Source organism: Kitasatospora sp. NPDC093550 (assembly GCF_044764985.1).
Lineage (GTDB): Bacteria > Actinomycetota > Actinomycetes > Streptomycetales > Streptomycetaceae > Kitasatospora.
In genome coordinates, this window is sequence record NZ_JBIWJF010000003.1 from 225,173 (window position 1) to 281,171 (window position 55,999).

Genomic DNA, 55,999 nt, shown 5'->3' on the forward strand with positions numbered 1-55,999 from the left:
TCGGCGTCCACAGCACCCCGTGGTCGCGGGCGCAGCGTTCCATGGCCGCGTCGTCGGCCGTGAAGGGCACCGTCAGGACGGCGAAGAAGCCGCCGTCCGGCCGGTTCCAGGAGACGCCCAGGCGCCGGCGCTCGGAGGCCGGGAAGTGCCGGTCCAGCTCCCGCAGCAGGGTGTCCATCCCGGCCGCGTAGTGGGCCGTGGCGCGGGCGTTGGCGGCGCGCAGCCGGCAGTCGTGCGCCAGCAGCATGCCGCCGATGACGGCCTGGCTGAGCGCGGGCGTGTTGACCGTCGTCATGCTCTTCAGCTTGGCCAGCTCGTCGGCCAGCAGGCGGCGCCGGCCCGCGGGGCCCACCACCTCCTGGTCGGCGACGACGTAGCCGAGCCGGGCGCCGGGGAAGCAGGTCTTCGCGAAGGATCCCAGGTGGACGACCCGGCCGTGCCGGTCCAGCGCCTTCAGGGTGGGCCGCGGGCCCGGCGTGCGGGCGAAGAAGCCGTACGGGTTGTCCTCGATGACCAGGACGCCCTCCTCGGCGGCCGCCTCCAGCAGCCGGGTGCGGGCCGCGACCGGCATGCTGGTGCCGGAGGGGTTGGCGAAGTCCGGGACGACGTAGAGGGCGCGCGGGCGGCGGCCCTCGGCGCGGACGGCCCGGGTGGCGGCGCGGACGGCCGCCGGGTCGGGGCCGCCGTCCGGGCCCTCGGGGACGGGCCGGGTGGTCAGGTCGAGCAGCCGGGCGGCGCCGGTGACGCCGACGTAGCAGGGCGAGCTGACCAGCAGCACGTCGTCCGGTCCGGCGCAGAGCGCGCGCAGGGTGAGCAGCATGCCCTCCTGGGCGCCGACCGTGAGCACCAGGGCCTCGGGGGCGACGGTCAGGCCCTCGTCGTTGGCGAGGGTGCGGGCGACCAGGTCGTTCACGATGCCCTTGGTGGGGCCGTACTGGAACAGCGTGGTGCGCACGGCGTCCCGGTCGAGGCCGCGGTCGGCGAGGTGGGCCAGGAAGCGCTCCAGGTGCGCCGGGACGTCCTCGGGCTCGAAGAAGCCCTCGTAGGGGCGGCCGGGGGCGAAGGAGACCGCTCCGGGGTAGCGGGTGGTGACCTCGTTGAGGAAGGTCATCGCGTCCAGCAGCGGGTCGGCGAGGGAGGCGTGCAGGTCGGCCGTCGAGAGCTTCACCGCAGGGCCTCCCGCAGCCGCTCGGCGGCGTACGCCTGGGCCTCGGCGGCGGCGTCCAGGGTGCCGGTCATGGCGAAGAAGCCGTGCGGCACGCCCTCGTAGCGGCGGAGCTCCACCGGGACCCCGGCGGTGCGCAGCGCCTCGGCGTACTGCTCGCCCTCGTCGCGCAGCGGGTCGTACTCGGCGGTGAGGACGGTCGCGGGCGGGAGTCCGGCCAGGGTGGCGGCGCGCAGCGGGGAGGCGTACGGACCGGCGCCGTCGGCCCGGTCGGCCAGGTAGTGGCCCCAGTACCAGGCGACCGAGCGGCGGTTGAAGAGCAGCGGGTCGTCGTGTTCGCGCAGCGAGGGGGTGTCGGCGCGGTGGTCGGTGTTGGGGTAGACGAGCAGCTGGTGGCGCAGGGCGGGGCCGCCGCCGTCGCGCAGCAGCAGGGTGAGGGCGGCGGTCAGGTTGCCGCCCGCGCTGTCCCCGCCGACCGCGAGGCGGTCCGGGTCGATGCCGAACTCCTCGGCCCGGGCGACGAGTTCCAGGAGCGCCGCGCGGCAGTCGTGCAGGGCCGCGGGGAAGGGGTGTTCGGGGGCGAGCCGGTAGCCGACGGAGGCGGTGAGGCAGCCGACGGCGTTGGTGAGGCGGCGGCAGACGGCGTCGCTGGTGTCGGGCGAGCCGAGGGTCCAGCCGCCGCCGAACAGGTAGAGCAGGGCGGGCAGTCGGCGGCCTGGCGGTTCGGGGCGGTAGAGCCGCAGGGCGAGTTCGCCGCCGGGGCCCGGGAAGCGGTGCTCCTCGACGGCGGCGACCGGCTCGGGGGTGCCGGCCGCGGCGCGGATGTCGGCGAGGTCGGCGGCGCGGGCCTCGGCGAGGGTGAGGGTGTAGAGCGGCGGTGCGCCGCTGCTCGCGCGCCGGGCGCGCAGGGCCTCGGCCTGGGGGTGCAGGGGCATCGGTGGTGGTCCCGTTCTGGGGCGGCGGGGTTCGTCGGTCGGGGCTCGGCGGTCCGGGGGCCCGGTGGTCCGGGGGCTCGGTGGTCCGGGGGCCCGACGGCCCGGAGGTGCGGCCGTCGGGGTGCGGGCTCAGGGCCTCCGTGGGCGGTCCGGGGCGGTCAGCGATCGGCCTCGACGTAGATCGTCTCGTCGGTGCGGAAGGCCGTGTCGAGGTCGGCCACGTCCGCGCGCAGGCCCTGGCGGTAGGCGCAGTGGCGGATCTGCTCGGGCGCGAAGCCGGCCAGCGTGAGGACGTGCCGTAGCTCGTCCAGGTCGTAGATCCACTGGTGGCCGTAGTGGCGGAAGATCTGGTTGACCAGGAAGGCCGGGCGCGCGGGCATCGGCGGGCCGAAGCCGAGGGTGGTCAGCCGGCGGCGGTGCTTGGCGAGGAAGCCGTCACCGGTGGCGTAGCCGACCAGGTAGCGGGCGAGGTCGGGGGTGGTCAGCCGCAGGACGCCGCCGGGGCGCAGCACCCGGCGGGCCTCGCGCAGCCAGCCGACCGCGACGGGCACGGTGACGTGCTCGATCAGGTGCTCGGCGTACACCCAGTCGACGCAGGCGTCGGCGAAGGGCAGCGGCCGGGCGATGTCCAGCTGGGTGAACCAGCGGTCGCCGTCGACCCGGTAGAGGGTGCCGGGCTCGGTCGCGGCGCCGCTACCGGTGGCGGTCAGGGTGGCGAGGTCGGTGCCGAGGCCATGCGGGTGGGCGGTCCGGAACGCGGCGAACTCGATGCCGGTGAGGCCGAGTTCGCGGAAGCCGGCGTGGTCGTGCGGGAGCCCGCCGGGGTGCGCTTCGAGCGTGCCGCAGGTGGCGACGTCGGCGCTGAACTCGTCCAGGCGGACGGCCAGGCCGGCGGGGTCGTCCCAGTCCCAGCCGGGAAAGCGGTCAGTGGTCTGCTCGGTCATCCGGGTCTCTCTCTCGAAGGTACGCGGGGCGGGGTGCGGGTGCCGCGGGGTTCAGCCGGCGGCGCCGCACGGCCAGCGGGCGAGGGCCGTACCGTCCAGGTCGGCGAGCCGGGGGCGGCCCAACAGGGCCAGGGTGTGCTCCAGTTCCTCGCGCAGCAGGTCGAGCACCCGGTGCACGCCGGCTTCGCCGTCGGTGGCGAGGCCCCAGAACACCGGGCGGCCGATCAGCACGGAGCGGGCGCCGAGGGCGAGGGCGACGGCGATGTCCGCGCCGGTCCGTACGCCGCCGTCGAGCAGCACCGGGAGCGCGGCCGGGACGGCTTCGACGACCTCCGGCAGGGCGGCCAGGGCCGGCACCGCCCCGTCGAGTTGGCGGCCGCCGTGGTTGGAGACCAGGACGGCGTCGGCGCCGTGCTCGACGGCGAGCCGGGCGTCCTCGGCGGTCAGGATGCCCTTGAGGACCAGCGGCAGCCGGGTGCGCTCGCGCAGCCAGGCGAGGTCGGCCCAGGTCAGGGCGGGGTCGAACTGCTCACGGGCGTGCTCGGCGATGCCCGAACTCCCGCTGGCGGCGCGGTGGCTGGTGGACATCAGGGCCGGGTCCAGGTTGACGGCGCGGACGGCGGGCGGGATGGCGAAGCCGTTGCGCAGGTCGCGCAGCCGGCGGCCGATCCTGGGCGCGTCCACGGTCAGCACCAGGGCCCGGTACCCGGCCGCCTCGGCGCGCTCCACCAGGGCGGCGAGGGCGTCGCGTCGGCGCAGCCAGTACAGCTGGAGCCAGAGCGGGCCGGTGGCGGCCCCGGCGATCTCCTCCAGGGTGCGGCTGGCGAACATCCCGGCGACCAGCAGGGCGCCGGCCCGGCCGGCGGCGCGCGCGGTGGCGGTCTCGCCCTCCGGGTCGACCAGCCGGTGGTAGGCCATCGGGGCGATGCCGAGCGGGAGGGCGAGCGGCGCGCCGAGCAGGGTCAGCGCGGGATCGCAGGCGGAGACGTCGACCAGGGTGCGCGGACGCAGCGCATAGCGTCCGAACATCTCCCGGTTCGCCGTCAGAGTGCGTTCATCACCACTGCCGCCTTCGATGAAATCCCATATTTCCGGCGGAAGTTGTGCGCGCGCGGCGCGCTCGATCCCGGCCAGCGTGAGTGCGCCCACGGGCATTCCTCGTTCCCGGACGGCCACGCGCGGACCGGTCCCGGTTCGGCAGCGTAGGAGCAACGGCCACATTGGTATAGACCTTGATTTGACCAAACGTCTGTGCCATGGTCTGGCAACGGAATTGACCGCTTTGGTTGTGAACGGCGTTCATGTCAAATCCCCTCACGTGTGTGGAGCCGCGTTGACCGGCTTTTCCCTCTCTTCAGTTCCGCATTCCGCACCGCCGCACTCGGACGCCCCCGGCGACTGGGTCGACCGGCTCCTGCTGGCCGGCCCCGGCGACGAGGAGTGCCTGCACCTCGGCGCGCCGCTCGACCGGGACGCCCTGCGCGCCCTGGTCGCGGAGCAGTCCGTACGGCTGGCGGCCGCCGGACTCGGCCCCGGCGGGACGGCCGCCCTGCGACTGCCGCCCTCGGTGGCGTTCGTCGCGGTACTGCTGGCATGCTGGCGGCTCGGCGCCCAAGTCGCCCTGCTCGACCACCGGTTGACCGACCACGAGGTCGACGCGGCGGTCGCGCGGCTGGCCCCGCAGGTGCTGGTAGGCTCCGCCCACCGGCCCGCGGCGGCGCTGCGCGGCTTCTCCGAGGTGGACCCGGTGGCCGTCGCACTGCCGGACGGACGGCCGGCCCGCACCGGGCACGCGTTGGTCCAGCTCAGCTCCGGATCGACCGGCCCGGCCAAGGTCATCGCCCGGACCGCCTCCGACCTGCTGCGGGAACTGGACTGCTACGGCAGGCTGGTGGAGTTCCCGGGCGAGGGCGAGCGGGTCGTCCTGCTCTCCTCGGTGGTGCACGTGCTCGGGCTGGTCGGCGGGCTGCTCAACGGCCTGTACGCCCACGCCGCGCTCACCGTGCCGGAGCGGATGACGGCGGCGGGCATCCTGGCCGCGGTCGCCGGCTCCGACCGGCCGACCACCGTCATCGGAGTGCCCTTCCACGCCGAGCTGTTGGCGGGGACGGTCGCTCCCCCGCCGCTGCCCCGGCTGCGGCGGATGATCGTCGCGGGGGAACTGGTCCGCCCGGGCCTGCCCGCGCTGTTCACCGGGCGCTACGGCGTCCCGCTCGGCACCATGTACGGCATGACCGAGACCGGGGTCATCGCCACCGACCTCGACGGCACCCTCCACCCGGCCAAGCGCCCCGTCCACGGGATGCGACTGCGCCTGGTGCAGGGCGAGTTGCAGCTCGGCGCGGCGTCCTCCCCGTACCCCGGACCGGACGACCCGACGCGCTGGTCGGACGGCTGGCTGCACACCCGGGACGCCGCCGAGCTGTCCGGGGCCGACGGGCTGGTCACCGTGCTCGGCCGGCTGGACTCCCAGGTCTCGATCGGCGGGCTGAAGGTCGACCTCACCGAGGTCGAGCAGACCCTCACCGCACTGCCCGAGGTCCGCGAGGCGGTGGTCGTCTTCGACGGCGGCGCGATCGAGGCCTACCTGGCCACCGAACCCGACGCCGACCTCGCCCTCCTCCAGGACGGACTGGCCCGCCGCCTCGCCGCCTACAAGCGGCCTCGCCGGCTCGCCCTGCTCCCCGCACTGCCCCGCACCGCCACCGGAAAGCTGCTGCGCGACCCGGCCGCCCTGCGCGACACCGCCACGGCCGCCGTCACCGCCGCGCCCGCCGCGCGCTGACCGCACGCACCGCACGCACGCACCCCCCCGACAGGCCCGACAAGGAGTCCATCACCATGCAGGACCGCATCCGCGCCTTCGTGCTCGCCGCCCTCACCGAGATGCAGTACGACGTCTCCGAGGTCACCGGCGACACCGACCTCGGCCCGGCCGGGCTGGACCTCGAATCGCTCGCGCTGGCCGACCTGTCGGTGCAGGTCGAGGACGAGTTCGGGATCAAGTTCGACCTGGACGAGATGGAGACCACCGCGCTGATGACGCTGGACGAGTTCACCGCCGACGTCGCCCGGCGGATCGACGCCCTCACCGCCTCCCCCGCCGCCTCCGGCAGTGCCGCATGACCGGCTCCCCCGGCGCGGACGGCGCGGACGGCGCGGACGGCGCGGACGGCCTCCCGGACCGGACCGAGGTGCTCACGATGCTGGCGGCGTTCGGGCAGCGCGCCGCCGACACCGTGCCCGAGGAACTCGGTTCACTCGAACTCACCTGGCTGGTCGCCGAGTTCGAGCAGCGCTACGGCCTGCAACTGGACCTGGACGACGAGAGCTTCGGCGCGGTGCGGACGGTCGACGACGCGACCGGACTGCTGCGCGACGCCGTCCTGGCCGGGCGGCGCGCGGGCGCGCAGCCGTGACCGGCCTCGCCACGGGCGCCGGCCCGCCCGGGCCGCTGGGGCGGGCCGGGCCGGTCGTCACCGGCGTGGGCGTGCTCAGCGCCGCCGGGCGCGGGCTCACCGCGCTGACCGCGGCGGCGGTCCACGGCAAGGCGGCGTTCGCTCCGGTCACCCGCTTCGACGTCAGCGGTCGCCGCACCACCCGGGCCGCCCTGTTGCCCGACGCCCTGCCGCCCGACTCCGTGCTGCCGGACTCCGTGCTGCCGGACTCCGTGCGCCCCGGTGCCGCACGTCGCCCCACCGAGCCTCCGGCCGGCGCCGTCCCGCCGGCCGAATCGGTGCTCGACGCGATCGGCCAGGCCTGCCACCAGGCCGGGCTGACCCCCGCCGACCACGCGGCGCTGCCCGTCCTGCTCGCGCTGCACAGCGACGAGCGCACCCGCGTGACCGCCACCGCGGTGGCCGCCGGCCTCCGCGCGAGCCGGGGGGCACCGGGCGTCACCCGGGTGTACACCGGCGCCTGCGTGGCGGCGGCGACCGCCGTCGCCGATGCCGCCGCGCTGGTCGCCACCGGGCGGCACGAACGGGTGCTGGTCGCCGCCGTGCACCTGGTCGGGCCGGGCGTGTTCGCCGTCTTCGACGCCGGGCGCGCGCTGGCCAGGGACGGCGAGCTGCGCCCGTTCAGCGCCGGGCGGACCGGCACCCTGCTCGGCGACGCGGCCGCCGCCGTCGTGGTCGAGGCCGCCGCGGCCGCCGACCGGCGCGGTGCCACCGTGCTCGCCCGGCTGGCCGGCTGGGGCCGCTCCGGGGACGCCCACCACGTCTGCCGCCCCGAGCCGGACGGCACCGGAGTGGCCCGGGCGGTCGAGGCCGCGCTCGCCCGCGCGGGCGTCGCCCCGGCCGAGGTCGGTTACGTCAACGCCAACGGCACCGGCTCGCCGCTGTCCGACCTCGCCGAGGCGCGCGCCCTGCGGCGGGTGTTCGGCCGGCACACCGACCGACTGCCGGTCAGCTCCAGCAAGTCCGTCCACGGCCACGCCCTGGAGGCCTCGGCCCTGCTCGAACTCGCCGTCACCGTCGGCGCGTTGGAATCGGGCCTGCTGCCGGTCAACGCCGGCTGGCTCGGCCCGGACCCGGACGTCGGCCTGGACCTCGTCCTGGACGGCCCGCGTGCCGCCCGTCCCGCCTACGCGCTCAGCCTCAACTCCGCCTTCGGCGGCGCCAACACCGCCCTGCTGCTGGCCCCTGGATGACACCGACACCACCATGACCTCCCCCGCCGACGACACCCACGGCCTGCGGGTCCTCGCCGAGGCCCGCCGCCCCGCCCCCGGCCCGGACGGGCCGCCGCCACCGCTGCCCGGCTTCGCCGCCTCCGGTTTCAACCCGCTGGTCGCCGACACCGCCGACCGCTGCCTGCGCGCCCTGCACGACGAACCGCCCGCCCCCGGGAGGACCGCGCTGCTGCTGGCCAGTGCGAGCGGTGACCTCGTCACCGCGCGGGCCATCGAGCAGAGCGCCGAACCCGGACGGCGGACCGGTCCGCTGCTGTTCTTCCAGTCCAACCCCAATGCCGTCCTCGGGCACATCGCCGCCCACTGGGGCCTGACCGGCCCGGTGGTGGCGATCTGCCCGGCCCGGCCCGCGGCCCCCGGGCGCGTCCCGGCGGACGCGTACGAGCTCGCCGCGCTGCTGCTCGCCGACGGCGACGCCGACCGGGTGCTGGTCATCGCCGCCGAGCAGACGCCCGACGGGGACCACGCCACGGCCGTCCTGCTCTCGCACCCCTCGGTCTGACGACCCGCGACCTCCGTCCGGAGCCAGAGGACCCGCGACCTCCGTCCCGCGTCCTGAGGGCCCACAGCCCCCGACCCGCCGCGCCGCCCGCGCGCGGCCGACCGACCCCTGCCACCCGATCCGCCGCCCGGGCCGTCCACCGGCCCCGAGGGAGGGACCCACCCCCGTGACCATCCGCAGTCTCCGCACCCTGCTCGCGGACGACCCCGACGTCGGCGCCGGCAACGTCCTCACCACCCGGATCGCCCTCGGGCTGGACGTCGACGAGCCGCTGCTCACCTTCGACACCCCGGTGGACGACCACCCCGCCTGGCAGCCGCTCACGCTGCGCGAGCTGGACCGCGCCGTGCGGGCCCGCGCCGCCGCCCTGCACGCACTCGGCATCACCCGGCGGGACCCGGTCGTGGTGTACGCGAGTGCCGCCGCCGACCACGTGCTCGCCTTCCTCGCCCTCGCCCGGCTCGGCGCCATCCCCGCGCTGCTCAACCCCAACCTGGACGGCGAGCGCGCCGCCCGCTACATCGCGCGCCTCGGCGCGGCCGGTGTCCTCGCCGATCCCGCCCACCTCGCCGCCCTGGCCGGCCACGACCCGGGCGCGCCGCTGCTGCCGGAGATCGGCGCCCTCGGCGCCGGCGACCCCGACGACGCCCCGGAGCCGTACCGGCACTGGTCCGGCGACCCGGTGGCGATCACCCACTCCTCCGGCACCACCGGGATGCCCAAGGCCGTCGTCCACTCGCACGCGAGCCTGTACGCGGCGATCCGCCACCGGCTGCGGCTGCCCCGCCCGCAGGGCCAGGACCGGATGCTCAGCGCGCTGCCCGCGCCGCACGCCGCGACCGTCATCGCGCTCAACCTGGCGCTCAGCTCGCACACCCGACTGGCCTTCCTGTCCCGGCAGTCCGGCGACGGCGTGCTGGCCGCGATCGAGCGGTGGCGGCCCACCGGGGTGATCGGTTTCGCCGCCACCTGGGCCGACCTGGCCCGCCACGACCTCGCCGCCCGGGACCTGAGCTCGGTCGCGCTCTGGTGGAACACCGGCGACTGCGCGCACGAGGTGCACATCCGCCGCCTGATCGCCACCGGCAGCCGGGAGGCCGTCACCCGCGCGGGCCGCTCCCGCGTGCCCGGTTCGCTGTTCGTGGACGGCCTCGGCTCCACCGAGATGGGCCACTCGCACTTCTTCATCACCCACGGCCCCGGCACCGAGCGGTACGGCCGCTGCGTCGGCCGCCCGCACGCCTTCGTCGACTGCGCTGTGGTCGGCCCGGACGGCGAGCCGCTCGGGCCCGGCGAGGTCGGCGAACTCGCCACCGCCTCACCGACCTTGGCGCTCGGCTACTGGAACGACTCGGCCACCACGTTCCGTACCCGGATCCGCGGCCGCTTCCTCACCGGGGACCTGATGTACCGCGACGAGGAGGGCTACTACTACCACGTCGACCGGGCCGTCGACTCGGTCGAACTCGGCGGCGGCGAGAGGCTGTTCACCGCGATGTCGGAGGAGCGGGTGCTCGCCGCCCGCCCGGACGTGCTGGACTGCACGGTGGTGGCGGTCCGGGACGGCGAGCGGGTGGTCACCGACGTCCTGCTGCTGCTCGCCGAGGGCGCCGACCCGGCGCTCGACCGCACCGAGGACGTCCTCGCCGCCCTGGACGGGCCCACCGCCGCGACCGTCCGCCGGGTCTCCGTGGTCTCCGGGGACGACATCCCGCTCGGCCCGACCGGCAAGGTCCGCAAGGTCCTGCTGCGCGAGCGCCACCTCGCGGCGGCCCACGCACAAGCGGCGGCCCACGCACGAGCGGCGGTCGGCGCACGAGCGGGGGTCGGCGCGTGAGCAGCACCGCGCGCCTCGGCGCCGTCGTCACCGGCATCGGCCTGGTCTCGCCCCTCGGCCGCAAGCCCGCCGAGGTGTTCGAGGCGCTGACCGCCGGACGCTCCGGGGTGCGCGCCGTCCCCGAGGGCCACGCCGCGCACGGCTGGCTGCCCGCCGCCGGGATCGCCCCCGCCGTGGACGGCCGGGAGGTGCTGCCGCCGACCGAGACCCGCTGCGTGGACCGCTTCGTGCTGCTCGGCCTGGCCGCCGCCGACGACGCGCTGGCCGATGCCGCCCTGGTGGTCGGCCGGGACGCCGACCCGCACCGGACCGCCGTGGTGCTGGCGACCGGCGGCGGCGGACTGGAGACCTTCGAGCAGCAGTCGCACCGCCGGCTGGAGCGCGCCCGCCCGGGCGTCAGCCCGTACCTGCTGCCGGGCATGCTCTCCAACATGGCCGCCGCCCGGGTCGCCATCAAGCACGGCATCCGGGGCTACAGCTCCGCCGTGGTGACGGCCTGCGCGGCCGGCGCCCAGGCGATCGCCGAGGGGCTTCGGCTGGTCCGGGCCGGTGACGCGGACGTGGTGGTGTGCGGCGGCACCGAGTCCTCGCTGCACCCGACGATCGCCGCGGCCTTCACCAACGCCCGCGCGCTCGCCCACGGTTGGGACGATCCCGAGCAGGCGAGCCGGCCCTTCGACGCCCGGCGCAACGGCTTCGTGCTGGGCGAGGGCAGCGCCGTCCTCGTCCTGGAGAGCGCCGAGCACGCCGAGGCCCGCGGCGCGGCCGGCTACGCGGAGGTGCTCGGCTGGGGCGCCTCCACCGACGCCCACCACCCGACCATGCCCCGGCCGGACGGCACCGGCGCCGCCGACGCGATGCGCGCCGCGCTCGCCGACGCGGGGCTGGCCCCGGGCGACATCGACTACGTGAACGCCCACGGCACCGGCACCAAGCTCGGTGACGTGGCCGAGACCGCGGCCCTGCACGCCGTCTTCGGCGCGCACCCACCCGCGGTCAGCTCCACCAAGGGCGCCACCGGCCACCTCCTGGGCGCCGCCGGCGCTCTGGAGGCGGCGGTGACCGCCCTGGCGGTGGCGAGGGGGACGCTGCCGCCCACGCTCAACCTGACCGACCCCGACCCGGCCTGCGACCTGGACCACGTCCGGGGCGCCGCCCGGTCCGCCCCGGTGCGCGCCGCGCTGAGCAACGCCTTCGCCTTCGGCGGCCACAACCTCAGCCTCATCCTCGGCCCGGCCACCCGGGCCGCCCGGTAGACGCCGTACCGGGCAGCGCGCCGATCCACGACCCGCCATCCCTCCGGGGGGAGATCCCGTTGTCCATCCAGACCATCGTCCACGCCGAATTCCACTGCGCCGACGCCGACAAGGCCGCGGCCGAACTCTGCGCCGACTACGGCTTCACCGCCGCCGATCCGACGCTCGGCCCGGGCGGCACCCGCACCGTCGAGCTCGGCCAGGGCACCATCCGGCTGCAGCTGACGTCCGCCGTCGACCCCGGGCACCCGGTGGCGGCGTTCGTCGCCCGGCACGGGGACGGCGTCGCCGTCCTCGCCCTCGGCTGCACCGATCCGCGGGCCGCCCTGGAGCGCGCCGAACGGCACGGCGCCCGCGTGCTCGACCGCGCGGGCGCCCTGATCGCCGGCTTCGGCGACACCGCGCTGCGCTTCGTCCCGCTGCCCGCCAACGGATCCACCGACGGATCCACCGGCGCGCCGACCGCCGGAAGCGGCGCGGAGCCGCACCTGCTGGACCGGCTCGACCACGTCGCGATCTGCCTCCCGGCCGGCGAACTCGCCCCCTGCGTACGGTTCTGCGAGGCCGCGCTGGGCTTCCACACGATCTTCGAGGAGTACATCGAGGTCGGCGAGCAGGCCATGGACTCCAAGGTGGTGCAGAGCCCCTCCGGCGCGGTCACCTTCACTCTGATCGAGCCCGACACCAGCCGCCGTCCCGGCCAGATCGACGACTTCCTGGCCGCCCACGGCGGCGCCGGCGTGCAGCACCTCGCCTTCAGCACCCGCGACATCGCCACCGCCGTCCGGACCGTCCGCGCCCGCGGCGTGGAGTTCCTGACCACCCCGGCCGCCTACTTCGACGTCCTGGCCGAGCGCTTCGGCGAAACGGCCATCCCGGTGGAGACCCTGCGCGACCTGCACGTCCTGGTCGACCAGGACCACGGCGGCCAGCTGTTCCAGATCTTCGCCCGCTCGACCCACCCCCGGCGCACCTACTTCCTGGAACTGATCGAGCGCCAGGGCGCGGGCACCTTCGGCACCGCGAACATCAAGGCCCTCTACGAGGCCGTCGAGCGGCACGGCTCCGCCGCCGCCGTCTGACCGCCTCCGTCCGCCCCCGCACCCCCACACCTCCGCACCCTCCCCGCACCTCCCCGCACCTCCCCGACCTCCGAAGGAGGCCCGCACGATGACCACGACCGCCGCGTTCCGGCTCACCGAGGCCGAGCACGCCCTGCTGCCCACCCCCGAGGAGGTGGCCCACTACCGCGAGCGCGGCTGGTACCTGTCCCGCCGGCTGTTCGGCGACGAGGAGCTGGACACCCTCCAGGCCGCCACCGAGCTCTACTACGCCGGCCACCGTGACCGCGAACTGCCCGCCCGTCCGCCCCGGTTGGCCGCCTGGCAGCCCTCCGACGGACCGGTCCAGCGGCACAACGACTACGTCCACTACGAGAGCGAGGCGGTCGGCGCGATCCTGCGCAAGCCGCTGGTCGGGGCGGTGGCCGCACTGCTCGCCGGGGCCGAGGAGATCCGGATCTTCCAGGCCACCCTGATCTACAAGCCGCCGGTGCCCGAGGAGCCCAGCAACCGGGTGCCGTGGCACTTCGACAAGCACTACTGGCAGACCTGCACCTCGCAGGAGATGCTCACCGCCTTCATCCCGTTCCACGACTGCCGGGAGGAGAACGGCACCATCACCATGGTCGACGGCAGCCACCGCTGGCGGGAGCTGCCCTCCGGCGAGGACTCCACCCGGCACTTCGCCGACCGCGACCGCTCCGAACTGGACGGCATCCTGGCCGCCAACGCCGCCCACAACGGGCAGCGGGTGACCAAGGTCCCGATGTCGATCCCGCGCGGCCACATGTCCTTCCACCACTGCCGCACCTACCACGGCAGCGGCCCCAACCTGGCCTGCTACCCGCGCCGGGCCGTCTCGCTGCACCTGCAGGACGGCGCCAACGAGTACCGCCGGCACGACCGGGCCGACGGCGAACCGGTGGTGTACAACCACGACGTGCTGGTGCGCCGCACCCCGGACGGCCGACCGGACTACGCCGACCCGGAGTTCTGCCCGACGGTCTGGCGGGGCCGGCCGTGACGGCTCCCCCGGAGGCGGTGCGCGCGCCCGGCCGCCCGGCGCCGCTCGGCACGCCCGCCGAGCGCTACCGGATGCTGCGGCTGATCCGCGGCTTCGAGGAACTGGCGCTCGGCCTGGTGAAGTCCGGCGGGATCCCGGGCGGCATCCACCCGTACATCGGACAGGAGGCCGTCGCGGTGGGCGTCTGCGCGGTGCTGCGCCCGGCCGACCGGCTCACCAGCACCCACCGCGGCCACGGCCACGTGCTCGCCCGGGGTGCCGCACCGCACCGGCTGCTCGCCGAACTGCTCGGCCGGGTCGGCGGGTTGAACGGCGGCCGGGGCGGCTCCATGCACGCGGCGGACCTTTCGCTGGGCATCCTCGGCGCCAACGGCATCGTCGGCGCCGGCGCCCCGATCGCGGTCGGCGCGGCCTGGGCCGCCCAGCAGGCCCAGGCGCACCGGAAGCAGTCCCCACAAGCCCGGGCCCGGGAGGACGGGACCGAGCAGGGGGAGCCGGACGGCGGGTGCCCGGTGGCGGTGGCCTTCTTCGGTGACGGCGCGCTCAACCAGGGCGTCCTGCTGGAATCGCTCAACCTCGCCGCGATGTGGCGCCTGCCGGTGCTGTTCGTCTGCGAGAACAACGGCTACGCCACCACCCTGCCCGCCGCCACCGCCGTCGCGGGCAGCGCCACCGGGCGGGCGGCCGCCTTCGGCATCCCCGCCGAGGAGGTGGACGGCATGGACACCGAGGCCGTCCGCGCCGCCGCTCTGCGCGCCGTCGAACGGGCCCGGACGGGCGGCGGCCCCGGCTTCCTGGAGTGCCGCACCTACCGCTACGAGGGCCACCACACCATGGAACGCCGGATGAAGCTGCGCTACCGCACCCCCGAGGAGGTGGAGACCTGGCGCGAGCGGGACCCGCTCCCCCGGGCCGCCGCCCTGCTCGACCCCGCAACCGTCGCCCAGCAGGACCGCTCGGTGACCGAACTTCTCGCGGCCGCCGAGGAGTTCGCACACACCTCCGCCCACCCGGACCCGGCGGGCGCCCTGGACCACCTGTACGCCGACGGGCTGCGGCCACGGGCGGGAGCGACTCCGTGACCAGGCTCTCGTACACCAAGGCCCTCAACCGGGCGCTGGCCGACGAACTCGCCGCCGACCCGGCGGTCTGCGTCTTCGGCGAGGACATCGGCGCCGGTCTGGCCGGGCCCACGCTCGGCCTGCTGGACCGCTTCGGCCCCGGGCGGATCGTCGACACCCCGCTGTCCGAACAGGCCTTCACCGCCCTGGCGATGGGCGCCGCGCTGGCCGGCCGTCGCCCGGTGCTGGAGTTCCAGATCCCCTCGCTGCTGTTCCTGGTCTTCGAGCAACTCGTCAACCAGGCGCACAAGTTCTCGCTGATGACCGGCGGCCAGGCGGCCGTGCCGCTGACCTGCCTGGTGCCCGGCTCCGGCTCCCGGGACGGCTGGGCCGGGCAGCACTCCGACCATCCGTACAGCCTGTTCGCGCACGCCGGGCTGAAGACCGTGGTGCCCGCCACCCCGACGGACGCCTACGGGCTGCTGCGCTCGGCGATCCGGGACCCGGACCCGGTCGTGGTGTTCGCGCCCGCCGCCGCCCTGCCGGTGCGCGAGACCGTCACCCGGGAGCTCGTGCCCGTCCCGCTCGGCCGGGCCCGGATCCACCGCCCGGGCACCGACGTCACCGTGGTCGCCGTCGGACACCTGGTGCACGACGCGCTCGCCGTGGCGGAGGAGGTCGCCGAAGAGATCTCTGTCGAAGTCCTCGACCCACGCACGCTGTACCCCCTAGATTGGGCCGCGCTCGCCGCCTCGCTGGAACGTACCGGCCGGCTGGTCGTGATCGACGACTCCAACCGCAGCTGCGGCTTCGGCGCGGAGGTCCTGGCCACCGCCGCCGAGGACATGCGGCTGATCGCGCCACCCCGCCGGGTCACCCGCCCGGACGGAGCCGTCCTGCCCTTCGCCCCCACCCTCGACCGCGCCCTGCAGCCCACCCGCGAACAGCTGCGGCACGCGCTGTACGGCGTCATGAAGCACCACCACTGAGCGACAAGGAGCCCGCATGTCCGCCAACCGCTACCACTGGGACCGCTCCCACCCCGGCCTGACCAGCCTGCAGCGGGCCATCGACCCGCTGCGCCACGAGGTGGTCGGCCACTCCGTGTACCGCGAGCTCACCAGCATCGAGCGCGTCCGCACCTTCCTGAACAGCCACGTCTTCGCCGTCTGGGACTTCATGTCGCTGCTGAAGAGCCTGCAGCGCGACCTGACCTGCGTCGAGGTCCCGTGGGTCCCGAGCGGCCCGACGGCCAGCCGCCGGCTGATCAACGAGATCGTGCTGGTCGAGGAGAGCGACGAGCTCGGCGAGGGCTACACCAGTCACTTCGAGCTCTATCTCGAGGGCATGCGCCAGGCCGGCGCCGACACCCTCCCGGTGACGGAGTTCCTGGGCCTGCTGGGCGCCGGCAGAGCCGTACCGGAGGCCCTGAAGGCGGCCGAAGTCCCGCAGGCCGCCGTCGAGTTCACCGGCACCACCTGGTCGATCATCGAGCACGCGCCGCTGCACTGCCGGGCCGCCGCCTTCGCCTTCGGCCGCGAGGACCTGATCCCGGAGATGTTCACCCAGGTGATCGCGATCGAGGACCCGGAGGGCGTGCTCACGGTCTTCAAGGACTACCTCGCCCGGCACATCGAGGTCGACGGCGAGCAGCACACGCCGATGGCGATGCAGATGCTGATCGACCTGTGCGGCGACGACCAGGCCAAGTGGGACTCCTGCGCGGAGACCGTCCGCACCGCGCTGCGGGCCCGCTCCGCGCTGTGGACGGCGATCGAGCGCTCGTTCCCGTAGCCGTCAGACCACCTTCGGCAGCACGGCCGACGACCCGGGCAGCTCGTCGGCCGCCGTACGGTACCGGTGCAGTGCCGCCCGGCCCTCCGCCCCGCGGACCCGGGCGGCGAGCCGGGCCGGCAGCACCACCGTGCTCAGGTACCCCTCGCCGCGAAACCCCTCGACCGTCCAGCTGACCCACGGCAGCGGGTAGTTGGCGGCGGGGCTGAAGAACACCGGGCGGTTCCCCTGGAAGCTCACCCGGTAGGCCCCGAAGCGGCTCCAGTTGGAGAAGCTGAACCGGCGCTCCCCCGGGTCGAAGCCCAGGGGCACGCACTCGCGCAGCCGGGAGCGGCCGAGCGCGGCCAGGAAGCCCAGGTTGGAGCGGAGGTTGAGGTGGGCGGTCGGGAACTCCTCGACCGCCGACCGCAGCGCGCCGGCGAGCGCCGCCGGGCCGTCCCCGGGCCGGTGCGGGACGTGGACCTCGCTCAGCAGGTTGCCCACCAGGGCGGGCGGGAGGCCGAGCCAGCGGCGCGCGTTGACCGGGACGGTCAGCATCCGCTCGACGCCGTCGCCGTCCAACTCCCGCAGGGTGTGGAGGAGATGGGCACAGAGCACGTCCCCGGAGGACAGCCGGCGCCCGGCCGAAGCTCCGAACCGCGCGCGCATCCGGGCCACTTCGGCGTCGGTGAAGGCGATCTGGACGGTCCGGTTGGCCCGCGGACCGGCCGCCACCTCACGGACCAGCAGCTCCGCCTCCTCGTGCGAGGGCACCCGGAAGCCCGGCCGGCCGCAGTCCTCGGCGGGCAGCACCCGGTCCAGCAACGCGTCCTGGTCGGCGACGAGTTCGGCCTCCGGCAGCGCCTCCCCCTCGACCGCCGCCGACCAGATCCGCAGCAACAGCATGAAGCTGTGCAGGTCGCCGATCGCATGGTGCCAGGAGCAGCCGAGCACCGTCCCGCCGTCGGCGGTCCCGGTCATCCGGACGGTGAGCAGCGGAGCGCCGCCGGTCCGCGCGCCAGGGGCGTCCACCCGGTCGACCAGCTCGGCGCCGGGAGCGGTGACCCGGGCCATCGCCTCGGCGAGCGTGCCCTCCACGGCGTAGGCGCCGAACGGCACACCGGAGTCGTCGCAGACCGCTTCCAGGACGCCGTCGACGGTGCGCAGCCGTCCCGCGAAGACCGGCACCCGTTCCAGCGCGCGGGCCAGTCCGGCGGCCAGCCGGTCCTCGTCCAGGGTGTGCTCGAAGCAGAGCACCACCGAGACGGCGAGGTCGGCGAGCATGGTGTCCATCAGGCCGCAGCGCAGCACCCGCCCGGTGGCCCGCCCGGCGCGGACGGTCCGGGATCGGCGCAACTGGGGCCAGATGCTCATGGGTTCCGTTCCACAGCACTCGACGACACTCGGCAGGACTCGGCCCCGCGGTGGGACGACCACGCGGCACCGCTCGGCCACCCGGCCGCGCCCGGTGCGCGGGCACGCCGAACGATAGTGCCGCGCGCATCCAGTGGTCCAGTCCAATCCCGCAGTCCGGCAAGGCTCTTCGGACCGGCTCTTCGGACCGGCCCCGCCGAACCGGCCCTACCGGCCGCCTCTTCCGGAAAGGCCCCGCGGACCGCCCGGCGATAGAATTCCGAGCATGGGAGAGCGCCCCGGCGCACTCACCGCGCCGCCCCTCGTCCTGGTGACCGACACCGACTCCCAGCTGATCGACCCGGCCCGGGCCTACCACCTCGGCCGCGACCCGACCAGCGAGATCGTCCTGGACGACCCCCGGGTCTCCTGGCACCACGCGATCCTGCGCGCCACCGACGGCCACTGGCTGCTGGAGGACGTCGGCAGCACCAACGGCACCTTCGACGAAGGCCACCGGGTCGTCCGCGAGGACGTCGGCCCGGGCACCAGGCTGCGCTTCGGCGATCCGGCCGACGGCCCGTCCGCGACCTTCGCGGGCCTGCCCGCGCCCGCACCGGACGAGCGCCCGTCCCTGATCGCCCCGCAGAGCTCCGGCACCTTCCGCAGCCCCAGCGCCGTCCTGCAGCTGCCGGACCACACCGTGCGGATCGGCCGCTCGTACGACAACGACCTGGTCCTGGACGACCTGGTGGTCTCCCGGCACCACGCCGAACTGCGCGAACTGCCCGACGGCGGACACGAGATCGTCGACCTGGGCAGTCACAACGGCACCTACCTCAACGGCAGCCCGGTCCAGCGCGCCCCGGTCGGCCCGGCCGACATCATCGGCATCGGCCACTCCGCGCTCTGCCTCTCCGACGGCCACCTGGTCGAGTACACCGACACCGGCGAGATCTCGCTGGACGTCCAGCACCTGGTGGTACGGGTCGGCCCCGACCGGCGGGTGCTGCTGGACGACGTCGGCTTCCCGCTGCCCGAGAAGGCGCTGCTCGCCGTGGCCGGCCCGAGCGGCGCGGGCAAGTCCACCCTGCTCAACGCGCTCACCGGGCTGCGCCCCGCCGACGAGGGCACGGTGCTCTACGACGGACGCGACCTGTACCGCGACTACGCCGAGTTGCGCCGCCGGATCGGCCTGGTCCCGCAGGACGACATCCTGCACACCCAGCTCACCGTCCACCGCGCGCTGTCCTACGCCGCCGAGCTGCGCTTCCCCGGCGACACCGACCCGCACGAGCGGGAGGCCCGGGTCCTGGAGGTGATCCACGAACTGGGCCTGGACGGCCGGGCCGACCAGGTGATCGCCAGCCTCTCCGGCGGCCAGCGCAAGCGGGTCAGCGTCGCCCTGGAGCTGCTCACCAAGCCGTCCCTGCTCTTCCTCGACGAGCCCACCTCCGGCCTGGACCCGGGCATGGAGCGCTCGGTGATGCGCATGCTGCGCGGGCTGGCCGACGACGGCCGCACGGTGGTCGTGGTGACGCACAGCGTGCTCAGCCTGAACGTCTGCGACCGCCTGCTGGTGCTGGCCCCGGGCGGTCGGACGGCCTACTACGGGCCGCCCGGCGAGGCGCTCGACTACTTCGGCTACCAGGAGTGGCCGGAGGCCTTCGAGGCCTTCGAGAACGAGGACCACGCCTCCTGGCAGGCCCGCTTCCGCGCCTCCCCGCAGTACCGGCGGTACGTGACGGCCGAGGCGGTGCCCGCGCTGCCCGTCCCGGTCCGGGCGCCCGAACGGGCCCCGGCGATCGGCCGGGAGAAGCCGCAGGGCTGGTTCTCCCAGCTGGGCACCCTGGTGCGCCGGTACGCGTCCGTGCTGGCCGCCGACCGGCTGTTCCTCACCATCATGGTGGTGCTGCCGTTCGTCATCGGCCTGATGTGCCGGGCGATGGCCGGGTCCCGCCTCACCCCGGTCAACGCCGTCAACTGCCTGCTCACGCTCTGCATCGGCGGTCTGCTGACCGGCGCCGCCAACTCGGTGCGCGAGCTGGTCAAGGAGCGCGCGATCTACCAGCGGGAACGCGTGGTCGGGCTGTCCAGATCGGCTTACCTGGTCTCCAAGGTGGTGATCCTCGGCATCGTCACGGTGGGTCAGGCCGCGGTGCTCACCGTGGTCGGCCTGGCCGGGGTGGACCTCTCGGCGGCGGTGCCCACGGGGGTCGTGATGCCGCAGCTGCCCGAACTGATCATCGCGGTGGCACTGCTGGCGTTCTCGGCGATGATGCTCGGCCTGGTGGTGTCGGCGCTCGTGGACAAGGAGGAGGCCACCATGCCGCTGCTGGTGCTCCTCTCCGTCGTCCAGATCGTCTTCAGCGGCCTGATGCTCAAGCTCTACGCCGTCCCCGGGCTGGAGCAGTTCGCCTGGCTGATCCCGTCCCGCTGGGGCATGTCGGCGATGGCCCGCACGGTGGAGCTGCACACGCTCTTCCCGAACGACATCACCCAGGACCCGATGTTCCGCCACCAGCGGTCCGGATGGGAGCTGAGCATGGTCATGCTGCCGGCCCTGTCCGCCGCGTACGGGCTGGTCGTGCTGGCCCTGCTGCGGCGGCACGAGCCCGCGATCATGCGGAAGTGACGTGCGGACGCTGCGCCGGGCGCCGAGCCCGGTGCTGGTGCGCCCACGGCGACGCCGGGTCGGGCCGGGCGGCCACCGGTAGAGTGGGAACAGCCCTGTGGTGCGATTCGTGCCGCGCGCGGCGGGGGTCGCGCGGCGGAGGAAATGTAGCCGCCCATGGACGAGTTCGCGTTCCGCCCCACCCATGTCGCCCCGCCGGGCGGACTGGCCTCCTGGACCGCCCCGGATCCGGCCCGGCCCTCCGCCCGGCTGGACTCGCTGCTGCCGCTGCAGCTGCTCGGCCACCAGGGCGACTGGGCGCAGGTCCTGTGCTCCAACGGCTGGACCACCTGGGTGGACGGCCGTCTGCTGGTCGCCCTCCCGCAGCCGCCGCCGGCGGCCGGGGGCCCGCCCGCCCGGACGGCCGACCCGCGCCCGGCGCTGGCCGAGGCCGAGGGCGCGCTGGCCCGCTACCGCGCCCTGCTGGAGGACCTCGCGGCCGGCACCCTCGACCTGGAGTCCTTCCGGGACCTGGCCCGCGGTCTGCGGCTGGGTCTGGTGGTGGACGGCGAGGCGCTCTGGGTGTTCGACCCCGTGCACGACCGCTGGTGCTACTGCGACGGGCTGCAGCTGCAGACGTACGCGGCCACCGACCGGCCGCCGCCCTCCGTCCCCCCGACGCCGAAGCCGGCACCGGCCCCGGGCCACACGCCGACCCACACCCCGGCCCACGCCCCGGCGCCGCCGCCGGCCCCGCTCCCCGGGCACCCACCGGGTCCCGCACCCCGGCCGGGCGAAGCACCGGCGCCCGGCCCGTACGCCCCGACCCAGGCCGGTGAGCCGTGACCACCGCCGACCGGCCGTCCGCCCCCAGCCTGCCCGCCGGCCTGGTCGGGCGGAAGGTCGCGGGCTACCGGCTGGAGAGCGAGATCGGGCGCGGCGGCATGGCCGTGGTCTACCGGGCCAAGGACCTGCGACTCGGCCGGACGGTCGCGGTCAAGCTGCTGGCCCCCGAGCTCGCCCGCAACGAGGTGTTCCGGCAGCGGTTCATGCTCGAGTCCGAGGCCGCCGCCGCGATCGACCACCCGCACATCATCCCGGTGTTCCAGGCCGGCGAGCACGACGGCATCCTGTTCATCGCGATGCGCTACGTCGAGGGCGGCGACCTGCGCTCCCTGATCAACCGGGGCGGCCCCTTCGCGGTCGAGCGGACCACCCGGCTGGCCCTGCAGATCGCCTCCGCGCTGGACGCCGCGCACGACCACGACCTGGTGCACCGGGACGTCAAACCGGGCAACGTGCTGGTCGCCGCCGGGACGGACAGCGAGCACCCCGAGCACCTGTACCTGGCGGACTTCGGGCTCACCAAGAAGTCCCTCTCGCTCAGCGGGCTGACCAGCGTCGGCCAGATCGTCGGGACGCTCGACTACGCGGCGCCCGAGCAGATCTCCGGCAGGCCGCTGGACGGGCGCTGCGACCAGTACAGCCTCGGCTGCGTGGTCTTCGAGATGCTGGCGGGCGCCCCGCCGTTCCGCCGGGAGAGCGACCTCGCGCTGCTCTGGGCGCACCTCAACGATCCGCCGCCCGCGCTGGACGAGCACCGCACCGACCTGCCGTCCGCCGTGGCGGCGGTGGTCGCCCGGGCGCTCGCCAAGACGCCCGAGCAGCGGTACGCGAGCTGCCTGCAGTTCGTCGCCGAGCTGCGCGCGGCGTCGGCTCCCGCCCCGGTCCGGTGGGGCGGCGAGGGTCCGCCCACCCAGGTCGTGCCGGCGGCCGTCCCCGGCCGGACCGCGGTGCCCGAGCCACCCGCCTGGGCCGCTCCGGCGGTCCACCCGCCGCTGTGGTGACACCCGCCGAAGGGAGCGCCGTGCCATGAACGCCGTGAGCCAGGTCTTCGCCATGGTCGCCGCCGCGATCCACCTGGTGGTGTGGCCGTTGGAGAGCTTCCTGTACGGCCACCCGCGGGTGCGCTACCTGCTCACCGGCAACACCGCGGACGCCCCCGAGGTCCGGCTGTGGCGGTTCAACGTGGGCTTCTACAACCTCTTCCTGGCCCTCGGCCTGGTCGCCGGCCTGGTCCTGCTGCACACCGGGCACAGCGCCTCGGGCCGCGCGGTGATCGTCTACATCGGCGCCTTCATGCTCGCCGGCGGGATCACCCTGTTCGTCTCCGAGCCCAGACTGTGGCGCGGCGCGCTCGGCCAGGCCGTCCCGGCGGCGGTGATCCTTCTGGCCGAGGTGATCTGACGCATCGCCACCGCTTCCGACCGCCGCCGCGACGGGGCTACAATCCGGCTGCCCTCCGCGACCGGCGCGGCGGCGCGGCAGGGGGTGGCGGAGTGGCACGGTCCTCGATCGGCGACCGGTACGTCGTGAGCCTCGGCTGCCGCGCGAGCGTGGAGCACGGGCTCACCACGACGACGGTCAAGTGGAGCGTCACCCATCTGCCGACCGGCGGCGCGCCCCGGCCCAAGAGCGGGGACCAGGAGATCTCCCTCATCTGCCCGCGCTGCACCCGCGCCCTCGCGGTCCGGGTGGAGAGCGCCGCCCGGGCCCGGGCCAAACAGCTGGTGCACCGGGGCCTCGGCTGGCTGCTGCTGCTCTCGCTCCTCGTCACCGTCCCCCTGCTGATCGACCTGGGCGGCCGGACCGTCGAGGAGGGCGACCAGCGGACCACCGACACCATCGGCCTGCTCGTCGCCCTGGCCGCGGCGGGGGCGATCGTCGGCCCGTCCCTGCTGTTCAGCGCGAAGGTGCACAGCGGCGTCGGGAAGCTCCGGCTCGTCCGGGACGACGGCACCAAGACCGCCCTGGTCCAGGGCCACCGGTTGTTCTGAACCGGCTCAGGCCCGCTCCTCCGTGAGCTCGCCCCGGTGCCGCACCCGGGTGGCGAGCAGCGCGCCGAGCGCACCGGTGAGCAGGCCCCAGCCCGCCGCGAGCGGGACGGACGTCCAGAGCACCGGGCGCAGCACGAGGCTGCCCCCGGCGAGGCCGGCCAGCGGGTTGGCACCGCCGAGGGCGGAGCCGAGCAGGTCGGCGAGGCCGCCCTGGCCGAGGCCGACGCCGAGCACGGAGAGCCCGTACTCGGCGTCCATCCGGGTCCACAGGCCCACCAGCAGCACGGTGACGGCGGTGGCGAGCCCGAAGCGCAGGGCATGCCGCCAGAGCCGGACGCCGCGCGGCGAGCGCCGGGCCGCGAGGAAGGCGGCGGCGAGCAGCAGGACCGCGGCCAGCGGCAGCAGCCACCAGGCGCGGGCGTCCTGGTCGGCCAGGGTGCCGAGGTCGACCGTCGCCTGCTGCCCGTCCGGCGCGTGGAGCACCTCGGCCAGCGCCTTGGGCACGGGCAGGCCGAGCCCGCCCTCCAGCCGGCCCCGCCACTCGGCCCCCAGCCCGAGGCCGAACGCCAACCAGACCAGATCGGGCAGGGCGAGCACCACCACGGCCAGGGTCTGCCGGGCGTTGCCGTGCACGATCGCGGTCAGCACACCGGCCACCGCGCCGATCGCCAGACAGGCCAGCAGCACCGCCCAGAGTGCGAACGCGGCCGGACGGACGGCCAGTTGGTAACGCACCAGGGCGGGCGGCAGCGGCGCCCGCCGGGACACCGCGAAGGTGGCCGCGAGGACGAACAGCAGCCAGGCCAGCCCGATGCCGACCGTGCTCGGCGCCTCGGCGTGGAAGCCCACCTCCGGAGTGAGGCCGAGGGCACCGCCGATCGACTGCACCAGGTCGTTGCCGAGCGGGACGACGAAGCTGTGCCGGGCTCCGAGCGTGAGCAGGACGAGGGCGAGCACCCAGACCACCACCGTCCGGACGATCCGGCCGAGCAGCTCGCCGCCGCCGGCCACCGCACGGAAGCGCAGTTGACGCAGGAACACCTCGGCCATCGCGACCGCCCCGACCACCGAGACGGTCAGCGGCATCGCACTGATCCCGGCATCCACGGCGGCGAAGTTTCCCGCGCCGCCGTCGAGTTGGACGGACCCGCCGACGGCGAGCGCCAGCGTCGCGGCGACCACGGAGGGGAAGCCACCGTCCGGGAGGTCGTCGGCGCCGGCCAGCCAGATGCCGAGCGCGGCCACCGCCGCCATCGCGACCACTCCCGCCAGCACGACGGCGAGCGCGTCCAGCCAGCCGCGGACCGCGCCGGGCGGGCCCACGGCCCGGGTGGTGGGCTGCTGCATGCCGCCTCCTGCTCGCTCGTCGGACGTCGCCCGCCGGTTCCGGCCGACCCTGCGGCGGTCCGGTTCGCCGGTTCCGGCCGGCCCCGGGACGGGCCGGCTCCGCCCACCGGGTGTCCGGTCGGCGGGCCGGCCCCACCGGGTGTCCGGTCCGCCCGGTCGGCTTCCAGGGTGGCCGACGGACGGTGCGCACGCTCGGCGACGGCCGGCGCACCTGCTGTTGCGGCGTACGGGACGCCGGGGGAGAAATGGAAACCGATGGCAGGAGCTTCCTGTGCCGGTCGTGATCGCCGGCCACCTGCGAAACGGAGCCTCGATGACCTCCCAACCGCCGCCGTCCGGCCCGCCGAGCGAGCCGCCGTACGGCCCTCCCTCCGGTCCCCCTTCCGGCCCGCTGGCCGGACGGCCGTCCGGCGGGGGCGCGTCCGTGCCCCCGCCGCCCTCGGGCCCGCCCGGGGACTCCGGACCGCCTTCGGGCGGGCGCAACGGATCCAGTGGATCCGGCGGCAGGCCGCGCAGGCCGTGGTGGCGCTCCGGGAAGGGCCTGGCACTGGCGGCGGGCACCCTGGCGGTGGCCGTGGTGGCCACCGTGGTGATCGTCAACAACCAGGGCAGCCACGACGAGGCCGTCCCGGCCGCGAACGAGGTCGCGCTGCAGGCACCCTCCGATCCCGGGCCCGACCCGTTCACCCCGTCGGTGGAGACCCAGGGGATGAGCGCCCCCGCTCCCGCGTCCAGCCCGGCACAGCCCGGCGGCGCGACCTCCCACCCGGGTGGCGGAACGTCCAAGAGCGGTTCACCCGCCGCCCTGCACAGCGTCGAGGGCAGCTCGAACGGGCTGTACGGCGGGGTGATGGGCAAGTCCAGCTGTGACACCGAGCGGCTGATCGGCATGGTCTCGGCCGGGGACACCGGGCGGGCCTGGTCCTCCGCCGTCGGCATCGCGCAGTCCGACATCCCCGGCTACCTGCGCTCGCTGACGCCGACGTACCTGCGGGTGGACGCCCGGGTGACCAACCACAACTACAAGAGCGGCGCCGTGGTCGAGTACCAGTCCGCCCTGCAGGCCGGCACCGCCGTCCTGGTCGACAACCAGGGCGTGCCCCGGGTGCGCTGCTCCTGCGGCAACCCGCTGAAGCCGCCGAAGTTGGTGAGCAACGCCAAGTACACCGGGAAGGCCTGGTCGGGCTTCCAGCCGACCACGCTGGTCGTGGTGGTGCCGGCGCCGCAGCCGGTGACCGAGATCATCCTGGTGAACGTCGAGACCGGCGGCTGGTTCGCCCGGCTGACCGGCCGGATCGAGATCGTCGACAAGCACGTCGAACAGCCGAAGGGCCCGCTGGTGCCGGGCATCCCGCCGCCGGCGACGTGGCAGCCCTCCACGCCGTCGGGCAAGCCGACGACCTCCGGGTCCACGACCTCGGGATCGACCACCTCCGGGGCCACGACCTCGGGGTCAACCACCTCGGGCTCGACCACCTCCGGCTCCACGACCTCGGGGTCGACCACCTCCGGCTCGACGACCTCGGGGTCGACCACCTCCGGCTCGACGACCTCCTCGGGCGGGCCGAGCTCCTCGACGGCGACGTCGAGCACCACCTCCACAACCGCCACCGGTGCGACGGCCACCACGACCAGCGCCAAGCCGACCGTCACCAGCTCGGCCCCGCCCACCACGACGACCCCGAAGACGCCGACGCCGACCACGACCTGTGCGACCACGGCGCCCTCGACCCTGTCCCCCTGCCCGACCACGCCCAAGCCGAGCTGACCCGGCGTCCGTCCCCACCCCCCTCTGCCACCGTCCGCCCCGGCCGGTGGCAGCGGCCCGTCCGGGGGCGGCGGCCCGAGCAGGGAGGAATTCGCTGGTCAGGAGGGTGACGACGGGGCAGAGTGGCGCCATGGACACCACGCGGGGCTTGGACGCCGACGGATGCATCGCCCGGGAGGGCGCGCTCGACAAGGTGCCGGCCGCGTTCGGGCCGGTGGTCGGGGCCGTCCGTGAGCGGATCACCGCCGCCTTCGACCCCACCCGGCTGCACAGCGCCTACCTCTACGGCAGCATCCCGCGCGGCACCGCCGTCCCCGGCGTGTCCGACCTCGACGTGCTGCTGGCCCTGCACCACGAGCCGACGGCGGCGGACCGGACGGACGCCGCGGCCGTCGAGGCCGCGCTCGACGCCGAGTTCGCGCAGATCGACGGGGCCGGCGTGCTGCTCTTCGCCACCGGCACGCTGCTCAGCGAGCTGGAACGCCACGACCTGGGCTGGTTCGTGGCCTGTCTCTGCACCCCGCTGCTCGGCCCGGACCTCGCGGCCCGCCTCCCCCGTTACCGCCCCACCTCGCTGCTCGCCCGGGAGACCAACGGCGACCTCGCCCTGGCCCTGCCGGGCTGGCGCGAACGCCTGGCCGCCGCCGGTACGGAGGCCGAACTCCGGGCCCTCAGCCGGTCGGTCACCCGCCGGGTCGTCCGCACCGGCTTCACCCTGGTGATGCCCCGCTGGGGCGGCTGGACCAGCGACCTCACCGCCTCCGCCGAGGTCTTCGCCGCCCACTACCCGGAGCGCGCCGACCAGATGCGCCTGGCCGCCGCCACCGCCCGTACGCCGACCACGGACCGGGGTCTCCTCGCCGGGTTCATCGACGACCTGGGCCCCTGGCTCGCCGCCGAGTACACCGCCGTCCACGGCGAGAAGGCCCCGCGTCCCTGACCGGCGCCCGGTCCGGGCGGCTCCGGCCCGCCCCGGGGACGGCCGGGTCGGACCGGAGGGCGGGTCAGTCCCCCCAGAGTCAGTCCCCGCAGAGTCAGTCCATGCAGGCTCGGTCCCCAGGTCCGGTCCCCGCAGGTTCAGTCCACGCAGGATCAGTCCACGCAGGGAATCCCGCCCGCCTTCACCGCGGGCCCCTGCATCGGCAGGCCCGCCGCCGGGTCGGCGGACGGGTCGCCCGGTGCGGCGCCCGAGGAGGCCGCCGGGGCGGGGGTCGGGGTGCGGGTGACGGCCAGGGTGAGCAGGACGTGGCCGGGCGGCACGGCGGCCGAGGAGGTGGCGGTGACGCCGTAGCGGCCGGCGAGTTGCTGGGCGTCGGCCTTGGCGCCGGTGCCGTAGACCACCGTGGTCACCCGGGCCCGGGCCGGGGCGTCGCCGATCTTGCCCGCCTGGTAGCCGAGTTCGGCCAGCGCCCTGGACTCGGTGGACGCCGCGCCGGCGCCGGCCGCCGCGTTGATGTCGACCACGGCCTTCGGGGGTCCGGCGGCGGAAGCGGAGGGGGACGGGGCCGGGTCGCCCGGGGGCTCGGCGGGGGCCGCCGGGACGTCCGGCGCGGACTCGTGGTTGAACAGCTGCCGGACGATCTTCTTGATCAGCTCCGGGTTGACGGTGTTGACCTCCTGTCCGCCGACCGTCTTGAACCCCGCGATCGGCAGGGTGTTGAACTCGACGTTGCCGCCGGTCAGGTTGGGCGCCTGCCGGGCGAAGTCGAGGATGTTCCACTCGTTGTCGATGACGACGTCCTTCTTGACCACGCCGAACAGCTTCTGCATCTGCCCGAAGTCGTTCAGGATCCCCTGCTGCTTGAGCTTGTACTCGACGGAGGAGATGAACGCCTGCTGCCGGTGGGTGCGGTCGAGGTCGCCGTTGGTGAGGTGGTGGCGCTGGCGGACGAAGGAGAGCGCCTGGGCGGCGTTCAGGGAGCTGATCCCGGCGGGGAGTTTGAGGCCGGTGCCGCCGCCCTCGTGGGTCGCGGTCCGGGCGATGATCGGGTCGTCCACCGGGTGGTTCAGGCAGACCTGGATCGGTTCGACGGCCTTGGCGATGTCGTAGAAACCGATCAGGTTGACCTCGGCGAAGTGGTCGATCGGGACGTCCAGGAGGCTCTGCACGGTCTGGATGGTGGCCGAACGGCCCGCCTCCCGGCTCTGCCGCTCCAACTCCGCCTTGGAGAGCCCCTTGCCGCCGAGCTTCTGCTCCGCCGCCTCCTTGGCGATGCCGTAGGCCTCCTTGATCTTGTGCATCTTGCCGTCGGCGCCGACGGTCTGCACGTAGTCGTCGCGCGGGACGGACAGCGCGGTGACCTTGCCCCCGTTGGCCGGGATGTGCAGCACGATCAGGGCGTTGGTGTTGTAGCCGCCGATCTCGCTGGAGCCGGCGTGCAGTTCGTCCTCGACGAACTGCTTGGGCAGGTCGTTGCCGTCCATGTCCTTGCGGCTGTCCAGGCCGATCAGCAGCAGGTTGACGGCCTTGTCGAGGTGCGGCGGGGCGTGCTTCTTGGCCTCGCTCAGCGCGAGCGACTTGATCATGCCGTCGTCCAGGCTGCGGTACTCGTACCAGGTGAAGCCGCTGGCGCCGAGCACGGCCACGGACACCATGCAGGCCAGGGTGCGGCCCGCGGCGGTCAGCGGCGAGGTGCCGCGCTGCGGGGCGCGGCCGCGCCCCGTGGCGGCGCGCCCGGCCGTCCGGCGGACGGCACGGCTCCCGGCCGGACGGCTCCCGGTGCGGTTCCCGCCGTTGCCGGCCCGGTCGCCGCCGGCCCTGTCGCCGCCGCCGGCGCCGTCGCGGCTTCGGTTGCGCTCAGCCACGGCGGCCCCTTCCGCTCGGCGCGCCCGCGCCGTCGGGCCGTCGGCGGTCGAGCACCGCCCGGCCGACGGTCACCAGCAGCGCCACGCCGACCGCGGTGGCCATCACCGGGAACGCCCCGACCACCCAGCGCAGCGCGCCGGTGCCGAGGTTCCGGCCCTGGTACGCGTCGGGGTGCGCCGCGTACTCGACGCCCGACGCGGCGAGCAGCACCACGACCGGGGCCGCCGTCACCACCCACCACCGGCCCGGCCGGCTGCACACCGCCGCCGCGGCGCCGGTGCCGAGCACCGAGCCCATCGCGAACAGGATGCCGACGCCGGGACCGCCGAACTCGTCCGCGATCCCGCCCAGCACCGGCAGTCCCACCGCCGAGCACACCGCGACCAACCCGCCGCGCCGACGCGCCTGTTGGCGGCGGCGCGCCGGGCCCGCCTGCGCCCGCCCCGGTCGCCCCGAGCGCTCCGGGCCGGCACCGCCGGTTTCCGCCGGGTCTCCCGCGCCCGCCGCCGCGCGGGAACGCTGGGCCGGGAGGGCGCGGTCCTCGGTGCGCGGTCCCGCGTCCTGGTACGGCGTTCTCGCCCGCTGGCCGGCCATGCGCACTTCCCTCGATCGATCGTTGCGGCCGCGACGGCGCGTTCGCACCGCCGCGGGTGCCGGGACGCCCTCGGTCCCGGCGTCGGTCCGTCCTCTACAACGCTGTAGAAGTCCGGCTGGAGCTTACAAACCCATTTCAGCAAAGTCACCCGCCGCCGACCGGCAGCGGGCGAACCGTCCGGCGGGCCGTCGTCAGGATGGTCATGATCCCCGCCACGTCGGCACACCATCAGGAACGCCCCGGAGGAGCGGAGCGTCACCGTGTTTGAGAGTCTGAAGAACCTCGCGGACCAGGCCACCGGGTAACCTGCCGCCGGGGACGGCCGACCGTACGGCGGTCGAACGAGCGCACGGGCGAACGGGGAGGGACCGGCAGCGGTGAGCGAGGAACGGAAGAGCCCTGGCTGGGGGCGCTGGCTGGTGATCGGCGTCGTGGTCGTGGCCGGGCTGGGACTCGTCCGCGGCAACGGGCACGACGGCGCGACCTCCGCCGACCCCGCCCCCACCGCCACCGCCCCGCCGGCCGGCACCACTCCCCCGGCGGGCGCCTCCGCGGCACCGTCGAAGCCCTCCGGCCGGTACGACCCCGCCGACTACGCCGCGCCGGTCCGCCAGTACGCCGCCGAAGCCGGCGTCAACCCGCAGCTGCTGATGGCGATCCTCTACAACGAGTCGTACAAGCCGCACGACCCCGAGCTCGAGAAGGCCTGGCAGCGCAGCAAGCCGGACGCCTCCTTCGGCATCGCCAACATGCACCGGGCCGCCTTCGACGACACCAAGCCGGGCCGCCCCTTCGCCTCCCGCCAGTGGGAGGAGCTCCCGGACGACCGCAACCTCGCCGTCCAGGCCGCCGCCTGGCACCTGCACGACCTCGCCGGGCAGCTCCCCGCCCGTCCGAGCGTGCCGCTGAGCCGGGACGAACTCGTGGCGCTCGGCTACAACGCGGGGGCGGGCAACATGCTGGCCTTCGCCCGGGGCGTCAAGATCGGCTCCCAGGCCCAGTCCTACCTCGACCGCCTGCGGGAGAACTGGACGAAGTCCGGCGAGGCCGTGAAGTAGCGCCGCCGCACGGCGACGGCGCGCTCCGGGAGCCGGCTCCCGGAGCGCGCCCCGGGCGGGGCGGTCAGACGCCCAGCCGGGCCGCCCACCTGGCCCGCCAGGCGAGCGCGTCGGCGACGCCCTCGGCGATGCCGCGCCGCGGCTGCCAGCCGAGCAGCTCCCAGGCGGAGTCGACGACGGCGTAGCAGCCGATCACGTCGCCGGGGCGCGGCCCCGCCTCGCGGACGTCGAGCCGGGCGCCGACGGCCTGTTCGAAGGCGGTGACCAGCTCGCGGACGGTGGTGCCGTTCCCCGTGCCGACGTTGATCACCCGGTAGCGGTCCGCCGCGCCCGGGGCGATCACCTCGTCGAACCGCAGCAGGGCCGCGACGTGCGCCTCGGCGAGGTCCTGGACGTGGACGTAGTCGCGGATGCCGGAGCCGTCCCGGGTCGGCCAGTCGACGCCGGTCACCGTGAACGGGGCGCCGGTGGTGTGCGCCTCGATCAGCTTGCCGAGGGCGTGGGTGGGGTTGAGGTCCTGCAGTCCGGTGCGCAGCTGCGGATCGGCGCCGATCGGGTTGAAGTAGCGCAGGGCGATGACGCGTTGCCGCTCGGCGCCCTCGCCCCGGGTCCAGTCCTGGAGGACCTGCTCCATCATCTGCTTGGTGCGCGCGTACGGGCTGTCGGCGTCCACCGGGCAGCTCTCGTCGACCCGGGCGTCGGCGGTGGGCGCGTAGACGGAGGCGGAGCTGCTGAAGACGACGCGGGTGCAGCCGAGTCGCTGGAGGGAGTCCAGCAGCTCGACGGTCTTGGCGACGTTCTCGCGGTAGTAGTACAGCGGCTTGGCCACCGACTCCGGTACGACGATCTTCGCGGCGCAGTGCACGGTGGCGTCGATGTCCGGGTGCTCGGTGAAGATCCGGTCGAGCAGGGCGGCGTCGGCGACGTCGCCCCGGTAGAAGATCCGGTCCTCGACGAACTCGGCCCGGCCCTTGGAGAGGTCGTCCAGCACGATCGGCGTGATCCCCCGGTCGATCAGGGCGGACGCCACCGTGCTGCCGATGAACCCCGCACCGCCGGTGATCAGGACCTTCTTCATGCGCGGCTGCTCCCTCGCGATCGGCCGGGCGCCCGGTGGCGCCCGGTGACCGGGAAGGACGTCGGTTCGTGCCCGCGCGGTTCCCCGGAGGGCCGGGGCGGAAACCTCGGCGCGGGCACCGTCGGGCGCGGACGCCTCGGACGCGGTCGCCTCGGGCGGCCCTCAGGCGGGCCCTCAGGCGCGGCGGCGTCGGCGGAGCCAGAGGCCGGTGCCGACCAGGAGGACGGCCGCGGCGGCGGTGCCGACGGCGGCCCAGGTGGTGGAGTCGGAGGCGGAGTCGGAAGCGGTCCCGGCGGCGGCAGCGGTGGTCTGCGCCGGCGCGGGGACGCTCTCGGTCACCGGCCCGACGGTCGGCGCCGGGGTGGGCGCGGTGGTGCTCCCGGCCGGCGGCGCGGTGACGGTCCCGGCCGACGGCGCGGTGGTGCTCCCGGCCGGCGGCGCCGTGACGGTCCCGGCCGACGGTGACGCGGCCGCCGTGCCCGCGGGCACCGGGTCGTTGATGACGGCCGCCTCGACGTCGAGCTCGCGCTGGGCGTGACCGAGCGAGGGGAAGGCGCAGTCCACCGTCACCTGCCAGTGCCCGGCGGGCAGGATCTCCCGGGTGGTGTACGTCCCCGGCCGGCCGGGGACGGTGATCAGCCGCCAGGGGCCGACCGCGCGGCCGTCCGCGGCGGTGGCGGAGAGCGTGCCGGCGAAGTCCGCGGTGACCGGGTCGTGGTCGTTCTCCCAGGTCGCGACGGTGGTGACGTGTCCGTTCTGCTGGCCGGTGACGTCGAGGTGGACGCTGTCGCCGTGGGCGGCGGCGGGTGCGGCGGCGGGCAGGACGGCCGCCGCGGCCAGGGCGCAGGCGGCGAGGAGCGTGCGGTTGCGCATGACGGGTGTTCCTCGTGGCGATGGGGGACGGGTGCGGGAAGCAGGGGGCCGGGTGCGGCCGCCCCGGCGTGGGGGGCGGCCGCACCCGGCGGACGAGCCGGACCGGCGGGCTCGTGGGCCCGCCTGCGGTTCACGGGCTCACCGGTGTCCTGGTCACGTGGTCTTCAGCAGCGACCAGTTCTGGTAGGGCTTGCCGTTCGGCTGCTGCAGCTCCAGGAGCCAACCACCGTAGTACCACCGGTCACTGAGCCCCAGCACCAGCGAGCCGCCGTCCGCCGTCACGGTGAACCCGCCGTCGGCGGCGTTGAGCTGCCACTTCTGCGCGGCCGCGTCGGAGCAGGGCTGCTGGGCGACGTACTGGCCGGCCACCGGGGCGCCGCCCAGCTGCAGGCACTTGCCGGAGCGCGTGGACTTGATCCGCACCGCGCCGTTACCGGCGTCCTCGAACTGCCACTTCTGGTTGGCGTACCCGGTGCGCTGGTAGGCGATGGCCACCGTGCCGTCGTTCATCGAGCTGCCCCACAGGTCGGCCGCCTGGCCGGTGAGGCCGTTGACCATGGTGTAGTTCGCACCCGGCTGCGGGCGTCCGGCGTCGGTGACGGTACGGAAGGTGGCGGCGCGACCGGGCTTGCCGACCGCACCGGCGGCGTCGCGGACGGCGACGGCCACGGTGTACGAGGTGCCGGGAGCGAGGCGGACCACGCCGACCACGGTCGCGCGGACGGTGCCGATCGTCTGGCCGTTCAGCAGCACGTCGTAGCCGGCCGCGGCGGGCGCGGCGGTCCAGCTCAACACGGCCGAGTTCTGCGTGACCTGGCTGACGCTCACGGCCGGTCCGGTGTTGCCCGGAGTCGGGGTCGAGGTCGGCGTGGGGGTCGGAGTCGGGGTCGCGGTCGGCGACGGGGAGCCGGTCGGCGAGGGGGTGGTGCCGCCGGTGGGCGTCGGGGTCGGCGAGGGGGTGCGGGTCGGCGTGGGCGTCGGAGTCGGGGTGGGCGTCGGGTTCGGGCCGGTGCCGCCACCGGAGATGAGGAAGCGGTTGTTCGCGACGTTCCAGTGCGTGGTGAGGTAACTGCCGGGAGCGGGCGAGGTGTTGTAGTAGTCGTCGTGGTTGCAGTCCAGCCGGTCGTCATGGGCGCGGTCCGGGCACACGGTCCGCATCTGCGGGTAGTTCGGGGCGTCCGAGTAGCACATGATGTCCCACTCGTCGACGCAGTGCCCGGCCTTGCTGGAGTTGGGGGCGCTGTTGTTCACCGCGCCCAGGTTGTGGCCGAGTTCGTGCGCGGCGGTGCTGCCGCTCCAGCAGCCGGAGTCGGTCCGGCCGTACGAGGGGCCGAAGTTGCTCAGGTTGTCCTGGCTGGGGCGCTCGTCCCCGGCGAAGGTGCCGATCCCGCAGTACACCTTGGCGTCGGTGAACATCATGTACTTGCGGTCCTTGCGGTTGAACCCCTGCGCTGCGAGGGCGCGGTTGCTCGCGTTGAAGTCCTGGATCTCGGAGTCGGAGATCTGCACGTTCAGCACCGAGGCGGTGCAGTCGGATTCGGTGACGAAGCGGACGTGCCGCTCGCCGCCGGTCTCCGCGGCACTGGCGTTGTAGATGACGTCGACGTCGGCGGCCCACTTCTTGAACGAGGCCAGGTACTGGGCGAAGCGGTCGTTGCCCGGGGTGTGCACGTACACCACCTGGACGCGGTTGCCGGAGCTGCCGTCGCCCTCGCAGACCAGCTTGGAGCCGGCGGGCGCGGCCGGGGCGCCGCCCGGGGCCGAGCCGGCGGCCGGGGCGTCGGCGGCGGCGCTGCCGGAGCCGCCGAGCAGGGTCTTCTGGGTGGCGTCCAGGACGGGCGCGGCACCCTTCAGCAGGTCGGCGGCCGCGGGCGGCTGGGCGCCGGCGGTCGGGGTCAGCGCGGGCGCCTGGGCGGCCGGGGCCGCGACCGGCGCGACGTCCTGGCGGATGTCCACGCCCTTGGGCGGGACGTCCGGACCGTGGCTGCACTGGGTGCTGCCGGTGACCTCCAGGGTGCCGCCGCAGCGGTCGCTGCCCGGCAGGCTCAGTCCGGCGTAGACCAGGCCGCGTTCGGGCTGGTCCTTGGGTATCGCCTTGAGCGGTACGGCCTTCTCGTCACGCTTCGGGGCGGGCGCCTGGGTGGCACCCTCGGCGGTACCGGTCTCCCCCGGCCCGCCGTCGTCGCCGACCAGCCCGGCTCCCGACCCCGAGTTGTCGACCGCGTCCGCCGCGGCCGTGACGGCGCCGTTCGCGCCCGTCGGCTCCAGCGCGGTGCGGATGCCGAGCGTTCCCGCCACCAGTCCGGCCGCCACCAGGGCGGCGACCAGGGTGCTCCTGCGGGTGAGCCTGCGGCGCCTGCGCCGGCGAAGCTCGCTGCTCCGGTGTCCCATCGCGTTCCTTTCCTCGTGCGATGACCCGTGCCCTGTGGTGAAGAGGGGCCCGGGCCTTCCGACACTCCGGAGAGCGGACGGGACGACCGGGGATAACAGAAACATCTTGCGAAAATCTTCGACCAGTTCGACCGGCCTGCCGCGCGCGGCGGTTCGGGCCCGGTACGGGGCGGTGGTTCGGGTACGGCCGCCGATGACGTTTTCGGACACGGGCCTTGACGACCGGTCGGGTCCGGTCGCACGGACACGGAGCGGCCCGACCCGGGACAACCCTGGGGCGGCTGGGTGACAGCCGCGGCATCCAGGCATGGCAGGGCCGGGGAGCGCACTCGGGGGGTGTGCGCTCCCCGGCATGGGGGGGTGGCGGCCACGTTGACGGAGTCCCGGAGCCACGCGACTCCGTCGGCCGTGACGGAATGCTAGACCCGGGGCGGGGCGCTGACCAGAGCCCTGACCAGGCGATTTCCCGCCCCGGACATGCCAGCGTCACCTGTCGGACGACAACCGGTCACCCGCCCGTCGACGTTCAGGCGGCGGCCCCCACCGCCTCGACGGCCGGGGGCCTCGCCACCACGACGTCGCCGCAGCCGCCGTGCAGTCGGGCCAGCGCGCCCGCCAGGGCGGCGCGGTCCCCGGCGAGCCAGAGCCGCAGGGCGGCGGACAGCGCGGCGCTGGCCGGGCCCGCCGCCGGGCCGCCGGTCCTGGCGAGCCGCTCGCCGAGCAGCGGCAGCAGGTCCGCGACCGGGGCGGGCAGCCACAGGGTGAGGGCGAAGGGCGCGGGCCGGGCCAGGACGCGCAGCAGCGGCAGGACGGAGGAGTCGTCGTGCAGCGCGGGGATGACCTCCAGCAGGCCGTCCACCGCCACGTCGGACACGTCGCCGCCGTGCCCGCGCGCGAGGTCGCGCAGCAGCGCGCGCTCGGCGGCGGTGATCCGGACGGTCAGCATGACCTCGTCGCAGTCCATGGTCCCGGCTCCCTGTCGTGGAGTTCGTGGAGTACTGGAGTTCGTGGAGTACTGGGGTTCGTGGAGTACTGGGGTTGGTGGCGCGCACACGGTGCCGTGGAGTACCCGTGCGCGGTCGTGTGGTCGCCGTGTCAGTTCAGTGCCGACAGGATTCCTGCCCCGATCCGGCCGCCCGACACCGGTTCGATCAGGCCGTAATGGCCGTCATAGCGGCGGTAGAGCACCCGGATGCGGTCGTCGCCGGGGTCGGTGTGGGCGACGAACGGGCCTCCGGTGAGCCAGAGTCGGCGGGCGGCCTCGGCGAGGTCCAGCGGGGGCACGGCCTCGCTGCCCGCGAGGTACGGCTCCACGGCGCCGCTCAGCGGACAGCGTCGCACCAGACCGTCCCGTCCGGTGGCGAGGTCCGTGTACAGGTGGAACCGCCGGTCCAGCGCCAGCAGTTCGCGTGCCGCCCGACCGGGGGTGCGGCGGGCGAGCACCACCGTCTTGTGCCGGGCGATCCGCCGTCCGGCCAGCGGGCGGTCGGCGTACTGCGGGCGGTAGACGCTCTCGTACGTGACGGCGAAGCCGATGTCGCCCTGCTCGCTCAGCCGGACGGCCCGCCCCGCGAGCGTGCCCAGCACCAGGTCGACGGACTCCGACGCGGTCCTGGTGGCCAGGTGCACCCGCACCGGTCCGGCGCCGTCCAGCTCGACCTGCGCCTGGGCGACGGCGGGCCGGGTCACCGACCGGTCGCGGGTCCGGGTGAGCCGCAGCCGCAGCGCGTGGGCGCCGGGGCCGAGGGCCGTGGCCGTCTCCAGCGCCCGGGCCCTGGCGTACTCGGCGTCCTCGCGCGGCAGTTCGCCGCGGATCTCCACCCGGACGTCGAGCGCGGGCCGGTGGCGCAAACGGGTCATCGGATTCCTCCTTCTCCCCCACCATGCTGGCCCTCGCGCGGCCGTGCGGCGAGGGTCCAAAGGCCCTGCGGCGGGGCCCTGTCCCGGACCCTTCGGCCCCCGGCATCCGCCCAGGTCAGCCAGGAGGTGCGGGCGGGTGCGGAAGGAGCGGCGAGATCGGCCGTTGGAGTGATCCCCGCCCGTTCGACGCAACGCCCGTGGGACCGGCGCGTTTGCCATGGCGTGCGCCCTACAGCGGGGGTGCGCGCGGGGCCGCGTTGGCCGGTCCCCCGCCTCACGGCCGGCCCGCTGTCGCCCTCCCGGCACCGCCCGCGCCGGCCCCTCTGTGAGAGGTAGTGTCATGACCCTGCAGACCGAGACCCCGAAACGGATCGTCCCGCCGAGAACCGCGCCGCGCCCGTCGCCCCTGGTCCGAGCCGCCGTCCCCCCGATCGCCCCCGGGGCGCTCCCCGGCCTCGGGCACGCCGCCGCCCTGCTGCGCGACCCGCTCGGCTTCCTCGGCTCCCTCGCCCGCCACGGCGGCGTCGTCCGCATCCGGCTCGGACCGCGCACCGTCTGCGTCGTCACCGACGCCCGGCTGGTCCACACCCTACTCGTCGCGCTCGCCCACGACTGTCCGCGCGGCGCCGTCCAGGACACCCTGAAGACCGCCTTCGGCGACGGCCTGCTGATGTCCGAGGGCCAAGCCCACCGCGACCGCCGCAGGATCATCCAGCCGGCCTTCGGCCCGGACCGGATGGGCGCGTACCTGGCCGTGATGCACCAGGTCACCGAGGAGCGGGCCGGACGCTGGCGACCCGGCCAAGTCCTGGACGTCGCCAAGGAGATGAACCACCTCGCGCTGGAGATCGTCACCCGCTCACTGTTCGACGCCAGGCTCAGCGAGGACGCCACGCTCGCCTTCCACCGCGCCCTGCCGGACCTGGTGAAGGGCCAGATCGTCCAGTCCCTCTACCCGACCCCGGCGCTCGCCCGACTGCCGCTGCCCGTCAACCGCCGCTTCGCCACGGCCGTGCGGGCGCTCAACCGGGTCGTCGACCAGGCTGTCAACCGCCCTACGGCGGCAACCCGTTCCGCCGACGGCACGGGTTCCGCCGGGGGCACGGGTTCCGCCGGGGGCGCGGACCTCGCCGGCGGCCGTGGCACCCTGCCCGCCCTGCTGCGCGCCGCGACCGACCCGGCGACCGGCCGCCCGCTCACCGAGGCCGACGTCCGGTCCGAGGCGATCACCATGTTCGGCGCGGGCACCGAGACCGTCTCCACCACGCTGACCTGGCTGCTCGACGAACTGCTGCGCCACCCCGAGGTGGAGGCCCGCCTCCTCGCCGAGCTCGACGAGCACCTGCCCGACGGCAGCGTCCCCACCCCCGAGGCGCTGGCCCGGCTCGACTACACCCGCAGCGTCACCCAGGAGGTGGTGCGACTGCACGCGCCCAACGCCTTCCTGATGCGCACCGCCCGGGTGCCGGTCGAGCTCGGTCCGTACCGGATCCCGGCCGGCACCGAGCTGCTCTACAGCCTGACCGCGCTGCACCGCGACCCGGTGCGCCACCCCGACCCGCTCGCCTTCCGCCCCGAACGCTGGCAGGACGGCGGTGGCGTCGGGCGGCCGTCCTTCCTGCCGTTCGGCGCGGGCAAGCACAAGTGCATCGGGGAGGCCTTCGCCTGGGCGGAACTGACGGTCGCGGCCGCCGCGATCCTGCGCCGCTGGCGGCCGGTGGCCGTGCCGGGGGCCCGGGCCCGGGAGGTGGTCTGGACGACGGTCCAGGCGCAGGGGCTGCGCGTCCGGCTGGCACCGCGCGAACAGCGGACGGCCGACGGGGACCGGGCGCCCGGCGGCGAGCGAACCCCGCGCGGAACCGGCGCCACGCCGTCGTCCGACCAGCCCGCGCCTCCGGGCGGCTGCCCGTTCACGGCCGCCCCCGCGCCCGTCCCACCGCGGGCCCTCGCCGAACGGCCCCTCGCGGCACGCCCCCTCGCGGTGCGACCGCTGCCGGCCCGCCCGCGCGGCGAGCTGCGCACCGCCGCGGACCGGCACGCCGACTGGGTGCTCCGCCACGGCCTGCTCGCCCCGGCCGAACTCCCCGGCTACCGGGCCTACGCCCTGCACGAGCTGATCGGCCACGCCTTCCCGCGCACCCGCGGCGCCGAACTCGACCTCCTGGTGGACGTGCTGGGGTGGTTCACCATCCTGGACGACCGCTTCGACGGCACCCCCGGACGTCGCCCGGCCGAGGCGCACGCCCTGGTCGACCCGCTGATCGCCGTCCTCGACGGCGCCGAGGCCCAGCCGCCGCACGGACCACTCCTGCACGCCTGGCGGGAGCTGTGGGACCGCCAGTGCGCCGCGATGTCCCCCGCCTGGCGCGCCCGGGCGGCCCGGGAGTGGCGCGCGTGCCTGGCCACCTTCCCCGCCGAGGCCGACCACCGCGCCCGCGGCACCGTGCCCGCCCTCGGCCTGGCCGAGACCATGCGGCTGCGCCGGCACGGCAGCTGCCTCTACCCGTTCATGAACATACTGGAACGGGTCCACGGCGCCGACGCCCCCGCCGCCCTGCACGCGGAGCCCGCACTGCACCGGCTGCGCGCCAACACCGCCGACGCCGCCACCCTGATCAACGACCTCTACTCGCTGGAGCGGGAGGAACGGCAGAGCGCCGCCGCCTTCAACACCGTGCTCACCCTGCAGCGGGCCCGCGGCTGCACCCGCAACCGGGCCGTGCGCGCCGTACGGGACCGGGTGGTGCGTCTGCGGCAGGAGAACGAGGGTCTGCGCCGGGAACTGCGGCGCCGCCACCCGGCGGGGCGGTGGTACCTGGACGGCACCCGGGAACTCGTGGCCGGCGTGCAGGCGTGGACCAGCACCAGCGACCGCTACCAGGTACCGGACGGGGGACGGCTGCGCTGAACGGACGGCTGCGCCGAGCCGGGGCCGCCACCGAGCGGCGGTTCCGCTGAGCAGGGACCGCCACCGTACAGGGGTTCCGCTGACGCGCTACTTCCGGCCGCCGAGCGCGAACAGCAACAGGACGAAGCCGGCGAACAGGTGGGTGGCGAAGATGTAGATGCCCGCACGGATCAGCATCGCCTTGCGGCGCTTCTTCTCCTCGCTGGTGCTGTCGCTCATGGCGGGTGGTTCTCCTCGGTTCGTACAGCCTGGTCGTGCAGCCTGGTCGTGCAGCCTGGTCGCGCAGCCGGCTCGGCGTCGGGTTCGGGCGCCCGGGCCGGGCGCGGTTCAGCGGGGCTGCCGGACGCCGGTCGCGCGCAGCTCGGTGAGCAGCACGCCCTGGTCGGTGATCAGCTCGGTCAGGATCCGGCGCGCCGCGCGCAGCAGTTCGGCGACGTCCGGGGTGCTGAGCGCGTACACCACCGTGTTGCCCTCGCGGGTGGCCGTGACCAGCTGGGTGCGACGCAGCACCGCGAGCTGCTGGGAGAGGTTGGACGGTTCGACCTCGATCTCCGCCAGCAGCTCGCGCACCGGCCGGGGTCCGTCCTGGAGCAGTTCCAGCACGCGGATCCGCACGGGGTGGCCGAGGGTGCGGAAGAACTCCGCCTTGGCCTGGTACAGCGGGACCGGCATCGTCCGCGCGCCTCCTCGTTTCCGGCTCGGTGGTCGTCCCGGCCGGGCGGGGTCCGTGCGCCGCGGCCGGTAGGCATCATCGCGACAGATGAAGATTTCTTCAAGTCGTCACACCACGGCGACTCCCGACCCCACCCGGAAGGTGACCCACCTCACACCCGGGGCCGCGTCGGGACGCGCCGAAGCCGAGCCCGGGATGCTGCCAACTCCCGGGCTCGGCAGTCACAGTGACGTGCCGTCAGCAGACTACAGGCACATCGACCGTGACCGGGGCCGGTCCCCGCCAGATCGCCTCGACCGAGAAGGACGCGTGCACGGTCGACCCGCACGGCGCGTGCACGGTGCCGCCGTCGACCCGCACGGTGCTGACCTGGAACACGGTGCGGCCGTTCACCGCGCTGAGCGCACCGCCCCCGACCACCTCGGCCGACAGGCGGGTGAGCAGCTCCTGCGGCGCCGGCGGCCACGGGGTGCCCGGCGACGGCGGCCCGGCCAGCCCGATCTGCCCGTACAGCACGACGCTGTCACCGGTGACGTCGGCGCAGACCTTGGTGGACAGCCCCGCCTGCAGGCCGGACCACCCGCAGGTGGTGACGGTGGCGGCAGTCGCCTGGGCGGCGGCCGTCGGCTGGGCGGCGGCGAGCGCCGGCACGGGCGCGGCGAGCAGTGCGGCGGCACCGGCGGCACCGGCCGCGATCCTGGCGATGCGGTTCATGGGCTCCTCCTCGGGAGGGCGTGATGAGGACGGTCAAGGACAGGTGGCGTGGCACATATGACATTTCATAGGCCCACGACAGAGACTTTGCCATGCGATTCCTATGCCGCGATCCGCTTTTATCCATGGAACCGCTGCCACGACCAAAATCTGACCTTCGATGGCGCGATCGCCCCCGCCTGGCCGAACCCCCGTGCCCTCCCGGGTGACGCCCACGTTTACCCCAGGTGAACCGTCTCCGCACCACGGCCGCGGCCGCCATCGCCACACTCGCCCTGCTCGCCGCCGCCCCGCCACCCGCCGCACTCCTGGGCACCGAGATCCGCCGGCTCCCCACCGAGGACCGCGCGATCGCCCTCACCTTCAACGCCGCCTGGAACGAGACCGGGCTCGACAGCGTCCTCGCCGTCCTGCGCGACCGCGCCGCCCCGGCCGCGTTCTTCCCCACCGGCGACTTCGCCGACCGCCACCCCCGCGCGGTCCGCGCCATCGCGGCCGCCGGGCACGGCCTCGGCAACCACTCCTACAGCCACCCGGACTTCACCACCCTCGGCCCCGAGCAGGCCCGCGCCGAGGTCCGCCGCGCGGACACCGCGATCCGCCGCGCCGCCGGCACCGAACCGCTGCCCTTCTTCCGCTTCCCGTACAGCGCGACCACCCCCGAGGGCATCGCCACCGTCAACGGGCTCGGCTACGCGGACCTGGAGTTCACCGCCGACACCAAGGGCTACCTGGGCCCGGGCAACGGCATGACCGCGGACCGCGCGGTCGACCGCGCCCTCGCCGCCCTCACCCCGGGCGCAGTCCTGCAACTGCACGTCGGCGCCACCGAGGAGGGCGGCCCCGACACCTGCCTCGACGCCGAAGCCCTCCCCCGCATCATCGACGGCGCCCGCGCCCGCGGCTACCGCATCATCGACCTCCGCAGCCTCCTCCAGCCCCGGGCGGCCGGAGGATGAGCGGGACCGGACCGCGCCAGGGCACTGTCAGCCGAGGGAGGTGCGCAGGGCGTCGACGCGGGTGACGGCGGCGAGGAAGGCGTCGCGGTCGAGGCGGCCGGAGTCGAGGGCGGCGGCCAGGGCCTCGGCGGCGTCCTCGGCCTGTTGCGGGTCGCGGGCGGAGCAGAGCAGCAGGTCCATGCCGGCCCCGGCGGCGGCCACCGCGCGGGCGCCGGTGCCTCCGTACGGGGCGAGGGCGCCGGCCTCCATGGCGTCGGTGACGGTCACGCCGCGGAACTTGAGCCGATCGCGGAGTTCGCCCTGGATGACCGTGGGCGACAGTCCGGCCGGGCGCTCCGGGTCGAGTGCCGGGTACACCGCCCAGGAGGCCATCACCAGCCGGACGCCCGCCGCGATGGCGGACCGGTAGGGCGTTTCGTCCCGGGCGCGCAGCTGTTCCAGCGGGACGGTGAGGGTGACCGGGCGCTCGTCGGTGTTCTCGTCCCGGGCCGCGGTGCCGAGGCCCGGGAAGTGCTTGGCGGTCGCCGCCACCCCGAGCACCTGCTGGGCGGCGAGGAAGGCACTGCCCAACTGGGCCACCGTGTCCGGATCCTGGCCGTACGAGCGCTCGTGGTGGTCGATGAAGTTGTCCGGGGTGTCGTAGACGTCGAGCACCGGCGCGAGGTTGACGTTCAGCCCGGCGTCGGTGAGGTTGCGGGCGGCGCCGCTGCCCGAGGACAGCGCGGCGTTCACCGGGTCCGCGGCCGTTCCGGTGCGGCGGGCGGAGAGTTCGGGCGCTCCGGGCAGCCGACGGACCTTGCCGCCCTCCTGGTCGGTCATCAGCAGCAGGGTGCGCGGGTTCGGCGCCTCGGCGGCGGCCTGCTTCAACGCGGCCACCGCCTCGGCGAGTTGCGCCGGGCCGGTGATGTTCTCGCCGAACAGGATCACCCCCGCCGCACGGCCCTCCCGGATCGTCCGCAGGACCCCGGGCGGAGGCGTCGGGCCGGCGTACGAGAGCACGATCCGCCGTCCGGCGAGCGTGCGGGAGTGCTCGTCCTCCAGGGCGGCCATGGCGGCGGTCCTCTCGGGGTGCGCGTTGCGCGATGCGGAGGCCGCCCCGATCGGGGCGGGCCCGAGCGCGGCCCCCAGGACCGCCAGCACCGCACCGAACCGGGCGACTCGCCGGAGCGGGACCATCACGCCTCCTGGGTCGACAGCGGGTCTACGGCCCGTCAGCGTACCCGGGGCCACGGCCGCCGACCCTCCCCCGCGCCGGGTCCCTCCGAGATCCCGACGGACCGTTCACCGCGTGGCCCGAGATTCCGTCGCCGAACCCCCCGTCCCGCCCGCCGTCCGGACGGACGTCAGGAGCCTGAGGGCCGCCCCTGGAGCGGCAGGATGTCCGATCGACCGGCGCTGCGGATCGTGCCGCCCGGGCCCTGCACCCCCGCCGGGGTGCGGGTCCACGTGAACGGCGAGGACGTGGTGGCCGAGGACGCCGGGCCGGACGGCCGCGCAGCTGGTCTCCCAGACCCGAGCCCGCTGCCCGCGACGGCGGAGCCGCACCGGGGGCGGCTCCGCGAGCCGGACTGCACCGGTCCGCCGAGGAGCGGGTCGCCTCGGCGCTCAGCCGCGCCGGAGCTGTGCCGGGAGGGCGAGGTCGGGCAGGCCCTGCGGCTTGCCCTCCCAGTCGACGGGGGTGTCGCCGGGGTAGTGGGCGCACACCGTGTCGGCGCGGATGCTGAGGTAGCCGTCCCCGTACTCGACGGAGACGGCGACGCTGCCGGAAACCACGGCCGGGAGCGCGCCGGGGCGCGGGGGCGGCGGGGTCAGGTGGAGTAGGGAACGGCCGAACGCGGCGTCAGTGGCGGCGGCCCAGCCCCGTTCGGTCAGTGTCCGCCGCGCTTGTTCGAGCGCCGTCTGCCCCTGCGCGTCGGTGAGCCCCATGACGGTGAAGCCGGCGTGGATCTTGGCGGTCCGGGGCTCGGGCGGAGCGGAGGCGTCGACGCCGTCGAGGAAGTGGGCGAGCCCGCGGCGGTGACAGGCGTAGACGTCGGCCTTGATGCCGGTGCTGTACTTCTCGTCGAGCACCGCTGTCGAAGGCAGGCCGAGGGCGTCGAAGACGGTCAGGGTGCGATCGTTCAGGTGCTTCGCCGTGGCGGACGGGTCGGCCGTCGGGAAGGGCTCGCCCGCCCAGGCGCGGCCGAACGCCACCGCGCCGAGGACCAGGACGACCGACAGCGCCAGGCCGGTGAGCAGGAACGCCGCCTTGCGAGTCCGTCCGGCGGCGGGGGAAGCGTTCTCCATGATCGACATCCTGCCCCAGGACGGTCGACCGTCGCATGAGTAGCCGTCCCGCCCTCGTCTGAGTACCCGTACTCGGCTCGGCGGCGGGCTCACCCCGCGCGCCGGACCAGGTCGCCCAGGATCGCGATGCCCTCGGCGAGGTCGGACGGCGAGAGCGCCGCGTAGCCGATGACCAGGCCGGGTGGGTACGGGAGGCGGGCGTGCCAGGAGAGGGGCTGGACCTTGACGCCGCCGGCCAGCGCCGCGGTGGCCAACTCGGTGTCGGTGCAGCCGAGTCGCTCCGGCAGCGTGAGCATCAGGTGGAGGCCGGCCGCCGCGCCGTGGACGGTGGCCCCGGGGAGGTGGGCACGGATCGCGGCGATCACGGCGTCCCGGCGGCGGCGGTGGCGGCGGCGCAGCAGCCGTAGGTGGCGGTCGAGTTCGCCGGACTCCATCAGGCGGGCGAGCACGAGCTGGGGCAGCACCGGGTTGCCGAGGTCGGCGAAGCGTTTGGCGTCGAGGACGGGGCCCCGGAGGCGGTCGGGGACGAGCAGCCAGCCCGTGCGCAGTGCGGGGGCGAGCAGTTTGGAGATGCTGCCCGCGTAGCAGACCTGCTCCGGCAGGGCGGCCCGCAGCGCCGGAACGGGCGGACGGTCGTAGCGGTGCTCGGCGTCGTAGTCGTCCTCGATGACCAGACCGCCGTCCGCCGCCCAGCGCAGCAGCTCGCGGCGGCGGTCGCCGCCGAGGACGACGCCGGTCGGGTACTGGTGGGCGGGGGTGAGCAGGACGGCCGGGGTGCCGGTGGCGCGCAGGGCGTCGACCCGGATGCCCTCGGCGTCGACCGGGACGGGTGGAGTGGCGGCGAGCCAGTGGGCGAGGTGCTGACGGGCGCCGAGCGAGCCCGGGTCCTCGACCGCGACCTCCGTGATGCCCGCCCGGCCGAAGGCGCGACCGAGCAGGGCGAGGGCCTGGGCCGTGCCGGCGACGATCAGCACCTCGTCGGGGTCGGCGCGGATGCCCCGGTTGCGGGCGAGCCAGTGGGCGACGGCCCGGCGCAGGGCGGGGGTGCCTCGGACGTCCCCGTAGCCGAGGTCGGGCGCGGCGAGGCCGTCGAGGACGGCGCGTTCGGCGCGCAGCCAGGCGGCGCGGGGGAAGGCGGCGAGGTCGGGGACGCCGGGGGTGAGGTCGATCCGGGCGGGGGTGGCGCGCAGGAGGTCGAACACCTCGGGGTCCGGGTCGTCCCGGAAGAGGGCGGGCGCCGCCTCCGGCGCGCGGGGCGGCCGGGAGGCGGGAGTGGCAGCGGGAGCGGCGGCGGGAGCCGGGGTGGCGACGACGACCGTGCCGCCGCGGCCCTGCCCGGAGACCTGGCCCTCCTCGGCGAGGCGCCGGTAGGCATCGGTCACCACCCCTCGGGAGACACCGAGTTCGGCCGCCAGGACCCGGCTGGCGGGCAGTCGGCTGCCGGTCGGGAGGCGACCGTCGGCGACGGCTTCGCGCAGCCGGCGGGCGAGCCAGTCGGTGAGGCCGCCGGGCGGGGCGTCGGCGGTGTCGAGCTGGAGGAAGTCGGCGCCGGCCTCTTTGGACCGGTCGGATGCCACGGCTTTGGACCTGTTCACCGGACCATAGTGGCGCGAGGGTGGGGCCATGACCACGGAAACGGCACTCCCCGGTAACACCGGCCACGGCCACATCGACGGCCAGGGCCACCTTGACGACCAGGGCCACCTTGACGACCACGGCCACCTTGACGACCAGGGCCAGGTTCACGACTACGTCCACGGCTACTCCGACACCGAGGCACGGCGCCTCGGCGACCAGGCCGACACCCTCGCCGGGCTGCTGCACGCGGACACCGGGTTCCCGGCGGGCAGCCGGGTGCTGGAGGCGGGCTGCGGGGTGGGGGCGCAGACGGTGCACCTGCTGGCCAACAGCCCGGGCGTCCTGCTGACCGCCGTGGACCTCTCGGCCGGGTCGCTTGCGCAGGCCCGCGCCCGGGTGGCGGCGCAGGCGCCGGCCGCGGACGTCACCTGGCACCACGGCGACCTGCACCGGCTGCCGTTCCCGGACGACGCGTTCGACCACGTCTTCCTCTGCTTCGTGCTGGAGCACCTGCCCGATCCGGCGGCCGGGCTGGCCGCGCTGCGCCGGGTGCTGCGGCCGGGCGGGACGATCACGGTGATCGAGGGCGACCACGGCTCGGCCTTCTTCCACCCGGAGAGCCCGGCCGCCCGCCGGACGATCGACCACCTGGTCCGGCTCCAGGCCGACGGTGGCGGCGACGGGTTGCTCGGCCGCCGCCTGTACCCGCTGCTGACGGCGGCCGGCTTCGCGGAGGTGGACGTCCGCCCGCGGACGGTCTACGCCGACGGCGGCCGGCCGGCGCTGGCGGAGGGCTTCACCCTGCGGACCTTCGTCGCGATGGTCGAGGCCGTACGGGCGGAGGCGCTGGCCGCCGGGCTGACCACACCGGAGGCCTTCGACCTGGGCATCGCGGAGCTGCGCCGCGCGGCCGAGCCGGGCGGGACGTTCCACTACACCTTCTTCCAGGCGGTGGCCGTGAAACCGTGAGCCGCGGGCGCCGCAGTCACTCGTACGGCCCATGAGGCGAGCTCATGCGTGGCGCCATGAGAGGAGCTCATGCAGCCGGCTCATGAGAGGAGCTCATGAGACCGGCCCATGAGAGGAGCTCATGCCTGAGCCCCATGAGAGATGCTCATGACCTCGGCCCATGAGAGGAACTCATGTCGTCGGGCCGTCCCCGCCCGGCCTCAGAGGTGGCCCGGGCGGCCCGCGGGGCCCGGTACGAGGGGCGCGATGACGCGCTGGGTGGGGTTGGTGACGTCGTCGTCATCGTCGTTCGAGGTCACCGTCGTGGTGACGGAGCTCGTCACCCAGGAGGCCAGGCCGAGGACGAGGAAGACCACGAGCAGGCCCCGGCCGGCGCCGCTCAGGACCAGCGGGCGGGTGGCCGACACCGGGCCCTCCGGTTCGCTGCCCGGCTCGTCGCCGAACAGTCGCTTGGGGTAGGCGGAGGAGAGCATCACCAGGTAGGCGGTGTACCGCAGCCGGTAGCGCAGGATCGCCGTCGTCGCCTCGTACAGCGCCTGCGGCATCCGGCCGAGGACGAGCACCACGAGCCAGAGGACGAACGACACCGCCCACCACCCCGCGCTCACCAGGCCCTGCACGATCGAGGCCGGGATGACGAGGACGATGCGGAACAGGACGGCGAGCCGGTTCAGCTCGCCGGGCTTCAGCCCGACCTGCACCGGGTACTCGGGGGCCCGGAACCGGAACGGCGGGTAGCGGTCCACCGTGAGCATCAGGTACGCGGTGACGCGGGTCTCGTACGGCACGTACCCGGCCAGGTAGTCCGCGACGAAGACGGGCAGCCGGCCGAGCACCAGCGCGCCGAACCAGCCGATGACGGTGGCGAAGAACGCCACCACCGACAGCACCCACACCACCACGAACTGGGGGATCAGCAGCAGGGCGCGCAGCAGCACCGTCCAGCGGTTCTGCGGGCCGGGCGCCGGCATGTCCAGCACTGGGAGCCACTCACGGCTGACGGGGGCGGGGGGTGCCTGCCACATCCGGGGCCTCCACGGTCTCGCGACGACGGGTCCCGGCGGTCGGGCTCGGCCGGGTGCCCTCCGAAGATCGCAGCACCCCGCCCGGCCCGCGCGCCGCGCTACGCCGACCGGGTCACCCCGTCACCCGGCCCCGCCCCGTCCCCGGGCCCAGCGCCGGCCCCGGCCCGAGCCCCGGCCCGAGCCCCGGCCCGAGCCCCGGCCCCGGCCCGCGCGGTGTCAGTTGCTCCTTGTACCGTCGATCGCACGCAACACCGAGTTCGACACGGGGGAATGACCGATGATCAGGACCGATCCGCCGACACCCGACCTCTTCCGCACCCCGGTCGAGGAGGTGTTCATCCGCAACCACCTCGGTCCGCACCCGCGGCTCGATCCGGCGAGCTGGTCGCTCACCGTCGAGGGCCTGGTGGAGCGGCCGCTGCGGCTGGACCTCCCGACCCTCCGGGGCCTGCCGCAGACCCGCTTCACCGCCGTCCACGAGTGCTTCGGCAATCCGCTGCACCCCACCGTGCCGACCCGGGCGGTCACCAATCTGGAGTGGGCCGGCGTCCCGCTCGCCGCCGTGCTGGAGCTGGCCCGCCCGCGCCCGGAGGCCCGGCACGTCTGGCTGGAGGGCGCCGATTCGGGCGACTTCGCGGGCGAGAGCGGCGTGAGCTACCTCAAGGACCTGCCCCTGGACGAGGCGGCCGCCGAGGTCGTCCTCGCGCACGGCATGAACGGCGAACCGCTGCGCCCCGACCACGGCTACCCGCTGCGGGCGGTGGCACCCCGGATGTTCGGCACCAACTCGGTCAAGTGGCTGACCCGGATCGTGCTGGCCGCCGACCGCCCCGACCACCTCTTCACCACCCGCCTCTACACCCGCGTCCTGCCCGGCGAGAGCGAGTCCCGGCCGGTGCGCGAGAAGGACGTCAACAGCAAGCTGCTCACCCCGGGCGACGGGTGCTCCGTCCCGGCCGGGAGCCTCGAACTGGCCGGGTACGCCTGGAGTTCCACCGAGGTGACGTCCGTCGAGGTCGCCGTGGACGACACCGACTGGCAGCCCGCCGCGCTGGACCGGCGCGGGCCGGACCCGGCCTGGCAGCGCTTCCGCCTGCGGTACGAGCTCGCCCCGGGCCCGCACCGCGTCCGCTGCCGGGCCACCGACTCCGCCGGGCGCGTCCAGCCGCTCGCCGGCGACCGGAACGCCGTCCACGAGATCCACGTCGTCGCCGAGCCGGGCACCCGGCCGACGGACCGCTGACGACCGGATGAGCCCTGGCGGGCTCACCGCCAGGGGTCGGCCGGGGGTGAGAGCAGGAGCTCCGCGTACCGCTGGAGCCCGGGGGCGTCCAGCGGGCGGTGGCCCGCAAGGGAGCGGAGGCGGGCGACGCCACCACCGCGGCGGTCGCCCGCAGGATCGGCGCCGGGGCCCGCCGGGGCGCGGTGCAGCAGGGGGTCGACGGTTTTGCCGCTACCCCTCGCCGTCCTCCAGGGCGGCGAGCAGGGTGCGCATCGCGTCGACCAGGGCGGCGGTCCGGGCGTCGTCCAGCCCGGCGAGGAGTTCGAACTCGGTGGCGAGGTGGTCGGGCAGGGCGCGCTCGATGAGGGCGTGGCCCTCGGGGGTGAGCGCGACCTCGCGGCTGCGGCCGTCCTGGTCGCTGCGGGTCCGGGTGACCAGACCCCGGGCCTCCAGCCGGTCGAGGCGCTGGGTGATGGCGCCGGAGGTGACCATGGAGGACTGCATCAGTCCGGTGGGGGTGAGGCGGTAGGGCGGGCCGCTGCGCTTCAGGGTCGCGAGGACGTCGAAGGAGGCGGCGTCCAGGCCGTGCTCGGCGAAGGTGCGGTTGAGCGCCGCGTCCACCAGGCGGTAGAGGCGCTTGAGCCGGCCGAACACCTCCATCGGGGAGACGTCCAGGTCGGGCCGCTCGGCGGCCCACTGCGCGACGACGCGGTCCACATGATCTGCCACCGCTCCAGGGTAGGCGATTCCGTCCGGGTTCCTTAGCAGTGAGGTAACTGTGAGCCACGCCACCTCGCATGCGGAGCGAAAGTGCCTTAGCGCTGAGATACATTGGCTTAGTGCTAAGACATCGCCTCGCCATCGTGCTGGTGACGGCCCTCGCCCCCGCCGTCTGGGGGACGACCTACCTCGTCACCACCGAGCTGCTGCCGCCACACCGTCCGCTGCTCGCCGCCGTCATCCGCTGCCTGCCCGCCGGGCTGCTGCTGATCGCCCTCACCCGCCGCCTACCACAGGGCAGTTGGTGGTGGCGCTCGCTCGTCCTCGGCGCACTCAACATCGGGGCCTTCCAGGCCCTGCTCTTCATCGCCGCCTACCGCCTCCCCGGCGGCATCGCGGCCACCGTCGGCGCCGTCGGACCGCTGATCACCGCCGGCCTCTCGGCCGCCGTCCTCGGCGACCGGCTCACCCTGCGCACCGTGCTGTCCGGCATCGCGGGCGTCGCGGGCGTCAGCCTGCTGGTCCTCCGGGCCGACGCGCGGCTGGACGCCGTCGGGGTGGCCGCCGCGCTCGGCGGCGCGGTGGTCATGGCCGCCGGCGTCGTACTCTCCAAGCGCTGGGCCTCCCCCGCCCCGCTGCTCGCCACCACCGGCTGGCAACTCACCGCCGGAGGACTGCTGTTGGTCCCGGTCACCCTGCTCAGCGAGGGCGCGCCGCCGACCCACTACACCGCCGCCAACCTGCTCGGCTACGCCTACCTGTGCCTGATCGGCGCGGCCTTCACCTACGCGCTGTGGTTCCGCGGGATCCAGGCGCTGTCGCCGACCTCGGTCTCCTTCCTCGCCCTGCTCAGCCCGGTGGTCGCCACCGGGATCGGATGGCTGGCCCTCGGCCAGGACCTCAGCCCGCTCCAAGCCCTCGGCGCGCTGGTCGTGCTCGGCTCGCTGGTCGTCGCCCAGACCCGGCGACCGGGCGCCGCCGGGTCGTCGACACCGGCGGCCCGCCCGGCCTCCGCGCCGCCGGTGCGCGAGCGCGCCTGACCCCGCCGCCTCGATCCGGATCCCGTCCCGCACCCCCTCGCCGCCTCTTCAGCCCCTCTCTCGCTCCTCTCGCCCCTCTCGCCCAGGAGAACTCCCATGCGCATCACCGTGTTCGGCGCCACCGGCAACGTCGGCAGCCGGGTCGTGGCCGAGGCCCTCGCCCGCGGCCACGAGGTCACCGCCGTCGTCCGGGACCCGGCCAAGCCGCACGACCTGCCCTCCGAGGTCGCCCTCACCGTCGGCGACGCCCGCAACGCCGAGGACGTCGCCCGGATAGCCGCCGGGCAGGACGCGCTGATCACCGCGACCCGCCCGGTGGCCGGCAGCGAGCACGAACTGGCCGTCGCCACCAAGGGCCTGCTGGCCGGAGTCGCCGGGACGGGCGTGCGGCTGCTGGCCGTCGGCGGCGCGGGCAGCCTCACCGTCCCGGGCGCCGGCGGAGCGACCCTCGTGGAAACCCCCGGCTTCCCCGCCGCGATCCGCCCGATCGCGCTGGCCTGCAACGAGCAGCTCGCGCACTACCGCGCGGCCGGCCCCGACGTCGACTGGACGTACCTGAGCCCGGCCGCACTGCTCGAACCGGGCGTGCGCACCGGCCGGTTCCGGCTCGGCCGGGACGAGCTGCTGGTCGACGCCGACGGCAACTCGGCGATCTCCATGGAGGACCTCGCCATCGCCCTCCTGGACGAGGTCGAGATGCCGGCCCACCGCCGTACCCGGTTCACCGCCGGGTACTGACCGGCCGCGGCGGCCCCGACGGGGGTGGGGCCGCCGCGGACCGTCGCCGACCGGACGCTGCAGCCCGCGCCCGCTCGGGGGTGTACCCAGCACCACCCTGGAAACGGTGGCGTACGTGATCGATCGTCAGGTCGGAACCCGGCAGGATCGATCCCGTGACCACCACCAAGACTTCCACCACCACGACTTGCGCCACCGAGACTTCCACCACCGAGACCTGCGCCACCACGAGCGCCGGCACCGCCGCCCCGGCCACCACGCCCCGGGGCCGGCGGGCCGCGCTCGCCCTGGCCGCCGCCGTCCTGGCCGGCCTGGCCCTGCCCACCACCGCCGGCGCCGACACCGCCCGCGATCCGGGCGACGCCGCCCCGGCACCCGCCCGCTACACCCACCAGACCCTGGACTGGCAGCCCTGCGCCGACCGGCCCGCCCTGGACTGCGCCACCATGGCCGCCCCGCGCGACTGGCACCACCCCGGCGTCGGCGACGACCTGACCATCGCCGTCTCCCGACACCGCGCCACCGACCCGGCCCAGCGCAAGGGCACCCTGCTGATGGCGGCCGGCGGCCCCGGCGCCTCGGGCCTGCTGCGCCCCGCCGGACTGGCCGAGGCGGCCCCGGCCGTCGGCGCCGCGTACGACATCGTGGGCTTCGACCAGCGCGGAGTCGGCGCGAGCACCAAGGCCGTCTGCCAGACGCCGGAGGAGTTCCGGGAGTTCCTGGCCGGCGACTACCGCGACCAGTCGCCCGCCGCGGTCGACCGCGTGATCGCCGACTCCGAGAAGCTGGCCGCCGGTTGCCAGGCACGCAGCGGCGACCTGATCCCCTACCTGAACACCGAGCAGACCGCCCACGACATCGATCTGTTCCGCTCCCTGCTCGGCGAGCGCAAGCTGAGCTACTACGGCCCGTCCTACGCCTCGATGATCGGTGCCTACTACGGGACTCTCTTCCCGCACCGGGTCCAACGGATGGTGCTGGACAGCAACATCGGCTTCGAGGACACCTGGGAGAAGTTCCAGCTCGGCCAGCCGATGAGCTTCCAGCGCCGCTTCGACGAGGACTTCGTGCCCTGGCTCGCGGCCCGGGACGCCACCTACCACTGGGGCTCGACCCCGGAGCAGGTCCGGGCGCACTGGGAGCAGCGGCGGGCCGCACTGCACGACGCGCCCATCGTCGAGGGTCCACTGACGATCGGCCCCAACCAGCTGGACAACGTGGCGATCTCGGCGATCTACTCGGCGGCCCACTTCCCCGACCTCGCCCGGCTGTTGACCGTCCTCGACACCTGGCAGGCCGCCGACGCCGCCACCAGGACGGCGGCCGCGAAGACGTTCAACAGCTACCTCAGCCCGGAGTTCCTCGCCGAGTTCTTCTCGGTGACCTGCTCCGACACGCCGTGGACGAAGGACATGGCCACCTGGGTGCGGCGCGGCGCCGAGAACACCGCCCGCCTGCCGCTGGTCGGCGCCCGGACGCTGGCCTTCGGCGCGGTCTGCGCCGCCTGGCCGGTCGCCCCGGCGCCCACGGTGAAGGTCACCGGCGCCCACCTGCCGGCCACGCTGATGCTCAACTCGGTGCACGACCCGGCGACCTACTACGAGGCGGCGCTCGGCGCCCACCGCGCGCTGCGCGGCTCCAAGCTGGTCACCGTCACCGGGAACGGCGACCACGGCCAGTACCCCGGGCCCAACTCCTGCGTCACCGACGTGGTCGAGCGCTACCTGCTGGACGACCAGGTTCCGGCGCACGACCTCACCTGCGCCTCTCCGCAGGCCAGTTGACGGGTCCCGGTCCGACTCCCGGTCCCCGCAACGGCGTTGAGCGCCGGCCTCCGGTCGGCCCCGGCCCGAGGGTCGGGCCCGCTCTCTGGTCGGCCCGGCCCTCGGGTAGGCTCCGCCCTCCGGTCGGCCCCGACCCTCAGGTCAGGTGCGGGACCGGGGCCGCAGCCTGGCCCGGAGCCAGGCGAGGCCCACGGCCACCGCGGCGAAGCCGCCGACGGCCAGCTTGATCCCGAGCTTGGCGACCAGCCAGCCGATGCCCGGAACACTCCAGCCCAGCCAGTGGAAGACGGCCAGCAGCACCGCCGCACCGCAGAGTCCGGCCAGGACGGCGGCCGCGACGGCGGCGCCCCGCGAGAGCTCCTTCGGGTCGCCGTCCTCGACGCCGTCCGCCGTCCCGGCGCCGCCCACGCTGTCCTTCACCATGTCGTTCGTACCCCCCTCATCCATGGGGCGATGATACGGCCTCAGCGGTGGGCGTGGTGGGTGTCCCCGAGGTGCTCCCCGGTCTCGTCGTCGGGGAAGCTGACGGCCATGGTGACGCGGTACTCGTGGACGTCCTCGCGGTGCCCCGGCACCCGCGCCCAGGCCAGGGAGTGCACCTCGGCCTCCGGGGCCTGCCGGCACCAGGCGGCGGCCTCCTCCAGGGCGCGGGCGGCCGACAGTCCGGTGCACACCACGGCGGTGTACGCGGCGACCGCGACGTCCCCGCCGGTGCGGCAGGTGCGCGACACCGCCCGGACGGCGGCGGCGGCCTGGGTCAGGTCACGCGCCAGGTCGTCCACGACCCGAGGGGGCGCCGGCAGGACGACCGCTCCCTCGGCGACGGTCTCCGGCAGGTTCGCGCTCACGGTCTGGACCTCCATCCGCATCGTCACGCGGCACAGCATGCCGGGCGGCGATTCCTGGCATGCCCACTTTCACCAGAACGTCACCCGTCCAGGGGCGAGTTGGGGACGCACCCTGGCGCGCAGGGGCCCGTCCTGCTAAGAACGATCGACCCGCGCGCCGGACGTTCCGGCAGGTCAGGCGGGCAGGCCGCGGGCGCCGCCGGGGAGCCCGAAACGCCGCGCACGCACCACCCCCGTGCTCCGAACCGCCCGTGCGACCCCGAGGGGCGTCCGTCCCACCGCCGTTGGGGCCTCGGTCAACTCCTTCTACCGGAACGGGAGATGCCGGCGCCGTGATCCGCGGAACGCCCGGAGACACCAGGGGGACGCCCGGGATGCCGCCGGGATGCGACGGGATGCCACCGGGGTGCGCCCGGACCCCCGGGCGACGTGCCGAGCCAACCCCTCGGAGGGCTCCGGGCCGTCTCCGGGTCACCCCGTCCCTGTCAGATCGTCGTGATACTAATCGTCCGGCGGCGGCTCCCGTCCTCGGGTGGGCGGGCACGATGACGACAGCTCAACCGTTCTGGGGTGGTCCGGACGGCGACGGGGAGGGGAAGCGGATGACGGCGAGGTTCGGCAGCGCTCAGGGCGGGCGCAAGGTCCGGGTCGGCAAGCGGGTCACGGGCACGGCGGCGGCCCTCGCCGCACTGGCCGCGCTGACCGGCTCCCAGGTGACGGGCCTCGGGCTCGCGCCGGTCGCGGCCGCCGACACCGGGCCGGCGAACGGCACCGCCGCCCAGGGCAGCGGCGGCCAGGGCACGGCCTCCTCCCCGTTCGGCACCCCCTCACCCGGCGTACCCGGCACCGGAGTCCCGGCCGACGGCGGCGGCACCCTGCTGTTCCCGCAGCCGCCCGGCACACTGCCCGGCGCGCCCGCCGCCGGCCCGTTCGCGGCCACCGGCCCCGCGCTGCCCGCCACCGTGCTCGCCGCCTACCGCCAGGCCGAGACCTCGCTGGCGCAGCGCTCCCCCGGCTGCCACCTGCCCTGGCAGCTGCTGGCCGCGATCGGCCAGGTCGAGTCCGGCCAGGCCAACGGCGGCCAGGTGGACGCGGCGGGCACGACCCTCACCCCGATCCTCGGCCCGGCCCTGGACGGCAACGGCTTCGCCGCGATACCCGACACCGACGGCGGCCGCTACGACGGCGACTCCCGCTGGGACCGCGCCGTCGGCCCGATGCAGTTCATCCCGTCCACCTGGGCCTCCTGGGGCGTGGACGCCAACGGCGACGGCAAGGCCGACCCGAACAACGTCTTCGACGCCGCCGAGGCGGCCGGGCGCTACCTGTGCGCCGGCGGCCGCGACCTCGCCGACCCGGCGCAGCTCGACCGGGCGGTGCTCAGCTACAACAACTCGGGCGAGTACCTGCGGACGGTCCGCAACTGGATGGCCCACTACGGCAGCGGCACGGTGACCACCGTCCCGAACCGCACCGGGTTCCCGACGCCGTCCTCCTCGCTGCCCTCGCCGTACCTCCCGACGGTCGGCGACCCCACGACCGGCGGCGCGGCGGGCACCGGTACCGCGCCGGTTCCGACGCCGACCCCGACGCAGGAGCCCGGCACGCCGGGGACGCCGACCGGTTCGCCGTCCCCGACCGCGCAGCCGACGACGAGCCCCACCACGACGCCCACGCCCACCGGCTCGCCGTCGCCGACCGCGA

At 75.1% G+C, this 55,999-nt stretch carries 51 protein-coding genes (2 of these 51 cut by a window edge); 28 read left to right on the plus strand and 23 right to left on the minus strand.

The features are described from left to right. The 4 genes from ACIRD3_RS06440 to ACIRD3_RS06455 all read right to left on the minus strand — a co-directional run. Positions 1-1,168 carry the 5' portion of a PLP-dependent aminotransferase family protein gene (locus ACIRD3_RS06440; RefSeq protein WP_402212466.1) on the minus strand. 119 nt of this gene lie to the left of the window's left edge, so 1,168 of the gene's 1,287 nt are visible here — the first part of the coding sequence; it begins with the start codon at positions 1,166-1,168; its stop codon lies off the left edge, out of view. After that, positions 1,165-2,100, minus strand: coding sequence for an alpha/beta hydrolase (locus ACIRD3_RS06445; protein ID WP_402212469.1), 936 nt, complete (start codon positions 2,098-2,100; stop codon positions 1,165-1,167). Before ACIRD3_RS06445 ends, ACIRD3_RS06440 begins: the two co-directional genes overlap by 4 nt. A gap of 158 nt (positions 2,101-2,258) precedes the next feature. Beyond that, complete coding sequence (locus tag ACIRD3_RS06450) at positions 2,259-3,044, minus strand: class I SAM-dependent methyltransferase (RefSeq protein ID WP_402212472.1); 786 nt, start codon at positions 3,042-3,044, stop codon at positions 2,259-2,261. Positions 3,045-3,095: 51 nt separating this feature from the next. Next, a complete protein-coding gene (locus ACIRD3_RS06455; RefSeq protein WP_402212474.1) occupies positions 3,096-4,265 on the minus strand; it encodes an alpha-hydroxy acid oxidase in 1,170 nt (389 codons plus the stop codon). Positions 4,266-4,377: 112 nt separating this feature from the next. Here ACIRD3_RS06455 and ACIRD3_RS06460 point away from each other — a divergent pair, with 112 nt between their 5' ends. The 12 genes from ACIRD3_RS06460 to ACIRD3_RS06515 all read left to right on the plus strand — a co-directional run bounded on the left by ACIRD3_RS06460 (position 4,378) and on the right by ACIRD3_RS06515 (position 16,272). Then, complete coding sequence (locus ACIRD3_RS06460; protein WP_402212477.1) at positions 4,378-5,829, plus strand: class I adenylate-forming enzyme family protein; 1,452 nt, start codon at positions 4,378-4,380, stop codon at positions 5,827-5,829. Between the two features lie 56 nt (positions 5,830-5,885). Next, positions 5,886-6,170, plus strand: a complete 285-nt coding sequence (locus ACIRD3_RS06465) for a phosphopantetheine-binding protein (protein ID WP_402212480.1) — start codon at positions 5,886-5,888, stop codon at positions 6,168-6,170. After that, positions 6,167-6,463, plus strand: coding sequence for an acyl carrier protein (locus ACIRD3_RS06470; protein WP_402212483.1), 297 nt, complete (start codon positions 6,167-6,169; stop codon positions 6,461-6,463). Before ACIRD3_RS06465 ends, ACIRD3_RS06470 begins: the two co-directional genes overlap by 4 nt. Next, positions 6,460-7,695 (plus strand): beta-ketoacyl synthase N-terminal-like domain-containing protein, encoded by a 1,236-nt coding sequence (locus tag ACIRD3_RS06475; RefSeq protein ID WP_402212486.1) that lies wholly within the window; start codon positions 6,460-6,462, stop codon positions 7,693-7,695. Before ACIRD3_RS06470 ends, ACIRD3_RS06475 begins: the two co-directional genes overlap by 4 nt. A 13-nt stretch (positions 7,696-7,708) precedes the next feature. After that, complete coding sequence (locus ACIRD3_RS06480; protein WP_402212489.1) at positions 7,709-8,239, plus strand: hypothetical protein; 531 nt, start codon at positions 7,709-7,711, stop codon at positions 8,237-8,239. 166 nt (positions 8,240-8,405) lie between these two features. Beyond that, positions 8,406-10,076 carry a class I adenylate-forming enzyme family protein gene (locus ACIRD3_RS06485; RefSeq protein WP_402212491.1) on the plus strand — a complete coding sequence of 557 codons (1,671 nt, stop codon included), beginning with the start codon at positions 8,406-8,408 and terminating at the stop codon, positions 10,074-10,076. Then, complete coding sequence (locus ACIRD3_RS06490) at positions 10,073-11,332, plus strand: beta-ketoacyl-[acyl-carrier-protein] synthase family protein (protein WP_402212494.1); 1,260 nt, start codon at positions 10,073-10,075, stop codon at positions 11,330-11,332. Before ACIRD3_RS06485 ends, ACIRD3_RS06490 begins: the two co-directional genes overlap by 4 nt. A 59-nt stretch (positions 11,333-11,391) precedes the next feature. Then, a complete protein-coding gene (gene hppD / locus ACIRD3_RS06495) occupies positions 11,392-12,414 on the plus strand; it encodes a 4-hydroxyphenylpyruvate dioxygenase (protein ID WP_402212497.1) in 1,023 nt (340 codons plus the stop codon). A gap of 88 nt (positions 12,415-12,502) precedes the next feature. Beyond that, on the plus strand, positions 12,503-13,417 hold the full coding sequence (locus tag ACIRD3_RS06500) for a phytanoyl-CoA dioxygenase family protein (protein ID WP_402212499.1): 915 nt from the start codon (positions 12,503-12,505) through the stop codon (positions 13,415-13,417). After that, complete coding sequence (locus ACIRD3_RS06505; protein ID WP_402212501.1) at positions 13,414-14,499, plus strand: thiamine pyrophosphate-dependent dehydrogenase E1 component subunit alpha; 1,086 nt, start codon at positions 13,414-13,416, stop codon at positions 14,497-14,499. Before ACIRD3_RS06500 ends, ACIRD3_RS06505 begins: the two co-directional genes overlap by 4 nt. Beyond that, the gene (locus ACIRD3_RS06510; protein WP_402212503.1) at positions 14,496-15,467 is read left to right on the plus strand and encodes an alpha-ketoacid dehydrogenase subunit beta; all 972 of its coding nucleotides are present in this window, start codon (positions 14,496-14,498) and stop codon (positions 15,465-15,467) included. Before ACIRD3_RS06505 ends, ACIRD3_RS06510 begins: the two co-directional genes overlap by 4 nt. Positions 15,468-15,483: 16 nt before the next feature. Next, positions 15,484-16,272, plus strand: coding sequence for a DUF3050 domain-containing protein (locus tag ACIRD3_RS06515; protein WP_402212505.1), 789 nt, complete (start codon positions 15,484-15,486; stop codon positions 16,270-16,272). Between the two features lie 3 nt (positions 16,273-16,275). Here ACIRD3_RS06515 and ACIRD3_RS06520 read toward each other — a convergent pair whose 3' ends face one another. Further along, positions 16,276-17,625 carry an acyltransferase gene (locus ACIRD3_RS06520; RefSeq protein WP_402212508.1) on the minus strand — a complete coding sequence of 450 codons (1,350 nt, stop codon included), beginning with the start codon at positions 17,623-17,625 and terminating at the stop codon, positions 16,276-16,278. Positions 17,626-17,890: 265 nt separating this feature from the next. Here ACIRD3_RS06520 and ACIRD3_RS06525 point away from each other — a divergent pair, with 265 nt between their 5' ends. From ACIRD3_RS06525 to ACIRD3_RS06545, 5 genes are all read left to right on the plus strand, one after another. Next, on the plus strand, positions 17,891-20,239 hold the full coding sequence (locus tag ACIRD3_RS06525; RefSeq protein ID WP_402212511.1) for an FHA domain-containing protein: 2,349 nt from the start codon (positions 17,891-17,893) through the stop codon (positions 20,237-20,239). A gap of 156 nt (positions 20,240-20,395) precedes the next feature. Further along, complete coding sequence (locus tag ACIRD3_RS06530; RefSeq protein ID WP_402212513.1) at positions 20,396-21,064, plus strand: hypothetical protein; 669 nt, start codon at positions 20,396-20,398, stop codon at positions 21,062-21,064. Further along, positions 21,061-22,065 (plus strand): serine/threonine-protein kinase, encoded by a 1,005-nt coding sequence (locus ACIRD3_RS06535; RefSeq protein ID WP_402212516.1) that lies wholly within the window; start codon positions 21,061-21,063, stop codon positions 22,063-22,065. Before ACIRD3_RS06530 ends, ACIRD3_RS06535 begins: the two co-directional genes overlap by 4 nt. A gap of 25 nt (positions 22,066-22,090) precedes the next feature. Then, on the plus strand, positions 22,091-22,465 hold the full coding sequence (locus tag ACIRD3_RS06540; RefSeq protein WP_402212519.1) for a DUF1304 domain-containing protein: 375 nt from the start codon (positions 22,091-22,093) through the stop codon (positions 22,463-22,465). A gap of 92 nt (positions 22,466-22,557) precedes the next feature. Next, a complete protein-coding gene (locus ACIRD3_RS06545) occupies positions 22,558-23,055 on the plus strand; it encodes a hypothetical protein (RefSeq protein ID WP_402212522.1) in 498 nt (165 codons plus the stop codon). A gap of 6 nt (positions 23,056-23,061) precedes the next feature. Here the strand turns inward: ACIRD3_RS06545 and ACIRD3_RS06550 are convergent, their stop codons facing one another. Next, the gene (locus ACIRD3_RS06550; RefSeq protein ID WP_402212525.1) at positions 23,062-24,402 is read right to left on the minus strand and encodes a streptophobe family protein; all 1,341 of its coding nucleotides are present in this window, start codon (positions 24,400-24,402) and stop codon (positions 23,062-23,064) included. A gap of 574 nt (positions 24,403-24,976) precedes the next feature. On the opposite strand from ACIRD3_RS06550, the gene ACIRD3_RS06555 reads away from it, so the two are divergent. Then, complete coding sequence (locus tag ACIRD3_RS06555; protein WP_402212528.1) at positions 24,977-26,170, plus strand: DUF6777 domain-containing protein; 1,194 nt, start codon at positions 24,977-24,979, stop codon at positions 26,168-26,170. A gap of 130 nt (positions 26,171-26,300) precedes the next feature. After that, positions 26,301-27,110, plus strand: a complete 810-nt coding sequence (locus ACIRD3_RS06560; protein WP_402212531.1) for a nucleotidyltransferase — start codon at positions 26,301-26,303, stop codon at positions 27,108-27,110. Between the two features lie 152 nt (positions 27,111-27,262). Here ACIRD3_RS06560 and ACIRD3_RS06565 read toward each other — a convergent pair whose 3' ends face one another. Further along, the gene (locus tag ACIRD3_RS06565; RefSeq protein WP_402212534.1) at positions 27,263-28,975 is read right to left on the minus strand and encodes an LCP family protein; all 1,713 of its coding nucleotides are present in this window, start codon (positions 28,973-28,975) and stop codon (positions 27,263-27,265) included. Further along, complete coding sequence (locus ACIRD3_RS06570; protein WP_402212536.1) at positions 28,968-29,570, minus strand: DUF6542 domain-containing protein; 603 nt, start codon at positions 29,568-29,570, stop codon at positions 28,968-28,970. The genes ACIRD3_RS06565 and ACIRD3_RS06570 overlap by 8 nt, the downstream gene beginning before the upstream one ends. A gap of 378 nt (positions 29,571-29,948) precedes the next feature. On the opposite strand from ACIRD3_RS06570, the gene ACIRD3_RS06575 reads away from it, so the two are divergent. Next, on the plus strand, positions 29,949-30,629 hold the full coding sequence (locus tag ACIRD3_RS06575) for a transglycosylase SLT domain-containing protein (protein WP_402212539.1): 681 nt from the start codon (positions 29,949-29,951) through the stop codon (positions 30,627-30,629). Between the two features lie 64 nt (positions 30,630-30,693). Here ACIRD3_RS06575 and galE read toward each other — a convergent pair whose 3' ends face one another. The 5 genes from galE to ACIRD3_RS06600 all read right to left on the minus strand — a co-directional run bounded on the left by galE (position 30,694) and on the right by ACIRD3_RS06600 (position 36,831). Further along, positions 30,694-31,707 (minus strand): UDP-glucose 4-epimerase GalE, encoded by a 1,014-nt coding sequence (gene galE / locus ACIRD3_RS06580; protein WP_402212542.1) that lies wholly within the window; start codon positions 31,705-31,707, stop codon positions 30,694-30,696. A 174-nt stretch (positions 31,708-31,881) separates the two neighbouring features. Continuing rightward, the gene (locus ACIRD3_RS06585; protein ID WP_402212545.1) at positions 31,882-32,580 is read right to left on the minus strand and encodes a hypothetical protein; all 699 of its coding nucleotides are present in this window, start codon (positions 32,578-32,580) and stop codon (positions 31,882-31,884) included. A gap of 153 nt (positions 32,581-32,733) precedes the next feature. Further along, a complete protein-coding gene (locus ACIRD3_RS06590) occupies positions 32,734-34,971 on the minus strand; it encodes an RICIN domain-containing protein (protein ID WP_402212547.1) in 2,238 nt (745 codons plus the stop codon). A 526-nt stretch (positions 34,972-35,497) separates the two neighbouring features. Continuing rightward, complete coding sequence (locus tag ACIRD3_RS06595; RefSeq protein WP_402212550.1) at positions 35,498-35,935, minus strand: hypothetical protein; 438 nt, start codon at positions 35,933-35,935, stop codon at positions 35,498-35,500. A gap of 131 nt (positions 35,936-36,066) precedes the next feature. Then, on the minus strand, positions 36,067-36,831 hold the full coding sequence (locus tag ACIRD3_RS06600; protein ID WP_402212552.1) for a sigma 54 modulation/S30EA ribosomal C-terminal domain-containing protein: 765 nt from the start codon (positions 36,829-36,831) through the stop codon (positions 36,067-36,069). Positions 36,832-37,171: 340 nt separating this feature from the next. Between ACIRD3_RS06600 and ACIRD3_RS06605 the strand changes: the two genes are divergently transcribed. After that, positions 37,172-39,739, plus strand: coding sequence for a cytochrome P450 (locus ACIRD3_RS06605; protein ID WP_402212554.1), 2,568 nt, complete (start codon positions 37,172-37,174; stop codon positions 39,737-39,739). 87 nt (positions 39,740-39,826) lie between these two features. On the opposite strand, the gene ACIRD3_RS06610 is transcribed toward ACIRD3_RS06605, so the two are convergent. The 3 genes from ACIRD3_RS06610 to ACIRD3_RS06620 form a co-directional block, all read right to left on the minus strand. Then, positions 39,827-39,958 carry a DUF6126 family protein gene (locus ACIRD3_RS06610; RefSeq protein WP_402212557.1) on the minus strand — a complete coding sequence of 44 codons (132 nt, stop codon included), beginning with the start codon at positions 39,956-39,958 and terminating at the stop codon, positions 39,827-39,829. Positions 39,959-40,066: 108 nt separating this feature from the next. Beyond that, a complete protein-coding gene (locus tag ACIRD3_RS06615; RefSeq protein WP_402212560.1) occupies positions 40,067-40,411 on the minus strand; it encodes an ArsR/SmtB family transcription factor in 345 nt (114 codons plus the stop codon). Between the two features lie 238 nt (positions 40,412-40,649). After that, entirely contained in the window at positions 40,650-41,126 is a 477-nt protein-coding gene (locus ACIRD3_RS06620) for a hypothetical protein (RefSeq protein ID WP_402212562.1), read from the minus strand. Positions 41,127-41,353: 227 nt separating this feature from the next. On the opposite strand from ACIRD3_RS06620, the gene ACIRD3_RS06625 reads away from it, so the two are divergent. Further along, positions 41,354-42,085: a polysaccharide deacetylase family protein gene (locus ACIRD3_RS06625; protein ID WP_402212565.1), complete on the plus strand. Its 732-nt coding sequence runs from the start codon at positions 41,354-41,356 to the stop codon at positions 42,083-42,085. Positions 42,086-42,112: 27 nt separating this feature from the next. Here ACIRD3_RS06625 and ACIRD3_RS06630 read toward each other — a convergent pair whose 3' ends face one another. From ACIRD3_RS06630 to ACIRD3_RS06640, 3 genes are all read right to left on the minus strand, one after another. After that, positions 42,113-43,261: a glycoside hydrolase family 3 N-terminal domain-containing protein gene (locus ACIRD3_RS06630; protein WP_402212568.1), complete on the minus strand. Its 1,149-nt coding sequence runs from the start codon at positions 43,259-43,261 to the stop codon at positions 42,113-42,115. 429 nt (positions 43,262-43,690) lie between these two features. Beyond that, the gene (locus ACIRD3_RS06635; RefSeq protein WP_402212571.1) at positions 43,691-44,371 is read right to left on the minus strand and encodes a hypothetical protein; all 681 of its coding nucleotides are present in this window, start codon (positions 44,369-44,371) and stop codon (positions 43,691-43,693) included. Between the two features lie 89 nt (positions 44,372-44,460). Beyond that, positions 44,461-45,996 carry a PLP-dependent aminotransferase family protein gene (locus ACIRD3_RS06640; protein ID WP_402212574.1) on the minus strand — a complete coding sequence of 512 codons (1,536 nt, stop codon included), beginning with the start codon at positions 45,994-45,996 and terminating at the stop codon, positions 44,461-44,463. On the opposite strand from ACIRD3_RS06640, the gene ACIRD3_RS06645 reads away from it, so the two are divergent. Continuing rightward, on the plus strand, positions 45,995-46,918 hold the full coding sequence (locus ACIRD3_RS06645) for a methyltransferase domain-containing protein (RefSeq protein WP_402212577.1): 924 nt from the start codon (positions 45,995-45,997) through the stop codon (positions 46,916-46,918). The two genes, ACIRD3_RS06640 and ACIRD3_RS06645, sit on opposite strands and share 2 nt — an antisense overlap. Before the next feature lie 200 nt (positions 46,919-47,118). Here the strand turns inward: ACIRD3_RS06645 and ACIRD3_RS06650 are convergent, their stop codons facing one another. After that, the gene (locus ACIRD3_RS06650) at positions 47,119-47,943 is read right to left on the minus strand and encodes a DUF4389 domain-containing protein (protein WP_402212579.1); all 825 of its coding nucleotides are present in this window, start codon (positions 47,941-47,943) and stop codon (positions 47,119-47,121) included. Between the two features lie 277 nt (positions 47,944-48,220). On the opposite strand from ACIRD3_RS06650, the gene ACIRD3_RS06655 reads away from it, so the two are divergent. Then, a complete protein-coding gene (locus tag ACIRD3_RS06655; RefSeq protein ID WP_402212581.1) occupies positions 48,221-49,186 on the plus strand; it encodes a molybdopterin-dependent oxidoreductase in 966 nt (321 codons plus the stop codon). 210 nt (positions 49,187-49,396) lie between these two features. Here ACIRD3_RS06655 and ACIRD3_RS06660 read toward each other — a convergent pair whose 3' ends face one another. Further along, complete coding sequence (locus ACIRD3_RS06660) at positions 49,397-49,894, minus strand: MarR family winged helix-turn-helix transcriptional regulator (RefSeq protein ID WP_402212584.1); 498 nt, start codon at positions 49,892-49,894, stop codon at positions 49,397-49,399. A 110-nt stretch (positions 49,895-50,004) separates the two neighbouring features. On the opposite strand from ACIRD3_RS06660, the gene ACIRD3_RS06665 reads away from it, so the two are divergent. The 3 genes from ACIRD3_RS06665 to ACIRD3_RS06675 all read left to right on the plus strand — a co-directional run bounded on the left by ACIRD3_RS06665 (position 50,005) and on the right by ACIRD3_RS06675 (position 53,447). After that, on the plus strand, positions 50,005-50,925 hold the full coding sequence (locus ACIRD3_RS06665) for an EamA family transporter (protein ID WP_402212587.1): 921 nt from the start codon (positions 50,005-50,007) through the stop codon (positions 50,923-50,925). A gap of 96 nt (positions 50,926-51,021) precedes the next feature. Further along, positions 51,022-51,663, plus strand: coding sequence for an NAD(P)-dependent oxidoreductase (locus tag ACIRD3_RS06670; RefSeq protein ID WP_402212589.1), 642 nt, complete (start codon positions 51,022-51,024; stop codon positions 51,661-51,663). A 155-nt stretch (positions 51,664-51,818) separates the two neighbouring features. Further along, positions 51,819-53,447, plus strand: a complete 1,629-nt coding sequence (locus tag ACIRD3_RS06675) for an alpha/beta hydrolase (protein WP_402212591.1) — start codon at positions 51,819-51,821, stop codon at positions 53,445-53,447. Between the two features lie 141 nt (positions 53,448-53,588). On the opposite strand, the gene ACIRD3_RS06680 is transcribed toward ACIRD3_RS06675, so the two are convergent. Beyond that, positions 53,589-53,894 carry a hypothetical protein gene (locus ACIRD3_RS06680; RefSeq protein WP_402212594.1) on the minus strand — a complete coding sequence of 102 codons (306 nt, stop codon included), beginning with the start codon at positions 53,892-53,894 and terminating at the stop codon, positions 53,589-53,591. Between the two features lie 17 nt (positions 53,895-53,911). Next, the gene (locus tag ACIRD3_RS06685) at positions 53,912-54,322 is read right to left on the minus strand and encodes a hypothetical protein (protein ID WP_402212596.1); all 411 of its coding nucleotides are present in this window, start codon (positions 54,320-54,322) and stop codon (positions 53,912-53,914) included. A 575-nt stretch (positions 54,323-54,897) separates the two neighbouring features. On the opposite strand from ACIRD3_RS06685, the gene ACIRD3_RS06690 reads away from it, so the two are divergent. After that, positions 54,898-55,999, plus strand: the 5' portion of a protein-coding gene (locus ACIRD3_RS06690) for a lytic murein transglycosylase (protein ID WP_402212599.1). Its footprint extends 329 nt past the window's final position; 1,102 of the gene's 1,431 nt are visible here — the first part of the coding sequence; its start codon is at positions 54,898-54,900; its stop codon lies off the right edge, out of view.

What these genes read in the sequence shown, in the direction of transcription:
- ACIRD3_RS06445 (WP_402212469.1), bottom strand. Translation starts at nt 2,100, where the DNA reads ATGCCCCTGCACCCCCAGGCCGAGGCCCTGCGCGCCCGGCGCGCGAGC.
- ACIRD3_RS06450 (WP_402212472.1), bottom strand. Translation starts at nt 3,044, where the DNA reads ATGACCGAGCAGACCACTGACCGCTTTCCCGGCTGGGACTGGGACGAC.
- ACIRD3_RS06455 (WP_402212474.1), bottom strand. Translation starts at nt 4,265, where the DNA reads ATGTGGCCGTTGCTCCTACGCTGCCGAACCGGGACCGGTCCGCGCGTG.
- ACIRD3_RS06465 (WP_402212480.1), top strand. Translation starts at nt 5,886, where the DNA reads ATGCAGGACCGCATCCGCGCCTTCGTGCTCGCCGCCCTCACCGAGATG.
- ACIRD3_RS06470 (WP_402212483.1), top strand. Translation starts at nt 6,167, where the DNA reads ATGACCGGCTCCCCCGGCGCGGACGGCGCGGACGGCGCGGACGGCGCG.
- ACIRD3_RS06480 (WP_402212489.1), top strand. Translation starts at nt 7,709, where the DNA reads ATGACCTCCCCCGCCGACGACACCCACGGCCTGCGGGTCCTCGCCGAG.
- ACIRD3_RS06500 (WP_402212499.1), top strand. Translation starts at nt 12,503, where the DNA reads ATGACCACGACCGCCGCGTTCCGGCTCACCGAGGCCGAGCACGCCCTG.
- ACIRD3_RS06515 (WP_402212505.1), top strand. Translation starts at nt 15,484, where the DNA reads ATGTCCGCCAACCGCTACCACTGGGACCGCTCCCACCCCGGCCTGACC.
- ACIRD3_RS06520 (WP_402212508.1), bottom strand. Translation starts at nt 17,625, where the DNA reads ATGAGCATCTGGCCCCAGTTGCGCCGATCCCGGACCGTCCGCGCCGGG.
- ACIRD3_RS06525 (WP_402212511.1), top strand. Translation starts at nt 17,891, where the DNA reads ATGGGAGAGCGCCCCGGCGCACTCACCGCGCCGCCCCTCGTCCTGGTG.
- ACIRD3_RS06530 (WP_402212513.1), top strand. Translation starts at nt 20,396, where the DNA reads ATGGACGAGTTCGCGTTCCGCCCCACCCATGTCGCCCCGCCGGGCGGA.
- ACIRD3_RS06540 (WP_402212519.1), top strand. Translation starts at nt 22,091, where the DNA reads ATGAACGCCGTGAGCCAGGTCTTCGCCATGGTCGCCGCCGCGATCCAC.
- ACIRD3_RS06550 (WP_402212525.1), bottom strand. Translation starts at nt 24,402, where the DNA reads ATGCAGCAGCCCACCACCCGGGCCGTGGGCCCGCCCGGCGCGGTCCGC.
- ACIRD3_RS06560 (WP_402212531.1), top strand. Translation starts at nt 26,301, where the DNA reads ATGGACACCACGCGGGGCTTGGACGCCGACGGATGCATCGCCCGGGAG.
- ACIRD3_RS06570 (WP_402212536.1), bottom strand. Translation starts at nt 29,570, where the DNA reads ATGGCCGGCCAGCGGGCGAGAACGCCGTACCAGGACGCGGGACCGCGC.
- galE (WP_402212542.1), bottom strand. Translation starts at nt 31,707, where the DNA reads ATGAAGAAGGTCCTGATCACCGGCGGTGCGGGGTTCATCGGCAGCACG.
- ACIRD3_RS06585 (WP_402212545.1), bottom strand. Translation starts at nt 32,580, where the DNA reads ATGCGCAACCGCACGCTCCTCGCCGCCTGCGCCCTGGCCGCGGCGGCC.
- ACIRD3_RS06590 (WP_402212547.1), bottom strand. Translation starts at nt 34,971, where the DNA reads ATGGGACACCGGAGCAGCGAGCTTCGCCGGCGCAGGCGCCGCAGGCTC.
- ACIRD3_RS06595 (WP_402212550.1), bottom strand. Translation starts at nt 35,935, where the DNA reads ATGGACTGCGACGAGGTCATGCTGACCGTCCGGATCACCGCCGCCGAG.
- ACIRD3_RS06600 (WP_402212552.1), bottom strand. Translation starts at nt 36,831, where the DNA reads ATGACCCGTTTGCGCCACCGGCCCGCGCTCGACGTCCGGGTGGAGATC.
- ACIRD3_RS06605 (WP_402212554.1), top strand. Translation starts at nt 37,172, where the DNA reads ATGACCCTGCAGACCGAGACCCCGAAACGGATCGTCCCGCCGAGAACC.
- ACIRD3_RS06610 (WP_402212557.1), bottom strand. Translation starts at nt 39,958, where the DNA reads ATGAGCGACAGCACCAGCGAGGAGAAGAAGCGCCGCAAGGCGATGCTG.
- ACIRD3_RS06615 (WP_402212560.1), bottom strand. Translation starts at nt 40,411, where the DNA reads ATGCCGGTCCCGCTGTACCAGGCCAAGGCGGAGTTCTTCCGCACCCTC.
- ACIRD3_RS06620 (WP_402212562.1), bottom strand. Translation starts at nt 41,126, where the DNA reads ATGAACCGCATCGCCAGGATCGCGGCCGGTGCCGCCGGTGCCGCCGCA.
- ACIRD3_RS06630 (WP_402212568.1), bottom strand. Translation starts at nt 43,261, where the DNA reads ATGGTCCCGCTCCGGCGAGTCGCCCGGTTCGGTGCGGTGCTGGCGGTC.
- ACIRD3_RS06635 (WP_402212571.1), bottom strand. Translation starts at nt 44,371, where the DNA reads ATGGAGAACGCTTCCCCCGCCGCCGGACGGACTCGCAAGGCGGCGTTC.
- ACIRD3_RS06645 (WP_402212577.1), top strand. Translation starts at nt 45,995, where the DNA reads ATGACCACGGAAACGGCACTCCCCGGTAACACCGGCCACGGCCACATC.
- ACIRD3_RS06640 (WP_402212574.1), bottom strand. Translation starts at nt 45,996, where the DNA reads ATGGCCCCACCCTCGCGCCACTATGGTCCGGTGAACAGGTCCAAAGCC.
- ACIRD3_RS06650 (WP_402212579.1), bottom strand. Translation starts at nt 47,943, where the DNA reads ATGTGGCAGGCACCCCCCGCCCCCGTCAGCCGTGAGTGGCTCCCAGTG.
- ACIRD3_RS06655 (WP_402212581.1), top strand. Translation starts at nt 48,221, where the DNA reads ATGATCAGGACCGATCCGCCGACACCCGACCTCTTCCGCACCCCGGTC.
- ACIRD3_RS06670 (WP_402212589.1), top strand. Translation starts at nt 51,022, where the DNA reads ATGCGCATCACCGTGTTCGGCGCCACCGGCAACGTCGGCAGCCGGGTC.
- ACIRD3_RS06680 (WP_402212594.1), bottom strand. Translation starts at nt 53,894, where the DNA reads ATGGATGAGGGGGGTACGAACGACATGGTGAAGGACAGCGTGGGCGGC.